Source organism: Verrucomicrobiia bacterium, from assembly GCA_019694135.1.
In the GTDB taxonomy this organism is placed as follows: Bacteria; Verrucomicrobiota; Verrucomicrobiia; order JADLBR01; family JAIBCM01; genus JAIBCM01.
On the sequence record JAIBCM010000006.1, the window covers coordinates 1 to 57,307 of the forward strand.

A 57,307-nucleotide genomic window follows, 5' to 3' on the forward strand; every position below is an offset into this window, starting at 1 on the left:
TGCCTTCTAAGCAGCGGGTCGATGGTTCGAATCCATCTGGGCGCGAACTAAATTAAGAATTATGAAATTTTACTTCTTAATTTATAATTCTTAATTCTTAATTGCTGTATGTTAACCAAACGAATCATTCCTTGTCTGGATGTTAACCAAGGACGTGTCGTAAAAGGAATTAAATTTCTGGAATTGCGCGATGCGGGCGATCCTGTCGAAACTGCCAAAAAATATAACGATCAAGGCGCTGATGAACTCGTTTTTCTCGACATTACCGCTTCGCACGAACAACGCAAAACTATCCTACATGTTGTGGAACGAACCGCCGAAAAAGTTTTTATGCCGCTAACGGTTGGCGGTGGCATTCGAACTTTGGACGATATTCACGCTTTACTCCAAGCCGGAGCGGATAAAGTGAGCATTAACACCACCGCCATTCAAAATCCGCATTTTATCCAACAAGCTGCTGAGCGTTTCGGCAGCCAATGCATCGTCTTAGCGATGGATGCAAAAAAAAATCCCAACAACAAAAGTTGGCAGGTTTATACTCATGGCGGTAGAAACGCCACAGGTTTAGACGCCGTTGCTTGGGCACAAAAAGGAGTTAATCTCGGAGCAGGCGAAATTTTATTAACCAGTATGGACGCCGACGGCACTAAAGAAGGTTATGATATTGCTTTAACTCGCGCTGTCTCCGAAGCGGTTCAGGTGCCCATCATTGCAAGCGGTGGTGCGGGCAAGCTAGAACATTTTTACGATGTGCTCTCTGAAGGCAAAGCCGACGCCGTTTTAGCGGCAAGCCTTTTTCATTTCGGCCAATTCACTATCAAACAAGTTAAAGAATATCTTAAAGAAAAAAGTTTGCCCATTCGGCTATAAAAATTATAGCGCATATTAATACCTCCGTGAATGAAATTTGTCATCACTATGTCGATCGTTTTTACAAAAAAATTACAATGAGCTCCTTGCTTCCAATAATCTCCAACATTAAATTAAAAGAACATGAAATCTATTCTCTTAAGCTTTTTTATGCTGGCCTTTGCTTTATCTCGCGCTCAAGAAACAAGCAAAGATATTATTCCAAATGAAGCTTCTTACCTGGAAGCTTATTACCTTGTTATCTTAGGCAATTATCGCGATTTTCATGAAGCCAATCGCCAGGCAAAAAATATGAGCAAAATTTCTCACACACCTTTTTCTCTAAGAAACCATATTTACGATGAAAAAAGAGGGCTCATTTTACCCGACAATGATCCCGATGAAAGTTACGCTGGTGATTACCTTTTACGCCGAGACAATCTCGATTACGAAACCCACCAAGAATATCTCTCCATCGAAAAATCCGAGGCTTATCCCGGGCTTGCCCAGAGTCACTACATCATACTTGCTGGCATCTACAAAGATCGAGCCGATGCCCAAAAAAGTTTAAAATATTATCAGCCCATTACCTCAAAAGCTTACATCAAAAAAACAAAAATTTACATGGGTTGCATTCATTAAATTTTCTTTCTTTATCGTTTTACTGACTTACGCCAACAATCCATCGTGTGATCATCCACCATCCCCACCGCCTGCATAAACGCATAACAAATCGTAGAACCTCGAAACTTAAAACCGCGCAAACCCATATCTTTGCTCATAGCATCCGAAATTGGGGAAGTGGACGGAATATTCTTTAGCATTTTCGGTTTATTAACAATCGTTTTACCACCAACAAAACCCCATACATATTTATCGAACGATCCAAACTCCTTTTGAATTTTCATAAAACGTTTCGCATTGTTAATGGCCGCTTCAATTTTGAGTCGATTCCGAATAATTCCCGCATCCTGCATCAAAGTTTTCACTTTATTTGCATTAAACTTCGCCACCTTCTTCACATCAAAATTCGCAAACGCCTTGCGAAAATTTTCCCGCTTCTTCAACACCGTTAACCAACTCAATCCCGCCTGAAAACTTTCCAACACCAAAAACTCAAACAACTTCTTATCCTCATGCACCGCCCTCCCCCACTCCTCATCATGATATTTCACATAAATCGGCTCTTTCAAACACCATTGGCAGCGAGGTTTGTTTTGGGACATGTTTTTAAAGAAAGTAATTAAGTGTTCTCATCAAGTTTTGATAAACAATCAATTAAAGGTTCCAAATCCAATACTAATCCTAAAGAAATAAGAACCTGTAAAGCGCTAAGCACACAAGAAGCCATGACTCCATTATCTTCCTTCTCAAAACACTTAAGATCACCAGTAGCTGCCCGAAATACCGCATGAGTGGTTTGACAATAGAAACGATAATAAGTTTCATAATATGGTAAAATTCCTGCAATCTTTGCCATTTCCCATATTTTTAACTCTTTCTCTTCTAAATTATGCTCAGGAAATAGTTCCTTATAATTTGACTTGAATTGATCCCATTCTTTTTTCTCATTCGCATCGTAATCGTCACCTTTTCTAATTGCTATAGGACGCAATAACTTGCTGTCTTCTAATCGTTCAGTATAAGCAATTCTAAAAAGTAATTCAGGTTTGTTTAAGACTGCCCGTAGTTTGAACATCATTTCAAGACATAGTCGAATAAGTTGTTGCGAAGCCTCAAACTTTCGGCTTTCTCTTAAAGAAATATATCCTTCTGTTATCTTATTAAGATAGGAAGCATTAAAAAAGTAAAAGGCATCTTTCAAGCCATTGCTTTCTTTTTTGCCTAAAGAGTTAATCGCATTATTAAGCTCTACATGCATATCGTAAAGGAGTGCAAATGACCTCTTTTCTAAATCGTTTACCATAGCCATTATTAAATAATTTTATCTTAATCCAATCTTGAATTCAACCATCACAAATGCTATTTTGGTTTATGAGCACAATCCAAGAACTCGAATCTGCTGTTACACGTTTATCGCCTACGCAATACAATGAATTTCGTCATTGGTTAAAGGAATATGATAATAAGCTGTGGGATAAAGAAATGAAGGAAGATGCAGAATCAGGACGGTTAGACGCTCTTGCCGCTGAAGCTTTGGACGATCTCAAAAAGGGACGTTGCACCGATTTGTGAATCACAAAGCCTCTCAAAAATTCTGGAAACATTATTACGAACTTTCAGAGGAAATTCAGAAGCTTGCAAACAAAGCATTCTCACTATTAAAAGAAAATTCACAGCATCCTTCCTTATATTTTAAAAAGCTTGGCAGCTTGGATTACTGGTCAGTTCGTATTAACGAAGATTATCGCGCTTTAGCTGTAAAACAGGGTGATACCTTTGCTTGGTTTTGGATCGGCCCACACGACCAATACAGTCGCAAAATCAGAAAAAATAAAAACTAATATTTATCCTTAATTTGATCGGGCGATTTTCCAAAAAGCCTTTGCAACCCAGCGCTCGCTTCTACACCATAAAACACCGCGCCCACCGGAACGCGCCCCTCCACCGCAGCCACAACCGCTCCTAAACCTGCTCCTCCAAATCCTCCGCACAACTCAATAATTTCCACCCCCTCATCGACTAGCTTCCTTGCTATCGCTGGTCCATGAGAAACATCAGTAACTCCCACACAAACCATTTCGCCAATGGTGTCGATACGTTGTTTTTCAGAAGGATTATCCAGAGTATAAATAAAACCCCATTTCATGGAATTATACTCCAAAATTCCATCATTTCATTCAAGCCAGAACTGCAACCATAAAATATCAGCAGGTTAATCCTTATCCCCCGCTTTATCGATTGACTCACCCACCTTTTCCATGGGTCCATCTTCATCGAAAGCGTCGTCAATCGATGCCCCCGCTTTTTCCATAGGCCCTTTTTTATGAGCGCATCCTGAAAAAGTAAGATTTCCTAAGACTAAAGCCGAAAAAAGATATAAAAGTATTTTTTTCATAATTTTTATTTTACCTGTTTTCTTTAATTAGTTTGATAATTATTAGTTACTTTCAACACTATCTATTGCACGCACTGATTTTTCCGCAGGCGCGACGTTTTCAAAGGAATCCTCATAAGTCGCACCTCCTTTATCTACAGCTTTTTCCCTATGTGCACATCCAGTAAAAGATAAACTGATCACAACAATAATAAAACAAATAGCAATAATATCTTTCATAGTTTTTCCTATTTCCTTTTAATGTTATGTTTAGTTTTAATTATTTATTTACAAAGTAAGCTGAAACTAAACACTGTCAAAAAACGGAGATTCGGACTTGTCAGTTTCGCTTGTTAAGGAATAGTTAATAAGATGCCCGTAATTACCAATATTGCTGCTTATCAATTCGCGACGCTGGCGGATTTGAAACCGTTGCGCGAACGTTTATTGGCGCAATGCAAAGCGTGGAAACTGAAAGGCACCATTTTACTTAGTCCAGAAGGCATTAACCTTTTTGTCGCTGGCGAAAAAATGCCGATTGAACAACTCCTAACTCTTTTGCGCGCCATTCCCGGCTTAGAAAAATTAACGCCAAAATATAGTGAGAGTGATCATCAACCTTTCACACGTATGCTCGTTCGCCTTAAAAAAGAAATCATCGCCTTTGGAGTCCAAAGCATCAATCCAGCACAACATACTTCCCCAAAACTTTCTGCTCAGACACTGAAACAATGGCTCGATGAAGGAAAACCGATCACCCTCCTCGACACCCGCAACGATTATGAAGTAAAATTGGGCACATTCAAAGGCGCGCGTTCTCTTGACCTTGATCATTTCAGAAATTTTCCTCAAGCGGTTCAAAAATCGCTCACCGATTTAAAAAATGATAAAGAACAAAAGCCTATTGTCATGTTTTGCACAGGTGGGATCCGTTGTGAAAAAGCAGGCGCTTTCATGGAACGCGAAGGCTTTTCCAATATTTATCAACTCGACGGCGGCATCTTAAAATATTTTGAAGAATGTGGCGGTGAACATTATGAAGGCGAATGTTTTGTCTTCGATCAACGCGTGGGCGTAGACCCCGCGCTGCGCGAAACTGAATCGATACAATGCTACGTTTGCCAAGCACCGCTTAATCCTAACGATCAAAAAGATGAACGTTTTATTCCTGGCAAATCGTGTCCTTATTGTTTTGCTGCAACTCAGGAACAAAAAACCAAAGTGCTTGCAAAACGTCATGAAGCCATTCGTCACGCAACTACACCTCTCCCTGGCAGCCAACCTTACGAAAATCATCGTCCACTCATGATTTCATCGGCTCATGATGGAAAAACACTTCTCGACTGCTATTGCGATATTTTCTCGCACATTTCGCGAGAAGAATGGTCGCAACGTTTTACAAAAAATCTTTTTCAAAATGAAAACGGCTATCTCGTCACCTCTAATCACGTAGTAAAAACAGGCGAAAAATATATCCAAATTTTCCCTGAAAATACAGAACCTGACATCAATCCCAACATCGAAATTCTTCATGAAGACGAAGCGATTCTGGTAATTAATAAACCTGCGCCTTTACCCGTTCATCCTAGCGGTCGCTTCAACCGCAACACGTTGCAATACATTTTGCATCAAGCTTACGCGCCACAAAAACCGCAACCCGCTCATCGCCTCGACGCCAACACAACTGGGCTTATCGTTTGCACGCGCACACGACATTTTGCCAAATTATTGCAGCCTCAATTCGAACGTGGCAAAGTGGAAAAAACTTATCTCGCGCGTGTTCAAGGCCAACCTGCTAAAGAATTTTTCATTTGCGAGGCGCCTATTAGCTTCGAACCGACTCAGCTTGGCGCCAGAATAATTGATGAATCACATGGTCTGCCCGCTCGCACTGAATTCAAGGTTCTGCAGCGCTTTCCAAACAAAACCACACTCATCGAAGTTAAGCCCATCACCGGTCGAACGAATCAGATTCGTCTACATCTGTGGCACATGGGTTTTCCCATTTGTGGCGATCCCACTTACCTTCCCAACCAAAAATTAGGCGAAATTCAAACTTTGACCATTAACGATCCTCCGCTCTGCCTCCATGCTTGGAAAATAAGTTTTAATCATCCACTCCATAACAACCGCGTTGTTTTCGAAACCCCACTACCTAATTGGCCCAGTCGAATTTCAAATTGCGTCATGGAAATAAATTTTCAATAATCAGAATTGTTTTTCTAAAAAATAAATTCATATTTTTCATATGAAATCTCGTCTTTTACTCTCACTTCTTCTATTATGTGGTTGCGCTTCCAATGGAGGAGGTCGTCACGGCTCCGATTCATCCATCGCTTGGGATTTACGTAAACCCACTCGTTACGCTCCGAATGGACAAGTTTTTCTCAATGTGAATGGCGAGAGCTACCAAATCATTTCTCGAGCCACGGCGCGCTATCGACAATTAGCGCCTCAGGAATTTCAGAGCTTTGATATTCCTTCCGATGCCATCACTGCCGTATCATCTTGGTATGCAAATGGGGGCGACATCCTTTTTGTCGTAGAAAAATCTCACCAACTTGAAGTGTTCCGTCGCGAAAAGAATAATCGCCCAAGCAATTATTATGTCTTAGAAAAAGTTTCCACAATTCCTCTTTAATCACTCCTTTATCCAAAAAATTAGCTGGGCATTTGTGAAGATTCTTTTCAAAAAGAGATCAGCATGAAAACGCTTCTTGCCAAACGCGTAGAGATAGCTCTTTGGATTCTATTCTTAGGATGCGCCCTAGCCGTGCGTTATTATTTGATTCATTTTTTTCCAGTTTATATTTGGTCTAAGGATTCGAGCTCGTATGTCGACACGGCTTTTCAATGGATTCACACTGGTGTTTGGGAAACCGATATTCGTCGCGGCCCTATTTACTCTCTTTTTATCGGATTAATTCTAAAAATAGCTCCCAACCTTTCCGCCATCATGATTGCGCAACATATCTTAGGCGCCATCGCGATTATTTTAGCTGTTGCCTTATTTTGCCGACTTTATCCAAGCGACACACGATGGATCATTCTTCTTTGCGGCGCAGCTTACGGACTCTACGAGTTGCCACTTTATTTAGAGCATCTCATTCGCAACGAAACATTATTACTTATTTTTGCTACTGGAGCATTAGGAGCTTGGGCTATGGCGCTTCATTCTACTCATCCTTCACGCTGGCTTTTAATAAGCGGATTAAGCGCCGGCTTACTCACACTTACAAAAAATATTTTTTTACCCTTTCCTTTTTTAGTCATCACCGTGTTATTTTATTTGCATTTTAAAAATAAACGCACTCTCGTATTGTCCACATTCGCCTTTATCGGCTCATTTCTATTGCCCTACCTCGCAGTTTACCTTCAACATTCCTCAGCTCCCGATAAAACCGAGCGTTCTTCTTATGCCGGAGTTCAATTCTACGGACGTGTTGCGCAATGGACTTATCTCGAAGGGGGTCTTTACCCTGAAATTAAAACTTTGATTCATGAACCGGTGGAAACTTATCGCAAATTTAAAAAGCCGGATAATAACGTGGTCATTAAAAAACTTATCGTGCCCGTGATCGAGGAGCATCTCAAAACCCAAGGAAAAGGTTTTTCAGAAGTCGATCGCATCTGTCGCAATCTCGCTTTTGAAGCGATTCGTAAAAATCCCGGACTCTTTACCAAACAAGTCTTGAACGATCTTTATAAACTGCATTTTCGTTGTGGCTACCAAAGTCGATTATTAAAAACGAACGATCTTCGTGATCTGATTGATGATATGGAACAAATTTCACGTCCAGATCCTATGATGCATTACAACACCGTCATGCAAACCTTGCACAATAAAGTGGAAGCTAACAATTTTTCTGGCTATTACCGTTTCATTAAAATGTCTTGGCTTTTTGAAATTTTTCCGCCTGCATTCCTTACCACGTTGTTGTTGCCGCTTTTGTTTTTTTTCGATCGAACACCCATGCGCCTTTTTTGGTTAACCGTTGCAGGCGTTTGGTTTTTTAATATTATCCTTCTTGCCACTGTGGGACGACCTCTCAATCGCTACTTCGTGCCCCTCGCCCCTCTTATGTTTTGGACGCTGACCGGTACCCTAATCTGGCTCTGGCAACAACGTTTTCGCTTTCAAAAATCAGTATGATTTATGAAACTTGCCTATCTTTTTGATCGATTCCCCTCTTTCACACGCACTTTTTGCTTAAGAGAAATCCAGGGACTTCAACATCATGGCGTTCATCCCATGATCTTTTCCTTACAAAACCCGAACGATGAACTCGTGCACGAGTCGATTGCTTCCGTCCATTATCTTCCCGAGACTCATGAAATTAAAAATCAATTCTTTCAAAAAGAAAATTTAAACAAAAAAAGAAAAAAGATTTTAAGAAATTGGGGAGAACGGGGAGACAAACAACGCATCTATGAAGCCGGTCATATCGGCCAAATACTAAAACAAAATCGCATTTCCCACATTCACGCGCATTTTGCGGGAACAGCGGCCCGAACCGCTTATTGGATCAAAAAACTTTACGGCATTCCTTTTAGCTTCACAGCTCATGCCAACGATTTTTTTTGTCATTCCGATTATCCCGTAACTTTAGACGATCTTTTTAAAACCGCCACGTTCATCGTCACAGTGAGCGACTTTAGCGTCAGCGAATTACAAAAACGCTTTCCTCAAGCCCGAAAAAAAATTCATCGCGTTTATAATGGCATTGATCTTCAGCATTTTCCCGTCACTCAACCGCAAAATAACCCTCCGCTATTTCTTTCTATTGGTCGGCTGATTGAAAAAAAGGGGTTTGAACCGCTCATCGAAGCCTGTGCTTTTTTAAAAGAAAAAGGATTAACATTTCGTTGTGAAGTCATCGGAGAAGGCCCTCTAGAGCAAATCCTCCAACAACAAATTAAAAAGCATCATCTTCAAAATGAAGTTCAATTATTAGGACCTCAATCGCAAAATTTTATTATCGATAAACTGCAAAAAAGTTATCTTTTTGTCTTACCTTGCGTCACAGAAAAAGATGGAGGAAAAGATAATTTACCCACCGTAATCGTGGAAGCTATGGCGTGTGGTTTACCAATTATTTCTACTCACTTAGCCGGCGTGCCAGAAATGGTAACGCACGAAAAAAATGGTTTATTAGTTGAAGAAAAAAATGTGCCTCAACTTGTCGCAGCACTAGAAACTTTATTAAAAAATCCCGAACAAGTCGCTCAATTTGGAAAAAAAAGTCGACAATTTACTGAAGAAAAATTTGCCCTCACCATCACCACGCAACAGCTAAAAAATCTTTTTCTTGGTTATCAATCTTGGTGGCGAAGATGGTTTAGCTAGCCATTCACACAGCCATTTATCTTTTTTTTCGGTAGTGGTATAGTTTGGGTAAACTATTTGTCGAACAATCCCGCCGCGGCGGGATTGTATAGGCGTAGCACAGCCTTCCAGGCTGTTACGGGCAAGATGTCCGTGCTACTTAATTACCCAAACTATACCACTACCTTCTTTTCGCCAAACTTGAATTTTCCACAAAAAAAGATACAGTAGAAATATGAGCGTTGTTGAAATTAAAAAAGCCATTGATGCCCTTTCTTTTGAAGAAAAAAAAATACTGCTCAATCACTTAGCCGAACAATTTGAAGATTTTTTAGATCTCAGGATTTCTCAAGAAGCGCTTGCTGAAGGTGATTTTACAAATTTTGAGGATTTAAAAAAGGAAATGGATGCCAAATTCTCTGGAACTCAGTAAGCGCGCCGCTCGTTTTATTCGAAAATTACGCGATAAAGTGCTTTATGAACGTCTTTTTGAAAAAATTGGAAAGCTAAAGGAAAATCCTTTTCCTACTGATTGCAAAAAAATTCAAGGCTCCGAAATGACTTATCGTATTAGAGTCGGTGATTATCGAATTCTTTACGTTGTGACAAACGATAAAATTATCATAACTGACATCGCTCATCGTCGAGAAATTTATCGTTAATTTTTATCAAATTATCCTTTAAGCGCTTCCTGATAAATTTCTTCTAAAATATTAATTTGAAGTTCTGGAGCAAAAATTGTTTTAATTTTTTCCGTTGCGGCTTGAGAAACACGGCGATAAGTCGTTTCATCTTGAGCAAGAGCCAGCAACTTTTCTGCTAATGCATCAGCATTTTTTTCGGGTAATAAATAACCGTCTTTTTCATTTTCTACAGCCTCGGGAATGCCTGCATGAGGTGTCGAAAAACAGACCAATCCTGTCGCCATGGCTTCTAGCAAAGAATTAGGAATGCCCTCAATATCATTTAAATTATTAGCCTCACTCGGATGAAGGAAAAAATGGCTTTGATAAAATAGCCTTCTTAAGGCTTCGCGATCTAAAAATCCGACAAAAAAAACTTTGCGCGTTAAACCCAAGCGCCAAACTTCTCGCTGAATCTCGCCGAGTTGCGGACCATCTCCAGCTATAGTAAAAGTAGCATTAGGATATTTTTTTACAAACTGAGCAAAAGCCCTTAGCGCCGTAAGCACTCCTTTTTTAGCAGTCAATCGACAAGCTTGGACCAAACCCCACGCGCCATCTTCAGGCCATTTTCTTTCCTGACGCGCAAAAAATTGCCAGGGCACGCTTGTTCGATTTAATCGAAGTTTTTCTGGCGGACATCCCAATTCTTTTAAAATCGGTATAAAACTTTCACAACGGGCAAGAATTAATTTCGCTTTATCAAACACTTCCGGCAACCAAACAATATCGCCCGGTCTTCTGACATAAGCCCCTAAATCTGCGCCATGAAAAGAAACCACCATGGGTTTTTTACAATGTTCAAAAATCGGAGCTAAACGTGTGGCCTCATGTCCAAAATAAATGTGTAATAAATCGGTATGAACTTGATCTAAAGCCTGCAACACGACTCGCCCCGTTCCCTTATAAATCACCTGCGGCTTTCGAAGCACATATTTCAACCAAGCGCGATTCCACCACTGCGAACGCGCTTCGGGTAAAACAAAAACTTCATCATGGGGAAAAGTTTCCGGATTGGATCGTTCTCGAGTCATTACCACGCTACGAAATTTTTTTAACCCAGAGACTTGATGATAAACATGCCACATCTCCGGTTTTAAAAAAGTGCCAACAAAACTGCTGACTGTTGGTTTATGACTCATAGCTAAACTTTTTTGATGAATTAAGATTTTTTATCAGATGGCGAATAAGCATAGGAGTGACGAATATCCACAGCTTTTTCTAAAAAGAAAACGCTTTCGACGAGATTTTTGCAGTGATCCGCAATGCGTTCAATATTTCGTCCCACTAACAATAAATTTAATGCCCGCGCCACATGATCGGGATCTTTCGCCATGGCTTCGATAGAACTTTGATAAAGCTCGCGATTCATTTCGTCGACCTGATCATCGCGACGGATGATACTGGACACTTTTTCTACATCATTTTCCACAAAACAACGAATGGCTTCACGCAACATTTCTAACGCAACATTGGACATGCAATGAATTTTTTCCAATGAACCGAGTTGCGATTCCTTGTTCAATTTTCGAGCCAATCGCGCGATATTCACCGATTGATCACCGATACGCTCCAAATCGCTCACAATTTTCGACGTGGCAATCATAAACCGCAAATCATGCGCCACGGGACTATAACGGGCAATACAAGAAACCACACTTTCATCGATGGAAACTTCAAGCTGATCCACCTTCGCATCCTCAGTTTCGACATGCACCACCAACTCATCACTTCTTTCAGTAAGTGCGCGCAAACTCATCATAACGCTTTGCTCCGTCAAGCGAGCCATGGTTAGCAAGCTTTCTTTGATTTCGTGAATTTCAGCATCAAGCGGACTTTTCATAATTTTTCATTTTTCTTAATCATTTAACCAAATCTACCCGTAATATAATCTTCTGTTTGCTTTTGAACAGGATTCGTAAAAATTTTTCCCGTAATATCAAATTCAATTAGCCGCCCCAGATAAAAAAAAGCTGTCCGATCTGAACAACGACTGGCTTGCTGCATATTATGCGTAACAATTACAATCGTATAATCTCGTTTTAATTCATGAATCAATTCTTCTACCTTAGCTGTCGCAATGGGATCTAACGCCGAACAAGGTTCATCCATAAGTATGACTTCGGGTTGTACAGCAATTGCTCGCGCAATACAGAGCCGTTGTTGCTGCCCGCCGGAAAGGCCTAATGCATTCTGATCTAAACGATCTTTAACCTCATTCCACAAAGCCGCGCTACGAAGACTTTTTTCCACTGCTTCATCAAGCACTTTTTTACTCCCCACTCCTGCAATTCGCAGCCCATATGCCACATTATCATAAATGGATTTTGGGAAAGGATTCGATTTTTGAAAAACCATTCCCACTCGTTTTCGCAGTTCAATCACATCCACTGAAGAATCATAAATATTAACTTCATGAATACAAATTTCACCACGTTTTAAATGTGCTTCATCAATCAAATCGTTCATGCGATTAAAACATCGCAAAAGCGTGGACTTTCCACAACCAGAAGGTCCAATAAATGCCGTCACTTCTTTCTCTGGAATCCTTAAAGAAACTTCATGCAAAACCTGATTAGAACCGTAATAAAAATCGACCTGGCGCACATCAATCAAAGCCACCGATGCCGAATTTTTCGTGGACTCTTTTTCTGAAAAGGACTGATTTACTTTTGCCATAATTTACCATCGAAAACGATTTCGCATTTTGATTCGTAGCACCACCGAAGTCAACGCAATGAACATAATGGCCAACAAAAAGACAAACACCGTGCCATACTGCACGCGTTCGGTGTATTCGTTTTGTGGCACTTTCGTGCTTAAAACATAAATATGATAAGGCAAGGCTTGCACCCCTTGAAAAAAGAAATCGCTCATTTTATTTAACCCTTGCCAAGGCAACTCACTGCGTACCAAGTAAGCTGCAGTGAACATGATCGGCGCGGTTTCTCCCGCCACGCGCGCAATTCCCAGAATGGAAGAAGTCAAAATGCCGGACAATGCATAAGGTAAAACACTTTTCCGAATCGTTTGCCAACGTGTTGCTCCCAAAGCTAATGAGCCTTCTCGAAAACCTCTCGGAACCGCACGCAAAGATTCTTCACTCGCCGTAATAATAATCGGCAACACCATAATAGCTAACGTAAAACAACCAGAAAGCAGCGAAAAATTCCATTTCAAAAAAATGACAAATAAACTAAACCCAAACAAACCGTAAATAATGGAAGGCACTCCTGCCAGATTACCAATCGCTACACGTATCCAATGAATCAAGCGACCCTGTTTACCAAATTCACTTAAATAAATTGCGCTAAAAATTCCTAAAACTAAAGCAATCAACATCGAACCCGAAACCAGCAAAACTGTTCCCACAATACAAGGAAAAATTCCACCTCCGGCGTAGGCGTGCACTTCCGAAGATAAAGCGATTCCTTGTTGTGCTAATTGCGCTTCATAATGCCGAAAAGCTACCTCGCCTAACTCGCGAGTTTCATGGGTCATGGGATCTTGAAACACATGCAAGGTTTCAGGAAATTGCGTTAAAAAATCAACATTCACATAAGGAAAGTGCGAGAGAAATAATGTTTTAGCTCCTTTAAAAAAAATGTTAGCAAAAATGACCACCGCACAAATTAAGATGAAATAAGTCATGGCCCGAAAAAAATTAAAACAAAAACTTTGCAACCCATGGGCATAGGAAGGCCGATGCTTAAAAGGGTTATGTTTTTTATTTTTCATTTTTTATCCAATTGAAATCTTGAACCGTTTTACCAACGATTGCGCAAAATAATTGACCGTTAGAGAAATCAAAAATAGTAAAATGCCCACCATGAATAAGGCTCGATAATGTAAACTCCCCCGCACTACTTCACCCATTTCTTGCGCAATGATACCCGTCATCGTATGGGCTGGTTGGAAAAAAACACCTAAACCCTGAGTAAAATCCGGAATCGCGATGCGATTACCCGCCACTAACAAAACAACCATGGTTTCTCCTATGACTCGACCAAAACCTAACAAAACAGCCGCCATGATGCCCGATAAAGCAGCAGGCACCATAATTTTTAGAATTGTCTGGAGCGAGTTAGCACCCAACGCAAAAGAAGCTTCCTTAAAAATGCGCGGCACATTATTCAAAGCATCCTCTGCCAAGGTAAAAATAGTGGGCACTGCCATAAACCCCAACAAACAACCCGCTGTAAAAATATTCAAACGATTGTGAACAGGGAAAAACGGCACCCACGATAAAAACTCTTGTTGCGTCAACCACCGAATACCCTCCCCTAAAACAACAATTCCAAAAAACCCAAGAACAACCGAAGGAATCGTCGCGATAAATTCAATGCAAGGTTTGATCCATTTTTGTTCGGTTTTAGAAGCGATTTGACTAACATAAATCGCAGCTCCGATTCCCAAAGGCACGGCTAAAGCCAAAGCAACCGAAGCGATCAAAAAAGATCCCGTTAGCAACGGCAAAATACCATAAAAATCGTTCCAAAAACTTTGCGTGATCCATTCCTTACCCAAAAGGAACCCCGCCAGCGCACGAATCCACGGAACCGGCTCAAAAGCGTTCCATTCCTCTAATTGTTTTTCGCGATGAGGCATCTGACTCAAGTATCGTGTTACCGATTCGCGAAATTCATCCCATTGCTCATTAGCTTTGGACGATGTCCAATGAGGCGCTTGATTGATGAGTCGATTGATTTCATCAGAAATAACTCGATTAATTTGATGATAACGCGGCAGCGTGTCCTTTAAAAAATTAGCATTTTTTTGAAAATCAAAAGTCTCAATCCTTATTTGTTCCTCTTCCTGAAATTTCCCAGATTGCAACAAAGCCTCTTTGCGCTCTTTTTTATCTTGCGCCACTCGATAACGATCTCTGAGATCGACTGCGACCTTTTCCCATTCCATTTCCAAATCAATTAAAGGAACAATAATTTTCCGAAACTGAGCCAAATAATTTTTGAAGGCAATTTTTTGTTGTGAAGTCACTGTAGGAGTCGCGTTTTGTCGTTCAGCCTTTTCCACTTGGAACAACAATCTCGATAAGGCTTTGTGAGCTTCGACTTGTTGCCGCATAACTTCGACAAACTCCAAGCCCGATTTTCGATAAAGCTGCAACTCTTTTTGATACTGAGGAAAAAATCCCATGCCTTCACGAAATAAAAAAATAGTAATTAAGCCTAAAACCAAAATAGCAACCAAGGCATTACCCTGAAAAAAAAGACGAATCAAATCGTCACCGCTCCATCCCCAAACCCGAAATCGACGCGAAGCCGTCAACATAGTTTTTAGCGTGGCAACTCGCTTAGTCGTTAGAGGCTGACGCGGTGTGGAGTTCACGCCGTTTGATTTAAAGCTCTTTCAATAACTTGGCGACTCAAAAATAACTTTTTTAGAAAATTATTGAATGGGAATAAATCCGACTTCGTTGACGATTTTTTGCCCCTCAGCGCTTAACACAAAATCAATAAATTTCTTAATTTCGCCTTTAGGTTTTCCATCAGTATAAAAAAATAAAGGTCGCGCATAAGGATAAGTCTTAGCACGCGCCGATTCTGCATTAGGCAACACTCCGTCGATCGATAAAATTTTAAGCCCTAGCGCCTCCACATAAGCCAATCCCACATAGCCAATACCCATTTTATTTTTTGCGACTTCAGCCACAATTTGTTCATTGCCTGCCATTTTCTGACTGCTCAAAGCGTAATCGCGTTTATGCATCGCCATTTTTTTCCAATCTTGAAACGTGCCCGAAGCCGTATTGCGCGTGTAAACAGAAATAACGCCATCTTCATCATTCACCTCTCCCCAATCCACCACGTCTCCAGTAAAAATAGATTCCACTTCAGCTTGATTCAAATTAGAAACAGGATTGGCTTCATTGACCACTACGGCAATAGCGTCATAAGCCACAGTAGTAGATTCAAAGTTAACATTTTTCGTTAGCGCTTCCGAAATTTCTGTGCTTTGAACGGGACGACTCGACATTCCAATGTCCGCGGTTTTATTCATAATCGCTGCAATTCCCGTTGTCGAACCTTCTGCTGCAATTTCAAATTTAATGGAATGATTCACTCGCTGATAAGCTTCCGCCCACATTGGCACCAATTTAGCTCCCAACGTATCAGACCCTTTTAACACCAATTTTTGTGCTAAACCTAAATGACTGAAACATAAACTTATTATTAATAAACCCACCTTTTTCATCATTTTTTCTTTTCCAATGGGAAAACTTGTTGTGCATCTCATCATCGTGTAGATTAATGAATTCAACACATAAACAAAACATTAAAAATGAATACCCTGACCTTTAGCACTCTTTTTTATGTAGCCGGCTTTATTGCCGCTCAAGTAAGTTCTATGATCTGCTTCAAATATGTCTCAGAAAGCTCAGGAAGAGCCGCTTTAAAACTTTTTTTATTAGGCAATATGATAGGATTTTTTTGCACGATTTTTTTGCCACTCGCACTAAAAAATCAAAATCCCAACCTAATTTATGCACTCTGCCTGGGCGGTGGATTTTGTTTGCTACAACTCTCTTCTTACTACTTTTTCAGTGTTCCTCTCTCCAACCCTCAATGGCTTGGCATTTTTTGCGTTGGACTAGGAATGATTTTACTTCAAATCAAATAATCTCCCTCCAAAAAACAATCAACATATGCCAGCAATAAAAAAAGGAGAGCGATATTAGCTCTCCTTTTTTACGATAAAAAAAACTTATCTTTTTTTCTTCTTAGAAGTTGTTTTTTTTGCTGCTTTCTTGGCAGGCTTTTTCTTTGCGGGTTTTTTAGCTGCCGCTTTTTTCTTCTTAGTTGCCATTACGAGACACCCCCCTTCGGCGCTCTATGGCGCTAGTCGCGAGACTATTTTGTCTGCTCATTGATAGTAGAATAGTTTGGAAATGGTAAAAACGTCAACGATAATTTTTAAAAACTCAAAAAAATTTTGTTAAAAAAATTTTTATTTTTCTTTCAACACGTTTATTTTTTTCCGAATCGCATCCACAATTCCATCCACATTCCACAATCTTCCGATCCCTTCATATCCACACGCCAACATTCCTTTTTCTGGTCCGATAAATTCAACATCACGTTTTTGTAAATCTGCAACATGCATCTGTGTCGTGGAATGCAGCCACATCTTTCCATTCATTGCGGGCGCCATCAAAATTGGCGCACGCGTTGCTAACAAAATAGAAGTTAATGCATCGGGAGCTAAACCCAAAGACGCTTGAGCAATGAAATTTGCAGTCGCTGGCGCCACGACCACCAAATCCGCTCGATCCGCCAAAGCGATATGCGTGGGATGATCCGCTGATTCCTCCGACAATCGCACAGTAACAGGTTGATGGGTTAAAGTTTGCAAAACTAACGGTGTCACAAAATGCGTTGCTTCTTGTGTTAAAACCGCATGAACTTCGTGTCCCTCCTTAGTTAAAGCGCTAGCAATGTCTGCTGCGCGATACGCAGCAATCGAACCCGTGACTCCCAAAAGAATGGTTTTTTTCATAAGACTAACACAAAATCAATCGCTTACTTTTATAGCGTTCCGCTCGAATAATAGATCGAAACTTTTGCAAATCCTCCTCCATCGTTTCACTTAAAATAGTGTAGTGATACTCCTGCCAAAATCCAATTTCTTCTTTAGCCGCATTCAATCGATATGAAATTTGTTCCTCCGTTTCAGTTCCGCGCTTTCGCAAACGTCGCTCTAACTCTTCCAAAGTCGGTGGCATAATAAAAATGTCCACCAGCGCTTCTTGAATCCAAGGCTCAAGCGATTCACGAATCTGGCGCGCGCCTGTTACATCAATATCCAACAATAAATCCGTTCCTTCACGCACTGCCTTTTCGGTGTTAACCTTCAAAGTTCCATATTGATGCCCATGCACCCACGCTGTTTCCAAAAAAGCGCCATCACTTTTACGTTGTTCAAACTCTTCCTGACTTAAAAACCAATAATCCAAACCATTTTCTTCACCCGACCTCGCAGGCCGGGTCGTGCAAGAAACCGAATATTGAAAATCTGGCGTTTGCTTAAGATTAGCACAAATCGTGCTTTTTCCCGCGCCCGAAGGCGCCGAAACCACAAATAAAATGCCGCGTCGCTTAAAATGATTCATTCCACATTTTGCACTTGTTCGCGCAATTTTTCTATCTCCATTTTCAACTCCATTACTTCATGCGCAATTTTCACATCATTAGCTTTTGCGCCCATCGTATTTACCTCCCGAAAAATTTCTTGCAGCAAAAATTCCAGTTTTCTACCCACCTCACCCTCTTTTTTAATCGTCTCCTCGAATTGTTGCAAATGACTTTCCAAACGCGTAAGTTCTTCTGAAATATCACAACGCTCAGCAAAAAATAATAGCTCTTTTCTAAAAACTTCATCTTCCCAAGCCACTGCAACATTCGCCTGTCGCAACCGTTCTTTTAATCGTTCTCCATATTTTTTAGCAATCCAAGGCGCTTGAATTTGAATTTTTTTCTTAAGCGATCGTATTCGACGAGTTCGATGCAAAAAATCTTTTTTTAAATGGTCGCCCTCTACTTTTCGCATTTGACTCCATTCTTTCAAGGCTTTCTTAACAACAAACTCGAATTGACATTTGACCTTTTCATCATTACCAAGCAACTGATTATTCAACACCCCCGGAGCCGCCAAAACTTCCTGTAAAGTAATTTCATTCTTAAGCTTCAACTCTTTAATCAGCTGCCGAAAAATTCGCTCATAATGACGCGCCACGGCTACATCCACTTTTCCGTTTACCCATTCAGAAGGCGCCTCCAACTCCACCGTCACTTGAACCCGTCCGCGCCTGGCAAATTCTGCAACCCACTCTCTTACCTGCCGCTCCAACATGGCCCATTCCCTTGGCAATCCCACAATCGTCTCCAACTGTTTTCGATTCACAGAGCTGATTTCCACCTTCACCCACGCCGAGCCATATTTCATCTTGGCCTTGCCAAATCCTGTCATGCTTATCATAGCTTTCCTTTTCTTTTATGAAACCTTGTCCAAGAAAACCAGAGAAATAATCGCTCGATTTTTTATTAATCCTGACTAATCTTTAGATGTGCCGTCTCCCGTAAAAGAAAAAATTCGTGGCGAAAAAGTTATCCAATTTTCCGTTTTTATGGAAAATAAGGTCGGTCGACTATTGGATATTGTCCGGCTTTTGGATCAATCCGCCATTCATGTCGTAGCTATTTCAATTATCGACACCGCCGATTGCGCTATCGACCGCTTTGTCACCGATGACCCCGACAAAACTCGACAAGTTCTCGAAAAAGAAAAATTGGCCTTTATCGAAACTAATCTCGTCATCGTTGAAATGAATGGCGCTACAGAAATGAAAAAAGTTTTAACCGCCCTCCTTCAAGCCGAATGCAACATCCATTTCACCTATTCTCTCATGATCCAACCTCATGGCAAACCGTGTCTCGCACTCCATGTCGAAGATGAAGAATGTGCCGCCTCAGTCCTTAAAGCTAACGGATTCAAAATCCTGACCCAACGCGACATTTCTCGTTAAACATTTGTGACCTATCGAAGGTTTCATCTCTATTTTAACTTACCGCTACTTATTATCCTGTCGCTGCTCGCACAACCTCATTGGAATTGGCATGACTCCCTTGTTACCGCCGGTCTTTGTTTGATTGTTCTAATCTTTACGACTCCCTGGGATAATTGGGCAGTCAAACGAAATCTTTGGAATTTTCCTAAAGAAAAAATCCTCTTCCGCATTTTTTACTGTCCCATTGAAGAATACCTTTTTTTCCTTACACAAACCATTCAAGCTTGTTTATTAACCGATATTTTTCGCTCTTACTTTTTTAACAAAACTATTTCACTGCCAGCGCCCAATTTTCGATTAGCTAGCGCCTTGGCTTTGGTTTGGGTTGTCTTTTTCTTGTTGAGCAAAAAAAATTCACGTCCTCTTTCGATCACTTATCTTTGGCATCTTCTCTTTTGGATGTTGCCAGTCATTCTTTTTCAATGGACCTTGGGCGGCTTTTGGATTCAACAATTTCCGCTCGTTCTCACAACTACTCTATCCCTAGGAACGTTACTATGGAGTTTCGACCTCGTTGCTATTCATCAAGGCATCTGGTTTTTTGATGAAAAACAAACGCTTAACCTCAAACTTTTTCGCCTACTTCCATTAGAAGAATTTCTATTCTTCTATCTCACCACTCTTATGGTCGTTCAAGGATTTTTACTTTTTATTTAATGACCTATTTAAATCATTGGTGTTTATCACTAAATAGGTCCAAAATGTTTTTTCTTCTTGCTGCAAATCATCATACCTCACTTTAATTAAGTCTTTTCTAATCTCTTCAATTTCAAAAACCGGAGGCAATCCAGAGTTTTTTGTTTCAATTTTTATTAATTTTTTATTCTTGGTATCGAAAAGATAAAGCAACGTTTGTTTAACATTATCCTCTTCAGCTAAAGCCGAAGTCTCTTCAGTAACATATCTCTCAGCAAGCGGTTTCCACACTCCCGTTTCTCCCAATAAATGATCATCGTCCAACCAAAACCATACGAAAGCCACTTTTTCTGTTTCTCGTTCGTCTATTGAAGACACAGAGGGCAAGTTTAACAATTTTAAAGAGTTTGAATCGTTGACTGATAATACTTCATATTGAGCATCACCCCAATCAATCAAAACTTTATTCTCACTTGGACTAGCATCCATTCCATAAACGCTTTTTCCTTCCGGCGCTTTCCAAATGATCTTGCCCTTTTCACCAAGAATACAACCTTGATGAGGCATTAATCGCAATCGATTAATTTTATTTTCCTGAGATAATTTCGATGAAGGTATTTCAGAAACAAGTTTGAGAGCAAATCTTGTTTTACTTTCGTCAAACTCTTTTCCTTTTGCTTTCGGTGCGACGCTCGCAGATTGTCCAGTTTCCTTTGAATTGGATAATCCATCTGTTAATAAATTTAGTGATCTATTTTTTTCCCAAATCAAAAATCCCACTAGCCCCAAAATGACCAGGAAAACAATAATAAATCGTTTCACAAATTTATGGTTTTCGAGTTACACGAGAAGTCTTTTTTTGGGCATTTTGTTGAGGACTTTGCCTGGGTTGTTTGAGATCCTCAAAAATCGCACCCGCCATTCTATTGACAATATCCTTCCGAACCTCTTGATGATCTTTGCCGGTGTTTAATAATTCATCGACTTCTTTGACATCAATAAATTCCATTTCCATATAAGCGGATCGGGTAGGGTGATAATCTTGGGTGTTACCGAGGTAAGGATCACTTATGGTGCCAAAATTGGCTGTTTTAATGCCACGATCCACAGCATTTTTATCATGGCTTTTAATAGCGCCATAAGCTGCATTTTGAACTCTTTGAGCAAACTCTCGATCTTCTTTCGTATTCACATTGTTTGAACCCCTGATATAAGTCTCGGTTCCTCGTGCTTCTTTTTCTCCAGGCTTTTCAGGATAACCATTAAAATGAATAGTTAGCATATTGTCTGCCCCCATATCACGCGCAACATTCGCTCTGGCCCTTAATGATAAATTCACATCACTATCTCGTGTTAAATAAACACGAATAGGCAAATTTTGTTCTTGGCCCATAACTTTTAAGCGATCACGCAACATACGCGAAATATCTAATGTCATTTCTTTTTCCTTAACTCCACTAGGACTCACGGCGTGATTTCCATCAGACCCTCCAACCTTAATATTATCTACACCTCCATGCCCTGGATCAATCACCACAACCGCAGGAACAATAAAGTTAGCCGCCTCCTGCGGAACAGGAATCCCTTCCACCTGCACTTTCACTTGAGCCTTATTAAAGGCAATTGGAGGCAAGTTAGTTCTAACCGCGGTCAATCCGTTATCATCAATGAATGTTTCTGCTGCGGTTTGAGAAATGCGTTGAAATCCTGATGCGCCCAAATCTTTAGAGCTTTCAAAATAATCTTTATGATTCGGACTCTCTTTCAAATCGCCTTGAAGAATAGGTTGAGCGCCTCCATCCACCTCAACCAAAGGAAATGGCTGAATGGTCCACGTCACTTTTTTCCCTGCCAAACTTTTATCAAACTGCATTTGCATTTCGCGATGCGCGACTCGATCATGTGCAGGATTCTCTTCCGTCATTAAATTATTAAAAGGAGGTTGTTGAGGCTGGGTAGAAACCAATTTCCCATTTTCATCTGGAACTGCGGGTGAGACTTGATACAGCTTGGCCGTAGGAATACAAACTACTGCTGACTCTATTTTTTGTTCACCATTTTTATTTTCGACTATAATGGTTTCCCCCAACGCTACTTCATGTTTTAAAACGGGATTAAAGATTTCAAAAAAATCAGGTGAATCAAAAATGCCTTTTTCCTTTGGATTAATCAAAAGTTGAGGTTTTGAAACAAATCTTCCTGGACTCGTTTCATAAAGAATAATCCCTTCTAAAGCTCGATCTTTTCCATCAGGACTCACAGCAAAAAGCGTTAGCGGCACTGATTTTTTACCTGCTTGCGATGCATCATCGAGTTGAATATAAAATTCTTCCTGTAATTTTTTAATGTCTTGAAGATCGGAGTTCTCTAAACTTTCTCTTCTTAACGTGGTAACGGGTCGTTTATTTTCATCCAGAAAAGTTATGCGAGGCTTTGTTTTATTTTTAGTGCTGGCCACCATTTCATCGACAACGGATTGCGCACGAACGGGTTCACCTTGATCCAATACCATCTCCTTTAAACGATCAGCATCTTTCCCGTCAGTTGCATTTCCCATAATTTTTCCCTTTTAAAATAAAATTTATAATGAATGACCTATTTAATGATGGCGATCCCTTTTAACTCCTGTCAAGCTTATGCCCTGTGGCTATCCAAACAAGTAAAACCTGTCTCACTGTTAGTGAGCTCACACGTCAAATCCGTGATTTGCTGGAAGATCGATTGGGTTCCGTTTGGGTAAAAGGCGAAATTTCCAATTTTCGCAGGCAAAATTCCGGTCACTGTTATTTTACTTTAAAAGATGTTTCGGCTCAATTATCCGCAGTTCTTTTCAAAGGCATTGTAAGCACCATTCCTTTTGAACCCAAGGATGGACAACAAGTTGCTCTCTTTGGTGAAATTACCGTTTACGAACTTCAAGGCAAATATCAAATAATCGTTCGTCAAATGATGCCACAAGGCCTTGGCGATTTACAGCAACGCTTTGAAGCGCTTAAAAAGAAGCTTTTGGCTGAAGGCTTATTCAGTGCTGAAAGAAAAAAACTTCTACCACGCTACCCAAGTCGAGTCGCTATTATCACTTCGCCTACTGGAGCCGCGATCCAAGACATGCTCAATATTTTGAAACGACGTGCACCACAGCTTCAGCTCTTTTTATATCCCGTGCGAGTTCAGGGTAATGAATCAGCTCAAGAAATTAGCCAAGCACTTCAACAACTCAGCCGTTGGCATCAAAAAAAGACCCTTTCTTTAGACGCTATCATTCTCGCTCGAGGTGGCGGAAGTTTGGAAGATCTTTGGTCATTTAATGAAGAAATTGTCGCTCGCGCCATCGCAGCCTGCCCAATTCCAACCATTTCAGGCGTGGGCCATGAAGTTGATTTTACCATTGCTGACTTGGTAGCTGACCTTCGCGCCCCTACTCCCAGCGCGGCTGCGGAACTTTTAATTCAAGATCGTCAGGAAATTTTAAAATCCATCACCAAACATCATTTTGTTTTGCAGCGCGCTCTCCAACATCAACTCACCCAACTTCGACTTCATCTCAATCGCTGTGCAAAAAGCACAGTCTTTCGCGATCCCGTTCGCATTATTGCTCTTTTTCAGCAGCGAATAGACGATCTCGCTGAAAAACTTTCTCAAGCCCCTCGCTTAGCTGCTCAACAAAAACGTTATGAACTTCAAACACAAATTTCGGTATTAGAACAATATAGCCCAACTCGCTTAATCCCCATTTTCTTCTCACAACTCAAAGCATTGGCCGCCAAACTCGAACTTCTCAATCCCTTACACACACTGGAACGAGGGTTTGCCTTAATCAAAACTCCGGAAGGAAAACTGGTTCGCTCTTCGCGCCAACTTACTCCAGAAGACTCTTTTCAAGTTCAAATGCGCGATGGCACAATTGATGCTAAAGTAAAATAACCTAAATTCATTCCTCACTCTCATTATGGCCAACAACAAAAAACAAACTAAAGAAAATAAGGAAAAAGAACCGGCTACTTTCGAAGTCGCCATGGAACGATTAGAAAAGATCGTTGAAGAAATGGAAAATGCCGAACTACCTTTAGAAGATATCCTGCAACGGTATGAAGAAGGCACCCATTTAAAAAAATTTTGCGAAGAAAAATTAAAAGAAGCTGAAAAACGCGTTCAACAAATTCAACCCGACACTCAAGACAATCCGGTCGTCACAGAAACAATCACCGAAAAAACAACCCTTATCGAAAGCTTAAGTGTGGAAGAAGAAAAAGACGAAGACCTACTTTTATAAAACTGTTTCCTCTATCTTTTTTACACTCTTTCGTTCCACCAATTGCACTGGTAAAAGTCTCGGTTCCACTGCCATTCCTTGAATCATTTGCAGCAACATGCCAAAACTTAAATGCCCCAATTCTTTTTGCCCTTGATAAATCGTAGTCAGAGGCACTCGATAATATTTTGCTAAGCGCACATCGCCAAATCCTACGACTGAAACTTCTTCTGGAATTTTAATGCCTTGCGACAAAAGAATTTCACAAGCTCCAACCGCCACATAATCGTTTACCGCAAAAATCGAACTAAAAGAAACTTTTTCACTTAAAACCTGCATCATGGCTTTACGCCCTTCCTCAATATCGGAACCGGCTCGAAACACCAAGGAATCTCGATAACCCACTTTCGATTTTTCCAAAGCCTTGCGATATCCCATTAACCGCTCTTCTGTTGAAGAAGCACCCAATGGACCTGCCAAATGCAAAATATCACGATGTCCTTGGGATATTAGATATTCCGTCGCGATCGAGGCCCCCAAACGATCTTGCGCCACAACAAAACCGGTGCGTGGAAATTGCGTGGCATTAGCGGGAAAACGATCCAAAAAAACTACGGGGATATTACGTTGCGTCACCATTTCTAAAAATTCCAATCTTCCGCCCATGCGCAAAGCCGGCGCCAACAAAATACCCTCCACTTGGCGTTCTAACAAAATTCTCAATTCTTTTAATTCCAACGCCAAATTGTCATCGGTCTGGCAAATAAAAATTTGATAACCCACTTCCGAAGCGCTCTTTAAAATCCCAGATAAAATTTGCGAAAAAAACCCTTGATCCAATCGCGGCAACACCACGCCAATGGTGTTAGATTTTCGATTTCTTAGCCCTCGCGCATTACCATTTGGCACATAACCCAACTGTTCCGCAATTTTTCGAATCCTTTCCTTTGTGCCAACACTAATATCGGAAGCATCACGCAGCGCCTTAGAAACAGCCATCACAGAAACCCCTGCTTCAGCTGCCACACTTTTTAAGTTAGTCATAATCAACAAACAAATTAAAGTTTTAACTCAGCTTGTGCCAGAACTTCAATAAATGCCTGTTCATCTGGAGCCATCAATAGCGCCTGACGAATCGTTTCCTGTTTTAATAACCTCGCAATCGTTCCCACTAATCTCAAATAATCTGTGGCCATGCGTTTGGGTGTGCCCACCAAAAAAATGAGTCGAACCGTTTGATTCGAATTCTCAAATAAAACCCCTTCTCGACTTCGACCCACCGCTAACACCATATCCGAAACATGATCCGTGCGTGCATGCGGGAGCGCCGTGTCAGCGCCTAAACATGTGGTTTCAATTCGTTCTCGCGTCAGCAAATCCTGATAAAATTTTTCGAAATCTTTGATCCGTTTATCCGCTCTTAAAAGTTCTGCCACTTCACGAATCGCAGCTGTGCGTTTCGTTTCTGTAACACTCAACTTAATCAAGGATGGCTGAAGCAAAGTTTGAAGTCGCATGACAATGCCTTTACTAGCAAAAAACCGTGGCGACGTCTTCTGAAAATTTACTTACTAACAACTAAGTTACATTCGAACCGCGCCAATCCAATTTGCGTCTTAACACATCAAAAAAACGATAACCACGTGGCATCACCAACTGCAATTTTTCTTTAGCTAAACTAATTTCCGCCTCACAAGAAGAAGTCAAAATCGTTTCTCGATGACCATCCAAAGTTAAACGAAGCGAATCACCACGTTCCGGTTTTACACAAACAACGGATTGATTAGAAAAAATAACTGGTCGATTAGTTAAAGTATGTGGACAAATTGGCGTCAAAATTAAAACTGGCGCATTCGGAGTCACCACAGCACCATTAGCAGAAAGTGAATAGGCCGTGCTACCGGTTGGCGTTGCAATAATAATGCCATCTGCAAAATAATTCGTCACCAAATCCGACCCAATGCGCACACTCAAATGCGCCAATAGCGAACCTTGCTTACGAGCAAAAAGCGCTTCATTCAAAGCTAAGCCAATTTTTTTTCGACGTTGCTTCCCACATTTCACCCATACTTCCAACAATGTTCGCTCATCCAAAAGCCAGTCGCCGCTTAAAAAATCTTTAACTCCTTGTTCCGTGCGTGAACGAGGTGTCGAAGTCAAAAATCCTAAGCTTCCTAAATTAATTCCCAAAACTGGACACTGCTGCTTCGCGACCAATCCCACCAGTGAAAGTAATGTTCCATCTCCGCCCGCAACAATTAACCCTTTCACCTTGCGAACCAAATGCGACAACGGTAATCCTTGTTTTCCTAGAAACGCAGCAGTTTCTTTTTCTAAAAAAATTTCACAACCCCTATTCCGCGCCACATTCTGAATCTCCCGCCCCACTTCACGAGCTTCAGGCCGTTTGATATTCAAAACCAACCCTACTTTATTAATAATCGCGCGCATAATAAAAATTCCTGATTTCCTTCTTTACCCAAAATTGGCGAAGGCACCACTCCTAAAATTTCAAAATTAGTCTCCGCACTGAGCCAATTCGAAATTCTTTTTACAGCTTGTTGACGCAACGATTCCTCACGCACCACGCCACCTTTTCCCACCTCGTCAGCTTTTAATTCAAACTGCGGTTTAATCAAAGCAATCACCAAACCTTCCGGCTTCAATTGTTCGGCAATTCGCGGCCACAATAAAGTCTGAGAAATAAAAGAAACATCCATTACGGCCATGTCAAAAAGATCACCCAATTCACCCGGCGCTAAATGCCTGGCATTTTTTCCCTCCACCACCTTGACTCGCGCATCCTGACGCAATTTCCAATGTAGTTGACCTTGACCCACGTCCAACGCTACAACCTCAGCAGCGCCGTGTTGCAATAAACAATCAGTAAATCCACCCGTAGAAGCGCCAATATCCAAAACTCGCTTTGCCAACACGGGAACAGAAAAATGTTTTAGCGCATGTTCCAGTTTTAAGCCGCCACGACTCACATAGCGTTCGGGAGTTTTAACAATAATCTCTACTTGTGCATCAAATGTTTCACTCGCTTTAAAAACTTTTTTTTGATTTACCATTACCTCACCCGCCATGACCAACGCCTTCGCCTTCTCCCGAGATTCTACCAAACCTCGCTCAACCAAAAGAATATCAATGCGTTGTTTGCTCATGACGAATACAGGACAACCGTCTTGGTTGTCTTTCTCTAAACAAGCGAGACGCTTCTACATTAAGCCACTGCTGCAGGTACACCAGTAATCTGACGTTGCTTCGCTAGCCGACCCAAAATTTTTTCAATTGCGGCTTGCACCGTTACACCATTTTTTTCTCGTAAAACATCGAGTCTGCCGTGTTCGATAAATTCATCCGGCCATCCAATCCGCACGACTGGTGTTTTAATGCCACGATCGGACAATTCTTCAATCACCGCGCTACCAAAACCGGCTTTCAAAACATGATCTTCCAATGTGCAAATCACTTCAACACTGCGAGCAAAAAATTCTAAAGTGCCCGTGTCCAAAGGCTTGATAAATCGCGGATTGACCACTGCGCAAGAAATACCTTGTTTTTCTAATTCGTCAGCCACTTTTAAGCCCATTGCTAACATATTGCCCAACCCCAAAATAGCAACCTGTTTACCATGACGAATGACTTCGGCTTTTCCAATCTCGAGCAACTTCGGCTGCGCTTTTATGGCAACTCCTTGTCCCGCACCACGAGGATAACGAATCGCACTCGGTCCTTCATGATGCATTGCGGTAAAAAGCATATCGGCAAATTCGTCTTCATCCTTGGGCTGCATGTGGATGAGATTAGGCACACCTCTTAAATAGGCGATGTCGAACAAACCATGATGAGTGGGTCCATCATCTGGAGATAAACCGCCGCGATCCATACAAAAAACAACAGGCAAATTTTGCAAGCAAACATCATGCACAATCTGATCGTAAGCCCTTTGCAAAAAGGTAGAATAAATCGCACAGAAAGGTTTGAAGCCTTGGGTCGCCAAACCTGCCGCAAATAAAACAGCATGCTCTTCAGCAATACCCACATCAAAATATTTATCAGGATGTTTCGGCTGAAATCGATCTAACCCTGTGCCATTGGGCATAGCGCCAGTAATAGCCACCACTTTTTGATTCATGTCGGCTAATTTTACCAGAGTGTCGGCAAAAACTTCAGAGTAGGTAGGCACGGCAGCAGTCGATTGAAGTTCACCCGTATCAGGATGATAAGCGTTCGGCCCTACACCATGAAACTTTTTCTGTTTCGACATGGCCAGTTCAAAACCCTTGCCTTTTTTCGTAATCGCGTGAAGCAGCACGGGATGATTTTGTTCCTTTAAAAATTCAAATGTCTTAATGAGCGTTGGCAGATCGTGCCCATCCAAAGGACCATAATAAGTGAAACCAAACTCTTCAAAAAGCGTGCTGGGCAATGCTAAACCTTTTAATCCTTCTTCAACTTTATGAGCAAATTTTAAAGCTCGTTGGCCACCGATTTTTTCTAAAAATTTCTCTGCTCTTTCATGCACATGAGCATAAGTGGGATTGGTTACAATTTTATTAAAATAGTTCGCAATCGCACCCACATTTTTATCAATCGACCATTCGTTATCATTCAAAATCACCACCAGCCGTTTGGTGGAATCCTTCACATTATTCATCGCTTCAAATGTGATGCCACAAGTAAAAGCCGCATCGCCACAAAGCGCGGTAATATTTTCATTGCCCCCCCGCTTATCTCGTCCCACTGCCATTCCCAAAGCTGCTGACAAAGCTGTGCCCGCATGACCCGCGCCGTAATGATCGTGCTCACTTTCGGTTCGCAACATAAAACCGTTCAACCCCTGATATTGGCGCATCGTGCCAATTTGAGACGCGCGACCCGTTAACATTTTATGCACATAACACTGGTGACTGACGTCCATGAGAAGTCGATCTTCTGGCGAATTAAAAACGTAATGCCAAGCGATGGTTAACTCCACAACACCCAGGTTCGGCCCTAAATGACCGCCTGTTTTGGCTAAAGTGGTAATTAACTCGTCACGAATTTCCTGAGCGAGTGTCTCCAACTGATCTATCTTTAACTTTTTAAGATCTGCGGGAGAATGAATCATATCCAAGTATCCTGCCATAACCTAAACAGTATCGGATAACTTAAAAAGAAAGCAAGACTGGTTTTTAAGTTTGAAAAACTTCAATAACTTCATATTTTAGCCGCTTATTGTTAATTAAAACTTAACCAAAGGAAATTTATGGCACTGGCAATTGGACAAAAAGCACCGGATTTTACCCTGAAAACCAAACGCGGCGAAGCGATCGAAGACGTGCAACTCAGCAATAATTTTGGAAAACGTAACACTGTTTTACTCTTTTTTCCCCTTGCCTTCACCGGCGTCTGCACTCAAGAAATGTGCGATATTTCCTCCGGCCTCAAAGCTTACGAGTCCCTTAATGCTGATGTCATCGGCGTGAGTGTTGACAGCCCCTTTGCGCAAGAAGCCTGGGCGCAAAAAGAAAAAATTTCTATTAAACTCGCCAGCGATTTAAACAAAGCTACCACTCAAGCTTACGATGTCGTTTTCCCCAATTTAGCTGGCATTGGCGATACGGCTGCTCGCGCAGCATTTGTGATTGATAAGACAGGCACTATTCAATACAGCGAACAAACTCCAACCCCTAAAGATTTGCCTGATTTTGGAAAGGTAAGAGCTGCTTTGGAAAAATTGAAATAAATTCAAGCTTCAACTTATCTTTTCCATAAAATGCCGGATATCCAGGGCTAGTTGCGATTCGTAGAAATAATCTTTTCCTTTCCAATGAAACTTCAATCGGCTGGCATGCAAAGCATGACGTTTAAATAAAAGTTTTTGGGCCATTTTATCTGTCCAACCATTTTTGATAAATTCCAGATAAAGTTTTTCGTCAGGGCCATAAATTTTATCTCCCACAACGGGATGTCCTAAAGAAGAAAGATGCACGCGAATTTGGTGCAACCGTCCCGTGTGCAAGCGAATGCGCAACCAGGTAAACCCTTTAAATCGTTTTATTGTCCAGTATTCGGTTCGGGACGGGTAACCACTTTCAATCACGGCTTGTTTGAGATAAATTTCTGATGGTTGATGTTTTCCCTGCCGATCCAAAGGAAGATCAATAAAGTCATGATCTTTCAGGCAATGCCCCCAAACCACTGCCTGATATTCTTTGCCAATTGCACGTTGTGCGGTCATCTTTCCCAAAAGTGAAGCAGCTTCTGCATTTCGGCTTACTAATAATAATCCGCTCGTTTCACGATCCAGACGATTGATCAAAGCCAAAGTATTTTTAGGATAACGCTTCTTTAATTCGTCAATTACAGTCCACTCCCCAGTTAATTTCGTGGGGTGCACCAGCCAATGCGCCGGCTTTTCCACCACCAAAAAATCCGACTCTTCCGCAATAACTTTAACCGTTTGGGGCAACATTACTCTTTTTTCTTTTTTCTTTCTGTGAATTTTTTTGTAAAAGTTTACAAAAATAAAACCTAATGACAACCCCACAGCCTAAATTAATTATTCAAATTCCCTGTCTCAACGAAGAAGAAACTCTGCCTATTACCGTTAGCGACTTACCTCAAAACATTTCTGGCATTAGTAAAATCGAGCGTCTTGTCATTGATGATGGCTCGACCGATCGTACTGTGGAGGTGGCGCGCGCAAATCACGTAGAGCATATTTTATCATTAGGACGACGCTGCGGACTAGCTAAGGCATTTATGTCTGGAATTACTCGCGCTTTGGAGCTCGGCGCGGATATTATTGTTAATACCGATGCAGACAATCAATATGTCGGCGCCGATATCGCAAAGTTAGTAGAGCCGATTCTCAAAGGCGAAGCCGATGTCGTGATTGGCGCACGGCCCATCTCAAAAATCAGTCATTTTTCGCCTTTGAAAAAAATCCTGCAAAAGCTGGGCAGCGCTGTGCTTCGACAAATTTCGCAAACCACAGTCGTCGACGCCCCAAGCGGTTTTCGCGCTTACTCGCGAGAAGCCGCTCTACGGATGAGCGTTTTTTCGCGTTTTACTTATACGATGGAGACTCTTATTCAAGCGGGCCGACAAGGATTACGTGTCGTGAGCGTACCTATTCGCGTCAATGGCAAACTTCGCGAATCGCGACTTTTCAAAGGCATGGGACGTTATATCGCCCGCTCTATGACAACGATGATTCGCATTTACGTGCTCTACGCGCCCTTGCGATTTTTTCTCTGGCTGGGCACACCGCTTTTTTTAGCAGGCATGCTTTTCATGGTGCGATGGTTGATTTTCTTTTTAGAAGGCAGCGAACGCACGCGCATCCCATCCCTTATTTTAGCTGCCGTTTTAATTTTGATGGGTGTTCAACTACTCGCACTGGGTGTGATCGCTGACCTCATCGCAAAAAATCGAATGCTGTCCGAAGAATTAGTTTATCGCGCGCGAAAAAGCGCGTTAAATCTCTAAGATTTCTTTAATAATTTATTTCGGCCCCACCAATTTCGTTTTCTTAGGCAAAGTCGTAATAGGCGTAGGAGAAGCGCTAATATTATCCTCGCTCACATAACCTACATTACGCTTTTTATCGATCATCACAATATCCATCTTAGCATCTTGATTCATGTCCAACATCAACACCGGCTTTTGTCCTTTAGCCACGCTTCCTAACTCTATGGAATCTCCTAAATTTAAACCGGTAATAATTTGTTGAGAAAGCTTTCTACCTTTAATGGTAATGACTTTTCCTTTTTGCCAGGAAAACAGTTTCCCCTTCAACTTTCCACTTATGGGCTGAAATTCTGTAGCAAAACTTTTGCCTAAATTTTCAGCCAGGAAAAGATTCTTCCCTTTTTTTAACACCAAATCCAGCTTATCATCTCTGACTCCAGTTAAAGCACCCGCTCCCACGTAACGATGTTTTTTAGGCAAAACAAAATTGATTTCTCCAATCACTGTGGGTGTCACGGGCGAACCTTGATTGTCCAATTGGTAAAGTTTTAACTGTGTTTTACTCGATTTCACTAGAATATCACTCACCCCGCCATCATCAAAATCCAAACTGCTCAAGAGTTTGGTCTTTTTAGCTAAGCGATTTCCCGTAGGCACGATTTTCGTGGGCAAAGAAACATCGATATCTCCCTCGGGCTTAATCGAATCTCCTTCTCTTAACAAGGGCAACACTTTTAAACTCTTTCGAGGTCCTTGAATCAGTAAATCCGGTGCAAAATTAGCCGTGAAATCGCCTTGAGGACTATAGTCCCGACCGTAAATAATATAGCTTTGGCCCGCATTCATAAGCCCATTAGGATCGGCTGAAGAAGCTCCTACAATAAAGTCATCTACCCCATCGCCATTGACATCGCCAATGCCGCTCACACCTGAACCGGCAAAATCTGCAGGAAGATTGCCATTTAAAGTAAACCCATTACTTGCATTCAAAGCGCTTAATTCTACGCTCGCCTCAAATCCGGCACGATTTGCAAAAACTATATAAGCTTGGCCGGCATTCGTTTTTCCATTAAAGTCGGCAAAGGCAGCGCCTACCAATAAATCCCCTAAACCGTCACCATTAATATCGCCAGCATTAGCAACTGACCCTCCTGAGCGATCCAAGACATTAATTCCGTTCAATACAAAGCCTTTACTGTTATTGAAAGCGCTCAGTTCCATGCTCGCTTCAAAACCAGTCGTTTTGCCCAAAATCACATAACTTTTTCCCGCCTCTGATTTGCCATTAGGATCAGCGCCACGCGCGCCAATAATGACGTCACCCATTCCATCCCCATTGACATCGCCCGCGCCACTAACCGAGATACCGGTGTAGTCACCGGCATTGGCTCCATTTATTTTAAAACCGTTATTCCCATTTAAACTATTTAATGAAAAAGTTGGTTCAAAAGGCGTTGTCTTTCCAAAAATCACATAACACTGTCCCGCATCAATTTTGCTATTGGGATCAGCGCCACGAGCACCAATAATCAAATCATTAATTCCATCGCCATTTATATCCCCAGCACCATCCAAAGAACTCCCAGAAAAATCGTTAGGATTAATACCGTTAATAATAAAACCATTATTCCCATTTAAGCTATTTAACGCAATGACAGGAGAAAACCCATCTTGACTTCCAAAAATGATATAACTTTTGCCAGCAAATCCCCCTGCACTTCCAGCGCCTACCGCAAAATCCTCAATTCCATCACCGTTCAAATCGCCTATGCCGCTCACTTTACTGCCGGAACGATCATTGATGCTCGTTCCATTTAATACAAAACCGTTACTTCCATCTAAGCTAGTCAGCTCAATAGCAGACTCAAATTCTGTTGTCCTTCCAAAGATTACATAGCTTTTTCCTGCTGAGCTTACCCCGTTAGGATCCGCGTTAAAAGCACCTATCACTAAATCGTCTAAACCATCACCATTTATATCGCCAATGCCGCTAGCCGAAAAACCTAAATTATCTCCTGCGCTCGCCCCATTAATTATGAACCCATTGGAGCCGTCTAATTGACCCCCTTCTACCTGTGATCCCAAACCTCCCTTTTTACCGAAAATAACATAACACTGCCCCGCGTTGCTTTTACCATTCGGATCTGCATAAGGAGCATCAATAATAAAATCCTCAATACCATCTCCATTCACATCGCCAATGCCGCTAACTGAAGCTCCTAATTGATCTCCAGCAAAATTGCCATTAATTAAAGTGCCAAACGCTTCATTAGGAAAATTAGAAAAACTAATAGTTGACGGGAAAGGCTCTGCCTTAATAAGGTCAGGAATAGGAAGCAATACACTTAGAGTCAATAAGTTATGTAAATTATTTTTTCTTTTTATTAAACGGTGGAAATGATTCATCTTATTATAATGTAAACTAATGCTCACTATTTAACAATAGTCAAAATTTTTCTCAATAAAAAGCGTCTAAATGTTATGAACTTAAAAACGTTATCTCTCGGAATTGGCATTGTTCTCTTTTTTAATAAGCTTATTATTATGACAACTATGGCAACACCTCCCCAAGTCACTGTTCGTTTACTGGATGAACAAGGCCAACTTACCGCTCCTCAACAAGTCGATAAAGTCATCAAAACCGACGCAGAATGGCAAAAACAACTCACTTCAGAACAATACGAAATCGCTCGCGGCAAGGGCACCGAACGTCCTTTCTGCGGCCTTTTCAATGACCATAAAGAAGATGGCGTTTATTCCTGCGTTTGCTGCCAACTACCGCTATTTCGTTCCGACACCAAATTTCATTCCGGCACTGGATGGCCAAGTTTCTTCGCTCCTATTGCCAAAGAAAATGTCATCACTCAAACCGACCTAAGCCACGGTATGAAACGAGTCGAAATTCTTTGTGCGCGATGCGACGCCCATTTAGGTCACGTGTTTGATGATGGACCTAAACCTACTGGCCTTCGCTACTGTTTAAACTCTGCTTCACTAATTTTTACTCCACTCAAAAAAACAGCACAAACTAAAACCGAAAAAGCGGTCTTTGCCGCAGGCTGCTTTTGGGGTGTTGAAGCCACCTTCCGACAAATTAAAGGCGTCATCTCTACTTCAGTCGGCTATACCGGAGGCAAAACAAAAAATCCCACTTACGAACAAGTTTGCACCGATAAAACCGGTCATGCGGAAGCTGTAGAAATTATTTATGACCCAACAAAAGTTTCTTACGAAACCCTCCTAGACGTTTTCTGGAAAAATCATGATCCGACCACACTTAACCGACAAGGTCCGGACGTGGGCACGCAATACCGTTCCGCTATTTTTTATCAAAATGAAACTCAAAAAGCTGCCGCGATCTCTTCCAAAGAAAAAATCGCTAAAAACTATAACAAACCTATCACCACGGAAATTCTTCCCGCTGCCGAATTTTATCGCGCTGAAGACTACCACCAACAATATCTCGAAAAACGAGGTTTATCTCATTGTCATTTGTAAAATTAATTAAATCAACTTCTAAGGCCGAGATCAAAAAAGAGAAGCTAACTATTCTCCAACAATACGCCTCATGTCATCCTCGGGCTTAACCCCGGGGATCCACGCGCTACTCTACACCAGTTTTACTGATTCCAAACAATCAAGTGATTAGCTCTTCGATATATTGATAAATGATCTTGCACCACGATATAAGTGCATGATCAATAGCCCTGCACATCTTATCCCCTAGCCATCTTTAACCCGTTTTTCTTTCCCAGATTGCTTTTATGCTAAAATTATTATAAAAACCTTTCATGGGCCTCTTCCAAGAATTCAAAACCTTCATCAATCGTGGCAATGTGATCGACTTAGCCGTCGGCGTGGTAATTGGAACGGCTTTTGGGAAAATTGTTTCCTCACTTGTTGCGGATGTCATCATGCCTCCCATCGGCCTCGTCATGAGCGATGTCAATTTTACCAATCTTAAATTACCCATTGGTGGGAAACCCGATGCGCCTGTCACAATTAATTATGGAAATTTCATTCAAACTACTATTGATTTTCTCGTTATCGCTTTTTCCGTTTTTATTTTTGTTCGATTCATTAACCGATTTTATCGTCGTCAGGAACAAGCCGCACCGCCGCCAGCTCCTTCTCGCGAGGAAATTTTGCTAACTGAAATTCGCGATCTTCTTAAAGATAAATAAGTGGCAAGCGAGTGTCCTCCGCTATTATTCAAATCAAAAAACTATGCGTTGAAAGAGATCGCAAAATTTTACGCAACATCAACTGGACTATTCATCAAGATCAGCAATGGGTGATTTTAGGCGCAAACGGCTCGGGCAAAACTTCGCTTCTTAATACTATCACCGGTTACCTCGTTCCCACCTCAGGCGCGATTCAAGTCTTCGATAACGAATATGGCCAAACCAATTGGCAAGATATTCGAAAAAAAATCGGCCTCGTTAGCGCCTCACTCGCTCAACGAATCCAGCCCGACGAAACTGCACTTTTTGTCGTGGCCAGCGGCAAAAAAGCGATTATTAACCTTTGGAAATCTCCTTCTCGCAAAGAACTTAACCATGCCAGAAAAATTCTTCGTCAAATTCAATGCGCCCACCTAGAACAATGCGCTTGGAACATTTTATCTCAAGGCGAAAGGCAACGCGTCCTGATTGGTCGCGCGCTCATGGCAAATTTTGCTATCCTTTTTTTAGATGAACCCTGCGCAGGGCTCGACCCTGTAGCGCGCGAAAATTTCCTAAAATTTATTGAAAAATTATTGCACAAACGCCAGGCGCCATATCTGGTTTTTATCACCCACCACATCGAAGAAATTACGAAGCATTTCACCCATGTTCTTTTGCTAAAAAATGGGAGCGTATTAAATCAAGGCAAAAAACAAAGCATGCTGACTTCAAAAAATTTATCTTCCTGCTTTAATAAAAAATTAAATGTCATTCATAAAAATGGACACTATCAAATAAGATTGTAGAACAGCCTTCTCGGTTGTTAAATTGCCCAAAGTTTATGCAGTTAAATAAAAATTTAGAAAATCAAATCAATCCTCAACTTCGCTCCCTGGAAGTTTACGAAATCGGCAAACCGATTGATGAAACTGCGCGTGAACTAGGGCTTGATCCCAAAACTATCGTCAAACTGGCCTCCAACGAAAATCCGCTTGGTCCTTCTCCCAAAGCCGTTGCTGCCATGCGTGAAGCCGTAGCGGAAAGCCATCTCTATCCCGACGGCCATTCTTATCATTTGACCCAAGCCCTTTCACAAAAATTTAATGTGCCAATGAATTGCATTACATTGGGCAACGGTTCCAACGAAATTATTGAACTTCTTGGCCACGCTTTTCTCAATCACGATTCTGAAGTTGTTATTTCGCGACACGCTTTTTTAGTTTATAAATTAATGGCACAACTTTTCGGCGCCAAATGCATCGAAGTGCCGGATCAAAATTTTCAACATGATCTGATCGCCATGCGAAAAGCCATCACTCCCAAAACTAAATTAGTGATCGTAGCCAACCCAAACAACCCCACCGGCACCTGGGTGGATGCACAAGCCATTGATGATTTTGTCCACCAACTCCCCCCTCATGTTATCGCGGTTTTTGATGAAGCTTATTACGAATTCATGACCCATCCGCCCGATTGCTTGCGCTACGTGCGTGAAGGAAAAAATGTAGTTGTCATGCGCACTTTTTCAAAAAGCCAGGGTCTGGCTGGTTTACGAATTGGCTACGGATTTACACCGAATTTCATCAACTCATGGCTGCAACGTTCACGCCAACCTTTCAACGTCAATGCGATCGCCCAAGCCGGCGCCTCGGCTTCGCTGCTAGACGAAGAACACCAACAAGCTACACGCAAAATCGTAGATGAAGGTCGAAAATTTTTGGAAAATGCTTTTCAACAACTCAAACTTTCTTTCGTTCCCGCCTGCGCTAATTTTATTCTCGTGAAAGTGGGTCAAGGCAAGGAATGTTTTAAAAAATTATTGGCGCAAGGCGTGATCGTGCGAGCCATGGATGCCTACCAATTACCCGATTACATTCGTGTTTCAATTGGAACACCGGACCAAAACCAACGTTTCGTAAGTGCTTTGAAAAAAATATCGGCTCCTTAACTATGCAATTCAATAAAGTGGCGATTTTAGGCGCGGGCCTCTTAGGCAGTTCCTTGGCCTTAGCGATGAAACGACATCGACTCGCCAAAAATATTATGCTTTGGACACGACGCTCCGAAATTATCGCGCAACTTCACTCCCAACATATTGGCAACTCTGCCACTACCGACATTCAAGAAGCTGTCACCGAAGCGCAGCTGGTTATTTTTTCTACTCCCATTGGCGTCATGCCAACTCTTGCTAAAACTAGTCTTCCTTATCTAACTCCAGACACTTTGGTTACTGATGTCGGCAGCGTCAAAACGACCGTCGTAGAAGCTCTGGAAAAAATTTTCGATTCGCACGCGCTTTTCATCGGCAGTCATCCCATGGCTGGATCAGATAAAACCGGTTTCGAACATGCTACAGAAATTTTATTTGATAACGCCGCTTGCTTTGTCACTCCCACCCAAAACACTTCACCTGCTGCTCAGCAAAAAATAACCGAGCTTTGGACAACGCTCGGTTGTCGCATCAAAATATTACCTCCCGATCATCATGATCAACTGGTTGCTGCGATCAGTCATCTGCCTCATCTTGTCGCTTCCTTACTCGTCAACACCGTTACCTCACACCATACCGCAGATGCTCTCCAATGGGTTGGAGGCGGTTTTCGTGATGGCACGCGCGTTGCTTTAGGCTCGCCACCTATGTGGAATGAAATTCTTAACCAAAATCGTAATGCCGTTTTAAAAGCGATTCAGGATTTTCGCCACCACCTGGATCAAACAGAAAATTTACTTCAACAAAATCAATCTATCGAGAAATCGCTCGAAGAGGCTGCTAAAGCGAGAAAACAAATAATGAGAAAATAAGTTGGCATCCGATTTAGTTGCTCTACAACTCAAAAACGTGATGTCTGAGATTCGTGTCCAAAAGTTAAAAAAATTAGAAACTCGTCTCAAAGTGCCCGGAGACAAAAGTATGTCGCACCGCGCAATATTGCTTGCAGGGTTAGCCGAAGGCACCAGTCGCATCAGCGGTTTTTTAACCAGTGAAGATTGCCTCTGCACCTTGCGCGCCATGCAAGCGTTGGGAACTCATATTGACTTTATTAATGAAAACACTTTTGATGTCACAGGTGTGGGTGGAGAATGTCAACCCGTGCTGGAAACTATTGATTGCGGCAACTCGGGAACGTTAATGCGTTTGATTTCGGGTGTTTTATCGGCACAACCTTTTCCCTCGCGATTATCTGGCGATGTTTCACTTAATAGCCGCCCTATGAAACGCATTATGGAACCACTTCGCGAAATGGGCGCGCAAATTGAAAGCGAAACTCATAACGATTGCGCTCCCTTGCTTTTACATGGCGCTCACTTGGAAGCGATCGCTTATCAATCACCCGTCGCTAGCGCCCAAGTTAAATCCTGTTTATTATTGGCCGGTCTTTTTGCTCAAGGCAACACCAGCGTTACAGAGCCCGCCTTATCGCGTGATCATACCGAACGCATGATGCGCTATTTTTATATTCCCCTTCGCAACCAAGACCTCACCGTAACCGTGCCCGGAGGCAGCCTGCCTCAAGCTCGAGATTTTATGGTTCCCGGAGATTTTTCCTCAGCAGCATTCTGGATGGCAGCCGCTGCGGCATTTCCCGGTTCCCAACTTTTTATCGAAGACATCGGTCTCAACCCCACTCGCACAGGATTAGTAAGCGTGCTGATGCGTATGGGTGCGCAAATCCGTGAATTTATTGAAACTGGCAAAGAGATGGAGCCCCATGGTAATTTGGAAATTCAAGGTCGCAATCTTCGTGGCACCTTGATTGAAGGAAAAGAAATTGCCAATGTGATTGATGAAATCCCCATTATCTCGGTGCTGGCTGCTTTGGCGGAAGGTGAAACCATTATCAAAGATGCCGCAGAATTGCGCGTCAAAGAAACCGATCGCATCGCTGCTATCACGCAAAATCTGCGCGCATTTGGGGCTGAAGTTGAAGAAACTAGCGATGGCATGATTATTCAAGGCGGACGCCCACTAAAAAGTGCAACCGTGGAAAGTTTCGGTGATCATCGTATCGCCATGGCTTTTGCGATTCTCGGACTTTTCTGCGAAGGCCAAACGCGTATTTTAAATACTGCTTGCATTGATACTTCTTATCCCCAATTTGAACAGCATTTGGCCCAGCTAGCAACATGAACTCCTTTCAACAAAATATTGTTATCGCGATTGATGGTCCTTCTGCCTCAGGCAAAAGCACCATTGCTCGCGAGCTAGCGCGTGCGTTGCCTGGTTTTATTTATGTCGACACTGGCGCCATGTATCGCGCGGTAACGTGGCGCATCTTACGCGAAAAAATTGATCCGCATAATTCCCAAACCGTTGAAACTTTTGTTAAACAAATGCCTTTTTTTTGTGAAATTCGAGGCAACACGATTGCGCTCAAATTCGAGGAGCCTGTGGATCCCTTCGTATTACGGCGACGCGAGGTTAACGAAAATGTCTCCACTATTTCTCTTATTCCCGCGGTGCGTCAACGGCTCGTCTACGAGCAACAACAATTGCGCGCCTTTGCGCCGTTAGTCATGGAAGGAAGAGATATCGGCTCTGTTGTTTTCCCTGATACACCTTATAAATTTTATTTGGATGCCAAATTAGAGGTGCGCGCCGAACGCAGAAAAGATCAGGGTGAAAATGATTCCATTTCTCAACGCGATGCCATTGATTCCAATCGCAAAATTTCTCCTCTCAAAATTGCGTCTGATGCGCATGTCGTAGACTCTTCCACCATGACCATTTCCGAAGTAGTATCTTACATTCTGGAGCAGCTCAGCCAACGCGGTCTGAACGTGGAAAATGCGAATCAACCATGAAGCGCGAGCTTTATCTTAATCACACTCACAAAACCACTTTCCTTTATTATCTCGGCTTCGTTTTGTCTTACCTCATTTTCCGTTTTTTGTTTCGTCGCAAAGTCTATGGCATCGAACATGTTCCTAAAGAAGGCGCCTTTTTGATCTGTGCCAATCATTTGAGTTATTTTGATCCTCCTTGCATTGGCTCATCACTTCCTTTTCATCATATCTTTTATCTTGCGCGAAAAACTCTTTTCAAATCACGGCTGATGGGATGGTTACTTCCCCGCATTCATGCAATTCCTGTAGATCAAGAAAAAGCAGATATTTTTGGTATTCGCACCACATTGCAAGTGCTCAAAGCCGGCGCACCCTTGCTGCTCTTTCCGGAAGGCGCACGAAGTTGGGATGGTCAACTACAAAAAGGAGAACCGGGTACTGGCATGATTGCCCTAAAATCCGGCGCGCCAATTCTACCAGTTAGAATTCGCGGCAGCTTTGAAGCCTGGCCACGCGGTTGTTCCAAAATCAAATTGCATCCCATCACAGTCACATTCGGTCCCGTGCTTCCTCCTTTCCAACCTCCCGCTCATCTTTCCACACAGGAAAGTTATCAATGGATTTCCGACCAAATTATGGAAGCCATTGCCAAATTATGAAAAAAAACGGCGGAGCTTATGCCCGAGCTGGCGTGAACTTAGAACAAGCCAGTCGCGATAAAGCAAAAGCGTTTACCACAGTACATCAATTTGCGGGTTTTTTTCGTGCCAACTTTCCTAAAATAAAAAACCCGATTTTGGTGGCAAGCACCGACGGGATAGGCTCGAAATTGATGCTCGCCTCGCAACCCAATCATCACTCCCAAATCGCAGCCGATTTAGTTTATCATTGCGTCAATGACATTTTAACATGTGGCGCGCAACCTCTCTTTTTCTTGGATCATATCAGCTTTAAAAAATGGGATAGCAAAATTTTCCACGCTCTCATTCACGGATTCAAAAAAGCTTGTTCGGAAACAGGTTGCTCTCTTATCGGTGGCGAAACAGCAGAATTACCGGAATTTTTTTCTAAAGAAAAAAATGTTAAATATGACTTGTCTGGAACAATCATTGGTGTGGTGGATGAAAAAGAGCGCATTGACGGGAAAAAAATAAAGCCTGGTGATGCGATTATCGGTCTCCCCTCCAATGGGCTTCACACCAACGGCTACACACTTGCACGAAAAATTTTACTTCACGACCTGCGATTAAAACTCACCGATCGCCTTCCCGGTTCCCGTGAAACTCTAGGCGCTTTATTAAGAAAGCCCCATCGCTGCTATTTAAAAGAGATCCAAATGCTTCAAAAAAAAGTGTTAATCAAAGGCATGGCTCATATCACCGGAGGCGGATTGATTGACAATCTGAATCGAATTTTACCACACAAAACCAAAGCGCTTATTAACAAATCATCGTGGCAGCCTTCTCCACTTTTTCGTTTCCTCAAGCAATCAGGAAAATTATCAGAGCCAGAAGCTTATGGCGTATTTAACATGGGCATTGGATTTGTTTTAATCGTTGACTCACAAGTCACTGATAAAATACTGAAATCAATAAAATGTTATTACCTTGGTAAAATCACAAATCTTCAATAAAAACCGACCCAACCTGTTTTAGCACTATTCTCAATGACTCCGAGACCAACCTGGGTTGAGTTTTCTATCTTAGCAAAAGCTTTACCCAATTTTCCACCACCGGCTTCTGTCGCCAAAACAGCGCCTTCTACTGCTGCGCCCAAAGCGGCTTCTTTTGTGTCATTAATATCTGTAGCAATTTGAGGGATCCAACCAAGAGTAACAGTGTTGACGGTTGCATCTATAGCGTGGATAGCTTTTTCTTCTACGTAACCATATCCATTGCTAATGGCAACGACTCCGTCTAACGCTAATTCAGCACCATCTTTAGCAGTTTCGATCATAGGATGAGGAGGTAATTCTGCAGGATTTCGTTGCTGAATGCCTGAAGCAGTAGTTATCGCCAATGAGGAAAGTGCTGTGGTTCTAAAGGTCGTTTGAAGCTCCCTAAAAGGAACCGATAGCTCTTCGGTTAATCTTTGTGTTTGTAACAAAGCAACCCTTAATTCATCAACCGCATCATCCGAAAAAATTATTGCTTCCTTCAGTTTTACTAAGGCATCTGCTGCATCCTCTCCACTTTCCACAGCTTTTTGATAAGTATTAAGCCTCTCTCTTACCGACTGGGCGCACTCTGCGACACGATCGAAGACCTCAGAAGCCCTTCTATAAGCGTCCTCAATTTCTTCAGAAATTCTTAATACTTTATCGATAACGTGATGTCTTTCTAAATAGGAAACGCTATAAATATGAGAAAAACTTCTGAAAATTTCAGCCATTTTAGAGGCATAAGTTTGGGCTTCTTTCAAGACATTACCATGCTTAAGTACGCTCGTCGCATCCAAAATATCATCAACCCTTCCTCCAATAACAGAAAGGGTATGAGGGTTGATTCTATCAACGTTATGAGAAAGATCGTCCAGCTGGCCAATAACCTTTTCGAAATCTTTTCTATCGAGTTTAGAGAGCTTCTTCATCGGCTCAATGACACGATCGAGAAAAACCCTGACAAATACAAAAGCATTCGCTCTTGCAACAAGATCAGCCGCAGGGCGTTCAGGTATTCTTCTTATTAATTTTCTAGTTTCCTCAGCAATTTCCCCAAGAATTTCCCTTACAGCTTTCGACATCTAACTCATTAACACAATAGCAATAAAATGTCAATTTTTATGTTTTATTAATAAAAAAAATTTTAAAATGTCTTGTATTTTATGCTCAACTTTAAATAGATTAATTCTGTTAACCAAATCATTGACAACACCCTCCTTCTAGCTTTTCATTACTTTTAAATTTTTTTTATAAAATTATGGCATCTCCCACTCTTCTTATTCGAGGCGCTAGCAGATTTGCAGCACGAATTGGTCGTTTGGAGGCCAGAGCAGCGCGAACCGGTCAACGAATGGAGGCGCTCGCTGATGAAGTGACCACTTCCGAACGCCGTTTAGCTAGTGCTTTGGGCGGGTCTGAAATAGTAACCGCTGCAGGTATACCTACAACAGTTGCTGAGTTGAGGGTAGCTCATGCTTTAACTAGTCGGAATCACCTTAACACTCTCAAACGTCATGTTAAAAATGTAGAAGAACTTGCAGCAGTGCAAGCTGATGAAGCAAAACATTTAGCGAGATTGGCTGAAAGTTCGCCTGCCGCTCAAAGAAATCCTGCTGCATTAGATCGCGCTAATCGCATTGCAGAAGAAGTCAAAGCTTTTGAAGATCGTAAAGACGCCATCGCTCGTTATAAAGAACTTCGAGATATCAGAGACGAACTCAAAAGAGAAGTAGCCGACAATCCTAGAGACTTTGTAAAACGCCGCCAGCTACAACAAATAACAGAACAAGCAACCAGCGCCCTCGATGAAGTTGAGCGAACAGTTAAAGCGTATAAAACAGCTAAAGCTAATGCTGACACCGCCATCGCCGAACGAATCGCTGCAGTGGAAGCACGCGCCCGACGCGCCCACCTTCAAGAATTAGGACGCACTCCTACAATTGACGATTTAGCGGAGGAGGCTGCAGTTAAAGCCGAACGACTCAACGAAGCTAACATGTCCCGTCTCGAAATATTAAGAGAGGCAGCCCAAGCGACTTCGCGTGCAGAGGAAGCAGCTTTGGCAGATGCTGCTGAAGTTATAACACAATTTCGTCGTGCTGCCGAAGCTGGGGATATTGAAGCGCGAAGACAAATCCGACGCATTACCGACATGAGCCAAAGAGTAGCTTTTGAAAAAGCAAAAGAAGCGGAAGCTCGGGTGATCTCAATCGATGAAATAAATCGTGAAGGATTACCACAGCTTCAAAGAGAACCCAGCGACCTCCATGTTAGTGAGGATGATGTACAAGAAGCTTTCGAGGAATTTCAAAGATTTGCAAGGGATCGAGATCCCTTAGACGATCGATTCAGCGATTTGGTTCAGGATGGGTTAACTGATAGATTTACTCCAGAAGAACATGCAATGTATCAGCGACTTGAAGATGCGTCTGCGCTATACATAGGACATAACGCCACTGCAGTAGGCAGAGCCCAATTTATGGAACGAGCCTCAGAAGTTCTACGCAGAGCTGCAGCAGTTGAAGAAGCGGCAGGTGGGTTAACTTCTAAACAAGCCGTGGATCGGCTAAACCGAGAAATGGCTGTTCGGCTCATGGCAGATCATGCTCGAAACGACATTGTGCCAATTGTAGATAATTTATTTGCTGGCAGATATGACTCCCTCAGTTCTGGAGTCAGCCAAGCTGCTTCCCAGGCTCGATTTGCCGCACGCATTCATTATCATCGTGATCAACTAGTTCACGCAAGTTTAAATGACTTAAAGAAAATTGATGAAGCTCTTTTAGAATTACATCGCCTCCAAGAGGAAGCGAATGATTTGTGGCGTACGGCTAATAAGGCACGTGAAGATTTAGAGGAGTTCCGTAAAGCGGCGAGTCAATCTGATGCTAGCGAAACAGTAAAAGCTACTGTCGATACAAAGGCAATTGAAGCAGAACGAGCGACTCGAGTAGCGGAAAATGCCTCACAAGCACTAAACACCTCACTCAATGAAGCCAATCAATCATTAGATCGAGTCATTCAATCTGTTGCTGGAGTAACTGTTGTTGCTATTGCAACAGAAGCTGATGCCGCACAAGAGTCTGTCAACAATTCGCGTGAGCATTTCACCTATGCAGAAGTTGAACTTCATGAAGCTAACGAAGGGGTGGTCGCTGCTGAAGCTGCTTTGGATAACTTCTCCGGTTCGGAAATCGAAAGACTTGAACTAGAAGCTCGATTAGCCAGTGCTCTAGAAATCGCCGAAGAAGCTAAAAAATTATGTGCCGACGCTGAAACTTCCTACGTTGACGCTCGTGTTGATAAGCAACTGGAAGATAAAGAAACAGCCGAAGAAAAAGCAGCAGCTGAAGCTGAAGCTAGAGGAGAAGCTTATTTTGCAAGCACTGCAGAAGGCATGGCTTGGGAAGGCATGAAGTGGGTTGGGAAGGGCGCTTTAACTGGCCTCCATTATGCTGAAGAAGGGGTGGCTTATGCTTCGGATGCTTGGGGCCGTTATGGAATGGGGTTGCCCGTCGATGTCGGCCATGGATCACTTGACGCTCAAGATGCTGTGATAGAACACGTGGTCTTGCCAGTGGCTGTGGCAACTTATGAAAAAGCCAAGGCCGTAACCAATTCTATAGTGGCGCCGCTTAGAGAAGCAAGACAGCGTGAAGAAAAGTTTGCGGCGGCCAGCGAAATAAAAGACCAAGATGAAATTGATAAATTAGCTCCCGCCCCAACTCTCATCACTATTCCTGATACAGAACCTCCAGCACCAGCTTTAGTGGCAGAGGCCAAAAGAAAAAAGAGAAGCGACGAAGCGTGGGCCAAAATCGAAGAAAAAGCGCAACAATCCCTTGAAAAAAATATGTCTCTAATCGAAGATGGTGAGCCTGAAGAACAACCCAACATGAGTGTGGATCCTAGTTTAGCTTCTCAGTCTTCAACCTCTGTACCGAAAGTTTAGAAAAATAATTCAGCGCCTGCAAAAGACCTGCGGCTTTATGCTGGGTTTCTTCAAATTCTTTCTGCGGCTCGGAATCAATGGTAATGCCACTACCCACACCAAATGAAAAGGTGTTGTCGCAAATTTCCAAGGTGCGAATGGCGATATTGAATTGCGATTCTCCATTAAACCCAAAGTAGCCAATGGCGCCGGTATAAAGTCCACGAGGTTGACCTTCCAATTCGCGAATAATTTCCATCGCTCGCTTTTTAGGAGCGCCAGTAATAGAACCTCCTGGGAAACAGCTCACCAAAGCTTCTACTTGGGAAATTTCTGGTCGTAGCCAACCCTGAATCACGCTCATGAGATGGTGCACGTGAGAAAAAGATCGTTTGGCAACAAGTTCTTGAACTTCAACCGAGCCGTAGTCACAGATTTTTCCCAAATCGTTTCTTTCCAAATCGGTGATCATAATCAGTTCCGCCAGCTCTTTTTCGCTGCGAATCAAATCAAATGCCGATTGTTGATCAGCCATGGCATCACGAAACCGTGGTCGCGTGCCTTTAATCGGACACGTTATCACGCGTCTTCCGGAAAATCGCAAAAAAAGTTCTGGCGATGCCGATAAAATCGTGCGACTGGGCAATTCCAAATAAGCCGAAAATGGCGCAGGCGAAAAACGTTTGATTTGCGAAAATAAAGCTCGTGTTGAACCTTCAAACCGACCTGTGATTTGACGCGTCAAATTCGCTTGATAAATGTCCCCAACCTCAATGTAATTTTGGAGCTTTTGAACTTTCTCCACATAGTCTGTTTTTTCCAAAGAAGAAGTTAAATGAGTGGTCTGATAAAAAGATTCTTCAGAAAAAGGCCAATGTTCTGCAGAACAAATTTTTAATTCAGGATAAAAACCAAACTCAAAATTACCTTCGTAAGTAATAAATCCTACAGCCGCACCGGTTGGAAATATGGTTTTGGCTTCTGATTTTTGATGATAACGAGCTAAGGTTTTTTGCAGTTGTCGATAATCCGCTAAAGAACCTTTCATATATTCTGTAGGGGATTGTTCGCTCATTAAAGCAGCGCGCTTCCCTAAGGGAAATTGCAAATCGGTTTCAAGCCAAAGCATTTTGGAAGTTTAATCAACCTTATCGCTTTTCAAATAAAAATTACGGAATCGGCGCTAAATAAAGCTCGATCTTCGATTGCAAGAAAGGGCCGCCCGCGGTAAAAACCACACTTTTTGAATTGGGGTGAATGCGAACGGTTTTACTCATGCCTTGGGTCGGATGGGCCACATCCTGATTCGCGGCAAGCGCGGGACTCAGTTTGGAAAGATCTCCTCCTTCAATCGGGGCGCTGTAAAGCTCGAATTGATCTTGAGTTATTAAATCGCCATAAATTACAACCTTTTTCGAATCATCGGTGATTTCGTAGTCCACCACATTTTTTCCAACAACAAAATCAGGCGTCAAAGCAACACGCCCTCCACCAGTTGTTGGCACGCTATAGAGTCGCGAACGTTTTTGATCGCCCCCTCCAATTGTAACTCGATAAAGGGTTCTTTCGCTATTGGGACTAATGTTTGGCAAGCCAATGTTACCCTGAAAATCTTCAGGTTGATTTAATTTAACGCTTCCTCCTCCTTGAATTCGCGCACTAAACAACTCTGTGAAAGTTTCTTTCGTATCCGGCCCAAGCATAATCACGCGTTGTCCATCCGGTGTAATAACAAAATTTTTCATGTCACCCACGCTATTATTATTTCCGTCGCTTAAACGAACAAGCTCTCCCCCTGCAATTAAAGTGCTGTAAACTTCGATATCCGTGTCATCCAAATGCTCTGACATATAGACCACGCGATTCCCATCAGGGCTAATATGAAAAGAGACTATCTCAGTAGGTTTAAACTTAGGTTTTACAGGCCCGTTCAATTTCGTAATTTCACCGCCATAGATTGAAACACTAAAGAGTTCTTCTAGATCAAACACATCTTGATCTCCCGAATAAACTACCCGAGGCACCTCAACATTTTGACTTACCTCAAAAGAATAAATCCCACCCCCTGGAACTAACGGCGAATTAAGTTTAATATTTTTTTTCGTAAAAATATCATATCGAAATAATTCAGCACCTGTTTGCAACACTGCCATGTATACCAAAAAATGGCTATCCCAAGTAAAAGTAGGTTCGCTACCTATATTAAAGGGAATTCTTTCCCCTAACTCCAAAGGTGCGTTAACCTTTTGAACCACACCACCAGCAATGGGTGCTAGATAGAGTTCTCTCACTGTATCAATATCTTTATCCGCTAAAAAAACAACCCATTGGCTGTTAGGGCTAATGGTATAATAACCGTCACCCGTTTCCGTCGCCGCGATAATATCTCCCCCAAAAGCCATGTTTCCGCTTATTTTAATCACTTTACCGCCACTGACCGAAACACTATAAAGCTCGAAAACTTCATCATTGTCTTTATCCGCCATAAACACAACGCGCTGCAAATCAGGACTGATTTTGGCCCCTCGCACAGAACCTCCCGCGACCAAATCTCCTGATAAATCTTTTAAGCCTTGCCCTGTGGTGTTGACACTATAAAGATGCCGCACTCCATCTCCCAAAGGATCCGCAATATAAATCACACGATTCCACGGAGCAAATCCCACAACGAAAGAAACATTACCCAAATCAGCAAAAGGCTGATTGATTTTAATAGCCCCTCCCTGAACTAATAGGGGAAATAAAACCAAAGCAAGTATCGTAAAAGGGTTAAACCAAAGTTTAAATAATCTAAACATAATACAACTCCTTTCTTCTACAGGCTAGTCCAAGTTTAAGTATATGCAATTTGCGCCAGTAAAATTTTATAAAATTTTAATTTTGTTATTCAAATTTTGAGTTATAGTAATAGGATTGTGCAAAAATAAGATGATGCATAAATATCTCTGCCTTCTTTTGACTCTTTTTTGCTTAGAAAAAGTGCACGCCACGCTTACCGAAACGGTGGATTCTTTTGAAGATGGTGAACTGCTTGCCAATCCAACCTGGCAAGGAAATCTTACTAATTACGTGGTTACTAGCTCTGGAGCATTGCATAATGTTCAATCGCTCCGCGTTAATACCTCCAACATCCTTTCCACGCTCACTTTTTCATTTGGAACCCAAACTAACTTAGGAGCAAACTTAACGGAATGGTCTTTTCTTTATCGCGACACAGAAGGAAATCCAAGCGGTGTCGCTAACAACGGATGGCGACTTTGGCTAGTGTGCGATAACACAAATTTAACCAGCGCCAATGGTTACGCAATTCGTCACGGTAACACGGGCACTCCTGACAATCTAATTCTAGTTCGAATGGAAAATGGCGCTGAATTTGTGCCCGCGCTTTTAACGAATACTGTGGATCCGAGCACCACTCTTCATTCCATTCGCGTGACCCGCTCTTATGAAGGATTGTGGGAACTTTTTATCACACCTAGCATCACAGGTCTCGCTACTAACTCTTTTGGCACAGTCCAAGACACCACTTTTTTCAGTGGCCTTGACGAACTAAACACCAACCTTTTTTTAGCTTTGCAAGCTCGGACAACTTCAGGCGGCAACAACCCTTTGCGATTTATTTTTGATGATATTCGCTTTGGATTTCCTTCCTATGCTTATTTAACAACGACTACCAATATTTCCGAAGATATCGGCACTTATAATCTCACAATCCAACGACCCACTTCCATCGGCACACTTACCGTCACGAATGTCATCGTGCAAGGCACTGCCTCCAATAAAGTCGACTTTTTCATCAACTCGCTCACCAACGAAATCACTTTCAATCCCGGCGAAACAATGGCCTCCTTGCCCATTATCATTACTAATAATGCACTTCAAGATGGCAATCGCACCTTCACCAATTTCTTAACCGGACCCACAGGCGTCCAACTCAAACACGTTGTTACCATTATTGATGAAGACCCCGCACGACTCCAATTCAGCGACCCACTGGGTTTTATAGGAGAATCCAACCAAACCGCAACCATCTCTGTTACACGCACACAAAGCACTAATCTTCCCATTAGCGTAGATGTGGTAATTACCGGTGGCACCGCAGTCAATGGTGTCCACTACCAAAACACCGGTGTCTCCAATCTCACTTGGTTAGCGGGTGAGAGCGGCACGAAATCCATTACGATTAAAACTATTGATGACGCCAACATCAACGCCGACCGCACCATTGTTCTCAGTCTTAGCAATATCATAGTAGCTGCTTATGGCTCCCCTACCAATCACACTCTTACGATTCTAGACGACGAAACCACTGGCGTCACTAATTTAGCGCCTGGCGAGGCAGCGATTATTGCCTACAACTCCGCTAATCCTGACGCTTTTTCCATTTACACTCTCACCAACGTGCTCGCCGGCGCGCGACTTCGGTTCGCCGATCAAGGCTGGAGTAGCAGTAGCAGCTCCTGGCGCGTCGGTGGAAAAGAAGGCGCTTTAGAATATGTCGTGCCCGCTTATCTTCCTGCAGGCTCCATCGTTAATTTTACCATTACTAATTTCGGTGGCGTTATTGATTCAAACCCTAAAGTCACCAGCATCGGCCCTGCTGTAGGGGGACTCAATATGGATGGCACAGAAAGCGGATTTGCCCTTACTCAACAAGGCGATCAACTTTTTCTCTTCCAAAATTATAACAACCAAACCAATTTCATTTTTGCTTATAACAACGACAACGCCTGGGATCCTGACTCAGTTAGCTCCACCACTAGCGCATTACCGCCGCCTTTAGTGAATGGTTCCAACGCTGTTGCTGTAGGTGGGGCGCTCGGCCAAGTTAGCGCTAAATATAATATGGTCACCAACCTCAGCGCTGGATTTACTCCAAAACAAGTGCTCATTGCCATTGCCAATAGCAACAACTGGATTCTCGCTTCCACCAATCAACCTCCACCCGTTATTCCACCCAACATGCTCATTTTAGGAAATAACCAACCTATTTCCGATGGCGATAACACTCCCAGTGCCAGCGATTTTACTCTTTTCCCTAATACTCTAGTGGGTAACAGCACGATTCATACTTTTGTCATCACTAATTCCGGAGGTTCTACCCTCACAATTTCTAGCATTACCGAAGCCTCACCCCATTTTGCCATTGGCAATCTTGCACTGCCACTCAACATTCCCACTAACAGTTCCACCACGTTCCAAGTTCAATTCACCCCATTAAGCGTAGGCAATTTTTCTACAACCCTTTTTTGCACTAATAATCTTCTTGGCCCCGCTAACCCGTACGAATTTTTAGTCCAAGGCACCGGTTTCACCAACGCAATCCCGCCTCCTCCACCACAAACTAATATTGTCACCATTACCGCTACCGATCCCGAAGCTTTTGAAGCAAATGCTGACACCGCTACTTTCACCGTCACTCGCAATTTCGCTACTAATACTCCATTAACGGTTCTTTACGCAATTGCTGGCACAGCTACCGCAGGCGCCGACTATGCTCCTCTCAACGGCTCCACACAAATCTCTGCTAACGAAACCCAAAGCTTAATTACTATCACTCCCATTCTCGATATTCTTGAAGAAGGCACAGAAACCGTGGAACTTTCGCTTCTCCCAAGCCCCAATTATCTTATTGGCTCTCCCTCTAATGCGGTCGCTACCATTGAAGACAACACTTCAAAGATAACAAGTTTGAACGCTCCATTCAGCGATTACAACAAAGACGGTTATTCCGATATTCTTTGGATGAATCGTTCCAAAAAAGGCGGCAATCGTTCCACCCTTGCCCAAGCCTATTACATGTCCAACTTAACGCTGCTCGCTATTGGCCCCACCAATGCCACAGAAAGAAAACTTAAAATTGTTGGCTCTGCCGATCTCAATCATGACGATTGGGCCGATCTCATTTTCCAAAAACGCACCCTTAAAGAAAACACCGTGTGGGCACGTTATGGCGGCGTGGCTCCCGGCCTTTTCTCAAATGCCACACCTCTCATTACACTTCCCAAACCCTTCCGAGTTGTCACAGCAGGAGACTACAATCGAGATGGCTATGCCGATCTTGTTTTGCTGCGTAAAAGCGCTGGCCAAAACCAAATTCATCTCCTCTTGCAAGACAGCAACCAAGTTTTCACGCCTCCCACTCTCACTGATCCCCCTCTGCTCACCGTGGCTAAACCTTTCAAACCATTTGCCAGTGGCTATTTCAATTCCGATTCCAATATCGATCTGGTCCTCATCCGACGTCATGGAAAATTAAACGATCTTTACCTCGCCTACGGTGATGCCAATGGAGGTTTGCAAGCGCCTTCCGGCACCGCTTTCGCCTCGGTTCTCAAGAAATGGAAGCCCGCTGCGGTGGGCGATTACGATGGCACCAATTTCACCGATTTCCTCTGGATGAAACGCAACAAAAAAATTCAAGAAATTTGGATAACACGAACAGATCCTACCGGAGCAGCCGCCACACCCACCCCGGAAATTGTGCCACAAGCAACCAACGTGAAACCTTGGAAAGCTGTAGCACCAAAATAACACTTGCTCTTTTTTTCCATCTGCAACTAAATTATAGCCCATGAAACCATTTGCCCTCTTTTTCTTACTTTTAACTTCTTTAACCTCTTTCGCTTTAGAATTTAAAGTCGACACCTCTAACGAACTCGTTCTCTTAGACTCTAACAATTCTGAATTGCAACGTTTCAAACCCGGCGTCGTAGACGAAGCAATTGATCTTGATGGCCAAAATTTTCATCTCAACTACGGCGAAGATATCAACGGACTATTAATGGCCGTGCTTTCTCCCACTCCTGATAAACCTCAATCTATTTCTGTCGTAGCCAATGCCATTACTCCCGCAGCGGTTGTCGCCATCGAAGCAGGTCTTTTAGGAAAAATTGAAGTAAACAAAAAAACCGTTCCCGGTGGCATGCGCTGGAAACCCAATAGCGATTCCAAACCACCTTATCGTATTGAAGCCGGAAAAGATTCCATCGTCACCATTTACTGGAGAACTTACAACTCGCCACCCTCTTCGGTGTTGGAACAACCTCTTTCCACTAACGCACCGGCTCCCGCTCAACCTTAAGTTTTTTTCCCCTCAGAGCCTTCTTCCCCTTCACTGCTATCGCCTGATAACGATTGAAGCAACTCATTCATATCCTCAACCTCATTCCAAACTTCAACATTCACATAAATCGGCGATCCCGCCTGCATCGCAAGCGCAATACTATCACTCGGACGAGCATCGATCTCGATCACTTTATGATGAGTTTCACTTTCCACTTTCAAAATCAATCGCGCAAAAAAAGTACCATCTCGCAAATCGTTAATTACCACTCGTTCCAACTTCGCATCCAAAGCATTTAAAATGTGACCGATTAAATCGTGAGTCAATGGACGCTCCTTAGTCACGTGCTGCAAAAACATAGCAATGGCTTGCCCAATCGTAGCATCAACATAAATAATAAAAGCTTTCGACTCATTGCCTACAAAAACTGCACATCCCTGATTTTTTGTAGGCAAAACTGCTTTGACTTCGATGGGTATGACCGTATTTTTCACACTTTCAATCTAGCAAAGCGCTGTTTAAAAACAAGAGAGGTAACAGATTTTCACTTTCATCCCTCGACATTCTGTTTGACTTCTTTATTTTGAAACCCACCCATGGACGCTTTGGAACGCTGTTTAAAAATCAAATCGCAATTTCCCGAACAAGGACTTTTTGACAGTCACCAGTGGCGTTGTTCGCCCGATCCTTTTTTCCTGGATGAAAATTCTCTGAACTCCATTCATCGATTGGGACAAATTTTTCACACTTTTAACCAAGCTTGCAATCGCCTTTATCTCGCAAGCCTAAATGGAAAACAACCCTCTTGGATTGCTCAATGGCTCGATGCCGGAAAACCTCCCGCCCTTTTAGAGTTGGGGCGCCATAAAATTTTTAAATCCCAAACACCACTCATTATTCGGCCTGATCTTCTCATGACCGATCGTGGATTATCTGTTTCCGAACTTGATTCTGTACCGGGTGGAATCGGAGCCACAACCTGGTTACAGGAAACTTACGCCTCATTTTTTCCTGATATTGCCGGTGGCGCTTCGAACATGCGACAAGGCTGGCAAACGGTTTTTCCAGAAGGTGATATTGTCATTTCACAAGAGGCTTCCACTTATCGTCCTGAAATGCAATGGCTCAACCAAAATTCGTCACAAATTCAAATTCATTCTGCGGAAACCTATTTTGCTAAAGAAAAACCGATTTACCGTTTTTTTGAACTTTTTGATATTCCTAATCTCGCCAATGCCCCGCAATGGTTTGAAACACTTTTACAAGGCAATACCCCAATCACTCCTCCTATCAAACCCTTCCTCGAAGAAAAAATGTGGTTCGCTTTTTTCTGGATGAAACCGCTTCAACATTATTGGCGAACAGAACTAGGCGAAAAAAATTATCTGCTTCTACAAGAAATAATGCCTTACACATGGATTTTAAATCCTGATCCATTACCACCCCAAGCGGTTCATCCGCGTCTAGAAATTCAATCTTGGGAAGAACTGTTTACCTTTTCACAAAAACAACGACGATTAGTGATTAAAATATCCGGGTTTTCACCCCAAGCCTGGGGCGCGCGCGGCGTCACTTTTGGTCACGACCTTTCCGCTGCAGAATGGAAAAATGCATTACAACAAGCTATGCAATCTTTTCCACAGCAACCTTACATTTTACAAGTTTTCGAAAACAGCCAGCTTCACACAACCCATTATCTCGACGAAAAAACAAATACGATTCAATCCATGGCTAGCCGTGCGCGTTTGTGCCCTTACTATTTTGTTGATAAAAATGATCAAGCCAAATTAGGTGGCATTCTAGCCACTCTCGTTCCCTCTGATAAAAAAGCCATTCACGGCATGCGCGATGCTGTCATGACTACCGTGGCAAAAAAAACTTAAAGCTTTTTCACTAAAACCTTCGAATTTCGTCCGCTCTGCTCCCATTTTTCACAACGAGCTTTAGGTAGAACTTCTGCTCCTTTTGCTTCGGCAAAACCACCTTTTTGTTGAAAAAAAGTAAAGGCTTGAGTCGATAAAACAAAAAGTTGTTTCAACCCTTTTCGTTGCGCTTCTTTCTCAATAAATGTCATTAATTTTTGGCCAATCCCAGCATTTTCATGAGAAGAGTTAACATACAAACAAGCTAATTCACCCACCTTTTCCTGTGGGTAAAGGTGTAATGCCACACAGCCGATAATATTACGATCTACTTCAAACACATAATAATCTTCTAGCTGCTCGGTAATTTGGGTTTTTGTGCGGGGAACGAGTTCTTCGTTTTCTATCGCTCGTTTAATCAAACTATGAATCGCAGGCACATCCTGTTTTCGCGCCAGACGAATGGCTTGATAATCATTCGCATAAATCATCGTGCCCGTTCCTTCATTCAAAAATATTTCCCCTAACAACGCTTCATCTTCAGTGCCATTGACTAGATGCACCCGACTGATGCCTTCTTTACAAGCGCGAATGCCATAGTTGATCTTAGATCGCAACACGTCAGGAATTTCTGAAACACTTGCCTTCAAAAAATCCTCTGCTTCCACCACACTTAACTGACCAATGATTTGATTGCCTGCACGCAACTTGCCTTGTGGCGTTACGAAAATAATTTTTGAAGCACTCAACTCCTTTGCCACGGCAAATGCAATCGCATCAGAATTCACACGATAAGTGTGTCCTTCACCATCGAAACCCAAAGGCGATAACACAGGAATCGTTCCTTGTTTTAAAGCTTCTTGAATCACCGAACTTTCGACTCGCTCCACCTTCCCAGTAAACTGATAATCTTTCCCTTTCAAAATTCCTACGGGTTGAGCAATGATGCTGTTGGAAGAAATGCCGCGCAAATCCACGACAGAAAGTCCTTTCATAACTTCATGCGTGATGCGATTAGCTACCACAATCGCCGCTTCCAAAGTACTTTCATCCGTAGGGCCTGTTCCGTCAGCATTTGAAAGATTAAGTTGGTGCGTTTTTGCCCATGCTTTGAGCTGATGACTCATGCCATGCACCAGAACTACGCGCACATTCAAATTCCATAGTACGGCAATATCTCGCAAAAGATTGGAAAAATTATCGTGCGCGATCACCTCACCATCGAGTGCGATCACAAACACTTTCATACGATAACGCGGCACATAAGTTAAAATACCGCGCAGATCCGATACTTTCATAATTGCACTGAGATATATGCCGCGTTATTTAGCGTTGGCAAGTTTCCTTCACCCATTTTGCAGCCAACTGAATCGCGGCAATCATGCTCTGGGGATTAGCTCGGTTACTACCTGCGATATCAAACGCGGTTCCGTGATCGGGCGAAGTGCGTAAAAAGGGCAGACCCAACGTGCAATTTACTCCCGTTTCAAAAGCCACCATTTTAAAAGGAATCAATCCTTGATCGTGATAAAGAGCAATCACTCCGTCATACTTTCCTTGAGCCGCTTGATAAAAAAGTGTGTCGGCAGAAAGAAGCGGCAAAGGTAAACCCAATTTTTTGGATAGCGATTTTAGCCAAGGTTGAAGTTTTTCTTTCTCTTCCTTGCCAATCAAACCGCCTTCCCCGGCATGAGGATTCAATCCAGCCACTGCTAGTCGCACGGGTGCTTTTTTCATTTTTTTCAAAAAAGATAAGGCGTGACAAATCGTGCGTTCCAATCTCGCCTGGGTAATTAATCCAATCGCTCGCCGTAAACTAACATGCGTCGAAACCAAAAAAACATTCAGTTCCTCGCTCACCATTGCCATCGTTACAGCATCTTCTTTGAATCCACAGCGGGTCGCTAAAAATTCTGTTTGACCAACAAAAGAAAAACCGCGTTTCGCTAAAGTTTCCTTGCAAACCGGACCTGTGACTAAAGCCTGAAATTTTTCTGACAAACATCCCGCCACACCCTCCTCCAAAGCGTCCCAAGCTATTTG

59 protein-coding genes (1 of these 59 cut by a window edge) are annotated in these 57,307 nt (G+C 42.4%); 30 read left to right on the top strand and 29 right to left on the bottom strand.

What is annotated here, in order from left to right; all coding sequences use genetic code 11:
• Positions 1 to 108 precede the first annotated feature (108 nt).
• Entirely contained in the window at positions 109 to 870 is a 762-nt protein-coding gene (gene hisF / locus K1X66_08680; GenBank protein MBX7158443.1) for an imidazole glycerol phosphate synthase subunit HisF, read from the top strand.
• A 123-nt stretch (positions 871 to 993) separates the two neighbouring features.
• Entirely contained in the window at positions 994 to 1,491 is a 498-nt protein-coding gene (locus K1X66_08685) for a hypothetical protein (protein MBX7158444.1), read from the top strand.
• Between the two features lie 11 nt (positions 1,492 to 1,502).
• Here the strand turns inward: K1X66_08685 and K1X66_08690 are convergent, their stop codons facing one another.
• Both K1X66_08690 and K1X66_08695 read right to left on the bottom strand, forming a co-directional pair.
• A complete protein-coding gene (locus K1X66_08690) occupies positions 1,503 to 2,075 on the bottom strand; it encodes a DNA-3-methyladenine glycosylase I (protein ID MBX7158445.1) in 573 nt (190 codons plus the stop codon).
• Between the two features lie 17 nt (positions 2,076 to 2,092).
• Positions 2,093 to 2,782: a hypothetical protein gene (locus K1X66_08695; protein ID MBX7158446.1), complete on the bottom strand. Its 690-nt coding sequence runs from the start codon at positions 2,780 to 2,782 to the stop codon at positions 2,093 to 2,095.
• Positions 2,783 to 2,844: 62 nt separating this feature from the next.
• On the opposite strand from K1X66_08695, the gene K1X66_08700 reads away from it, so the two are divergent.
• Together K1X66_08700 and K1X66_08705 are read left to right on the top strand one after the other, a co-directional pair.
• Positions 2,845 to 3,045, top strand: coding sequence for a hypothetical protein (locus K1X66_08700; protein ID MBX7158447.1), 201 nt, complete (start codon positions 2,845 to 2,847; stop codon positions 3,043 to 3,045).
• Positions 3,042 to 3,314: a hypothetical protein gene (locus tag K1X66_08705; protein ID MBX7158448.1), complete on the top strand. Its 273-nt coding sequence runs from the start codon at positions 3,042 to 3,044 to the stop codon at positions 3,312 to 3,314. The genes K1X66_08700 and K1X66_08705 overlap by 4 nt, the downstream gene beginning before the upstream one ends.
• Here the strand turns inward: K1X66_08705 and K1X66_08710 are convergent.
• The 3 genes from K1X66_08710 to K1X66_08720 form a co-directional block, all read right to left on the bottom strand.
• Positions 3,311 to 3,619, bottom strand: a complete 309-nt coding sequence (locus K1X66_08710) for a hypothetical protein (GenBank protein ID MBX7158449.1) — start codon at positions 3,617 to 3,619, stop codon at positions 3,311 to 3,313. The genes K1X66_08705 and K1X66_08710 overlap by 4 nt on opposite strands.
• Before the next feature lie 66 nt (positions 3,620 to 3,685).
• Complete coding sequence (locus K1X66_08715) at positions 3,686 to 3,868, bottom strand: hypothetical protein (protein MBX7158450.1); 183 nt, start codon at positions 3,866 to 3,868, stop codon at positions 3,686 to 3,688.
• Positions 3,869 to 3,910: 42 nt separating this feature from the next.
• Positions 3,911 to 4,087, bottom strand: coding sequence for a hypothetical protein (locus K1X66_08720; protein ID MBX7158451.1), 177 nt, complete (start codon positions 4,085 to 4,087; stop codon positions 3,911 to 3,913).
• Positions 4,088 to 4,219: 132 nt separating this feature from the next.
• On the opposite strand from K1X66_08720, the gene K1X66_08725 reads away from it, so the two are divergent.
• From K1X66_08725 to K1X66_08750, 6 genes are all read left to right on the top strand, one after another.
• On the top strand, positions 4,220 to 6,055 hold the full coding sequence (locus K1X66_08725; GenBank protein MBX7158452.1) for a sulfurtransferase: 1,836 nt from the start codon (positions 4,220 to 4,222) through the stop codon (positions 6,053 to 6,055).
• A gap of 40 nt (positions 6,056 to 6,095) precedes the next feature.
• Entirely contained in the window at positions 6,096 to 6,488 is a 393-nt protein-coding gene (locus K1X66_08730) for a hypothetical protein (GenBank protein MBX7158453.1), read from the top strand.
• 63 nt (positions 6,489 to 6,551) lie between these two features.
• A complete protein-coding gene (locus tag K1X66_08735) occupies positions 6,552 to 8,000 on the top strand; it encodes a glycosyltransferase family 39 protein (GenBank protein MBX7158454.1) in 1,449 nt (482 codons plus the stop codon).
• A gap of 3 nt (positions 8,001 to 8,003) precedes the next feature.
• Complete coding sequence (locus K1X66_08740; protein ID MBX7158455.1) at positions 8,004 to 9,194, top strand: glycosyltransferase family 4 protein; 1,191 nt, start codon at positions 8,004 to 8,006, stop codon at positions 9,192 to 9,194.
• 214 nt (positions 9,195 to 9,408) lie between these two features.
• A complete protein-coding gene (locus tag K1X66_08745; GenBank protein ID MBX7158456.1) occupies positions 9,409 to 9,606 on the top strand; it encodes a hypothetical protein in 198 nt (65 codons plus the stop codon).
• Positions 9,581 to 9,835, top strand: coding sequence for a type II toxin-antitoxin system RelE/ParE family toxin (locus K1X66_08750; GenBank protein MBX7158457.1), 255 nt, complete (start codon positions 9,581 to 9,583; stop codon positions 9,833 to 9,835). The genes K1X66_08745 and K1X66_08750 overlap by 26 nt, the downstream gene beginning before the upstream one ends.
• Positions 9,836 to 9,846: 11 nt before the next feature.
• Here K1X66_08750 and K1X66_08755 read toward each other — a convergent pair whose 3' ends face one another.
• From K1X66_08755 to K1X66_08780, 6 genes are all read right to left on the bottom strand, one after another.
• Positions 9,847 to 10,998, bottom strand: coding sequence for a glycosyltransferase (locus K1X66_08755; protein MBX7158458.1), 1,152 nt, complete (start codon positions 10,996 to 10,998; stop codon positions 9,847 to 9,849).
• Between the two features lie 20 nt (positions 10,999 to 11,018).
• On the bottom strand, positions 11,019 to 11,699 hold the full coding sequence (gene phoU / locus K1X66_08760; GenBank protein MBX7158459.1) for a phosphate signaling complex protein PhoU: 681 nt from the start codon (positions 11,697 to 11,699) through the stop codon (positions 11,019 to 11,021).
• A gap of 23 nt (positions 11,700 to 11,722) precedes the next feature.
• A complete protein-coding gene (gene pstB / locus K1X66_08765) occupies positions 11,723 to 12,535 on the bottom strand; it encodes a phosphate ABC transporter ATP-binding protein PstB (protein MBX7158460.1) in 813 nt (270 codons plus the stop codon).
• Between the two features lie 3 nt (positions 12,536 to 12,538).
• A complete protein-coding gene (pstA, locus tag K1X66_08770; GenBank protein ID MBX7158461.1) occupies positions 12,539 to 13,594 on the bottom strand; it encodes a phosphate ABC transporter permease PstA in 1,056 nt (351 codons plus the stop codon).
• Between the two features lie 3 nt (positions 13,595 to 13,597).
• Positions 13,598 to 15,148 carry a phosphate ABC transporter permease subunit PstC gene (pstC, locus tag K1X66_08775; GenBank protein ID MBX7158462.1) on the bottom strand — a complete coding sequence of 517 codons (1,551 nt, stop codon included), beginning with the start codon at positions 15,146 to 15,148 and terminating at the stop codon, positions 13,598 to 13,600.
• 117 nt (positions 15,149 to 15,265) lie between these two features.
• Positions 15,266 to 16,075 carry a phosphate ABC transporter substrate-binding protein gene (locus K1X66_08780; GenBank protein MBX7158463.1) on the bottom strand — a complete coding sequence of 270 codons (810 nt, stop codon included), beginning with the start codon at positions 16,073 to 16,075 and terminating at the stop codon, positions 15,266 to 15,268.
• Between the two features lie 84 nt (positions 16,076 to 16,159).
• Between K1X66_08780 and K1X66_08785 the strand changes: the two genes are divergently transcribed.
• Positions 16,160 to 16,498, top strand: coding sequence for a hypothetical protein (locus K1X66_08785; protein ID MBX7158464.1), 339 nt, complete (start codon positions 16,160 to 16,162; stop codon positions 16,496 to 16,498).
• Positions 16,499 to 16,825: 327 nt separating this feature from the next.
• Here K1X66_08785 and K1X66_08790 read toward each other — a convergent pair whose 3' ends face one another.
• From K1X66_08790 to K1X66_08800, 3 genes are read right to left on the bottom strand one after another with little or no spacing between them, the layout of a single operon-like run.
• Entirely contained in the window at positions 16,826 to 17,374 is a 549-nt protein-coding gene (locus K1X66_08790) for a phosphopantothenoylcysteine decarboxylase (protein ID MBX7158465.1), read from the bottom strand.
• 4 nt (positions 17,375 to 17,378) lie between these two features.
• The gene (gene gmk / locus K1X66_08795) at positions 17,379 to 17,987 is read right to left on the bottom strand and encodes a guanylate kinase (protein ID MBX7158466.1); all 609 of its coding nucleotides are present in this window, start codon (positions 17,985 to 17,987) and stop codon (positions 17,379 to 17,381) included.
• Complete coding sequence (locus K1X66_08800) at positions 17,984 to 18,853, bottom strand: YicC family protein (protein MBX7158467.1); 870 nt, start codon at positions 18,851 to 18,853, stop codon at positions 17,984 to 17,986. Before K1X66_08800 ends, gmk begins: the two co-directional genes overlap by 4 nt.
• Before the next feature lie 148 nt (positions 18,854 to 19,001).
• On the opposite strand from K1X66_08800, the gene K1X66_08805 reads away from it, so the two are divergent.
• Complete coding sequence (locus K1X66_08805; GenBank protein ID MBX7158468.1) at positions 19,002 to 19,400, top strand: acetolactate synthase; 399 nt, start codon at positions 19,002 to 19,004, stop codon at positions 19,398 to 19,400.
• Between the two features lie 6 nt (positions 19,401 to 19,406).
• Positions 19,407 to 20,099, top strand: coding sequence for a lycopene cyclase domain-containing protein (locus tag K1X66_08810; GenBank protein MBX7158469.1), 693 nt, complete (start codon positions 19,407 to 19,409; stop codon positions 20,097 to 20,099).
• Here K1X66_08810 and K1X66_08815 read toward each other — a convergent pair.
• Together K1X66_08815 and K1X66_08820 are read right to left on the bottom strand one after the other, a co-directional pair.
• Positions 20,085 to 20,900, bottom strand: a complete 816-nt coding sequence (locus K1X66_08815) for a hypothetical protein (protein ID MBX7158470.1) — start codon at positions 20,898 to 20,900, stop codon at positions 20,085 to 20,087. The genes K1X66_08810 and K1X66_08815 overlap by 15 nt on opposite strands.
• A gap of 4 nt (positions 20,901 to 20,904) precedes the next feature.
• On the bottom strand, positions 20,905 to 22,635 hold the full coding sequence (locus K1X66_08820; GenBank protein MBX7158471.1) for an N-acetylmuramoyl-L-alanine amidase: 1,731 nt from the start codon (positions 22,633 to 22,635) through the stop codon (positions 20,905 to 20,907).
• A gap of 86 nt (positions 22,636 to 22,721) precedes the next feature.
• Between K1X66_08820 and xseA the strand changes: the two genes are divergently transcribed.
• Positions 22,722 to 24,002: an exodeoxyribonuclease VII large subunit gene (gene xseA / locus K1X66_08825; protein MBX7158472.1), complete on the top strand. Its 1,281-nt coding sequence runs from the start codon at positions 22,722 to 22,724 to the stop codon at positions 24,000 to 24,002.
• Between the two features lie 25 nt (positions 24,003 to 24,027).
• The gene (xseB, locus tag K1X66_08830; GenBank protein MBX7158473.1) at positions 24,028 to 24,351 is read left to right on the top strand and encodes an exodeoxyribonuclease VII small subunit; all 324 of its coding nucleotides are present in this window, start codon (positions 24,028 to 24,030) and stop codon (positions 24,349 to 24,351) included.
• On the opposite strand, the gene K1X66_08835 is transcribed toward xseB, so the two are convergent.
• The 5 genes from K1X66_08835 to dxs all read right to left on the bottom strand — a co-directional run bounded on the left by K1X66_08835 (position 24,346) and on the right by dxs (position 29,464).
• Positions 24,346 to 25,374 carry a LacI family transcriptional regulator gene (locus tag K1X66_08835; GenBank protein MBX7158474.1) on the bottom strand — a complete coding sequence of 343 codons (1,029 nt, stop codon included), beginning with the start codon at positions 25,372 to 25,374 and terminating at the stop codon, positions 24,346 to 24,348. The genes xseB and K1X66_08835 overlap by 6 nt on opposite strands.
• Before the next feature lie 14 nt (positions 25,375 to 25,388).
• Complete coding sequence (locus K1X66_08840; protein MBX7158475.1) at positions 25,389 to 25,847, bottom strand: PTS sugar transporter subunit IIA; 459 nt, start codon at positions 25,845 to 25,847, stop codon at positions 25,389 to 25,391.
• Positions 25,848 to 25,908: 61 nt separating this feature from the next.
• Positions 25,909 to 26,781, bottom strand: a complete 873-nt coding sequence (locus tag K1X66_08845; GenBank protein ID MBX7158476.1) for an NAD(+)/NADH kinase — start codon at positions 26,779 to 26,781, stop codon at positions 25,909 to 25,911.
• The gene (locus K1X66_08850) at positions 26,757 to 27,497 is read right to left on the bottom strand and encodes a TlyA family RNA methyltransferase (protein MBX7158477.1); all 741 of its coding nucleotides are present in this window, start codon (positions 27,495 to 27,497) and stop codon (positions 26,757 to 26,759) included. The genes K1X66_08845 and K1X66_08850 overlap by 25 nt, the downstream gene beginning before the upstream one ends.
• Positions 27,498 to 27,556: 59 nt before the next feature.
• Entirely contained in the window at positions 27,557 to 29,464 is a 1,908-nt protein-coding gene (gene dxs / locus K1X66_08855; GenBank protein ID MBX7158478.1) for a 1-deoxy-D-xylulose-5-phosphate synthase, read from the bottom strand.
• A 120-nt stretch (positions 29,465 to 29,584) separates the two neighbouring features.
• Here dxs and K1X66_08860 point away from each other — a divergent pair, with 120 nt between their 5' ends.
• A complete protein-coding gene (locus tag K1X66_08860) occupies positions 29,585 to 30,064 on the top strand; it encodes a redoxin domain-containing protein (protein ID MBX7158479.1) in 480 nt (159 codons plus the stop codon).
• Positions 30,065 to 30,073: 9 nt separating this feature from the next.
• Here the strand turns inward: K1X66_08860 and K1X66_08865 are convergent, their stop codons facing one another.
• Positions 30,074 to 30,793, bottom strand: coding sequence for an RNA pseudouridine synthase (locus K1X66_08865; protein MBX7158480.1), 720 nt, complete (start codon positions 30,791 to 30,793; stop codon positions 30,074 to 30,076).
• Between the two features lie 62 nt (positions 30,794 to 30,855).
• Between K1X66_08865 and K1X66_08870 the strand changes: the two genes are divergently transcribed.
• Positions 30,856 to 31,812: a glycosyltransferase family 2 protein gene (locus tag K1X66_08870; GenBank protein ID MBX7158481.1), complete on the top strand. Its 957-nt coding sequence runs from the start codon at positions 30,856 to 30,858 to the stop codon at positions 31,810 to 31,812.
• Positions 31,813 to 31,827: 15 nt separating this feature from the next.
• Here the strand turns inward: K1X66_08870 and K1X66_08875 are convergent, their stop codons facing one another.
• Positions 31,828 to 34,200, bottom strand: a complete 2,373-nt coding sequence (locus tag K1X66_08875) for an integrin alpha (protein ID MBX7158482.1) — start codon at positions 34,198 to 34,200, stop codon at positions 31,828 to 31,830.
• A gap of 147 nt (positions 34,201 to 34,347) precedes the next feature.
• Here K1X66_08875 and K1X66_08880 point away from each other — a divergent pair, with 147 nt between their 5' ends.
• The 9 genes from K1X66_08880 (at position 34,348) to purM (ending at position 42,378) form a co-directional block, all read left to right on the top strand.
• On the top strand, positions 34,348 to 35,292 hold the full coding sequence (locus K1X66_08880; protein MBX7158483.1) for a bifunctional methionine sulfoxide reductase B/A protein: 945 nt from the start codon (positions 34,348 to 34,350) through the stop codon (positions 35,290 to 35,292).
• A gap of 293 nt (positions 35,293 to 35,585) precedes the next feature.
• Positions 35,586 to 35,978, top strand: a complete 393-nt coding sequence (mscL, locus tag K1X66_08885; GenBank protein ID MBX7158484.1) for a large-conductance mechanosensitive channel protein MscL — start codon at positions 35,586 to 35,588, stop codon at positions 35,976 to 35,978.
• Between the two features lie 11 nt (positions 35,979 to 35,989).
• Entirely contained in the window at positions 35,990 to 36,766 is a 777-nt protein-coding gene (locus K1X66_08890; protein MBX7158485.1) for an ABC transporter ATP-binding protein, read from the top strand.
• Between the two features lie 35 nt (positions 36,767 to 36,801).
• Positions 36,802 to 37,908 (top strand): histidinol-phosphate transaminase, encoded by a 1,107-nt coding sequence (gene hisC / locus K1X66_08895; protein MBX7158486.1) that lies wholly within the window; start codon positions 36,802 to 36,804, stop codon positions 37,906 to 37,908.
• A 2-nt stretch (positions 37,909 to 37,910) separates the two neighbouring features.
• Positions 37,911 to 38,762 carry a prephenate dehydrogenase gene (locus K1X66_08900; GenBank protein MBX7158487.1) on the top strand — a complete coding sequence of 284 codons (852 nt, stop codon included), beginning with the start codon at positions 37,911 to 37,913 and terminating at the stop codon, positions 38,760 to 38,762.
• A 40-nt stretch (positions 38,763 to 38,802) separates the two neighbouring features.
• Complete coding sequence (gene aroA / locus K1X66_08905; protein ID MBX7158488.1) at positions 38,803 to 40,089, top strand: 3-phosphoshikimate 1-carboxyvinyltransferase; 1,287 nt, start codon at positions 38,803 to 38,805, stop codon at positions 40,087 to 40,089.
• Positions 40,086 to 40,763, top strand: a complete 678-nt coding sequence (gene cmk, locus K1X66_08910) for a (d)CMP kinase (protein MBX7158489.1) — start codon at positions 40,086 to 40,088, stop codon at positions 40,761 to 40,763. The genes aroA and cmk overlap by 4 nt, the downstream gene beginning before the upstream one ends.
• On the top strand, positions 40,760 to 41,404 hold the full coding sequence (locus tag K1X66_08915) for a 1-acyl-sn-glycerol-3-phosphate acyltransferase (protein MBX7158490.1): 645 nt from the start codon (positions 40,760 to 40,762) through the stop codon (positions 41,402 to 41,404). Before cmk ends, K1X66_08915 begins: the two co-directional genes overlap by 4 nt.
• Positions 41,401 to 42,378: a phosphoribosylformylglycinamidine cyclo-ligase gene (purM, locus tag K1X66_08920; GenBank protein MBX7158491.1), complete on the top strand. Its 978-nt coding sequence runs from the start codon at positions 41,401 to 41,403 to the stop codon at positions 42,376 to 42,378. Before K1X66_08915 ends, purM begins: the two co-directional genes overlap by 4 nt.
• On the opposite strand, the gene K1X66_08925 is transcribed toward purM, so the two are convergent.
• Positions 42,372 to 43,487 carry a hypothetical protein gene (locus tag K1X66_08925; protein ID MBX7158492.1) on the bottom strand — a complete coding sequence of 372 codons (1,116 nt, stop codon included), beginning with the start codon at positions 43,485 to 43,487 and terminating at the stop codon, positions 42,372 to 42,374. The two genes, purM and K1X66_08925, sit on opposite strands and share 7 nt — an antisense overlap.
• Before the next feature lie 176 nt (positions 43,488 to 43,663).
• Here K1X66_08925 and K1X66_08930 point away from each other — a divergent pair, with 176 nt between their 5' ends.
• A complete protein-coding gene (locus tag K1X66_08930; GenBank protein ID MBX7158493.1) occupies positions 43,664 to 46,357 on the top strand; it encodes a hypothetical protein in 2,694 nt (897 codons plus the stop codon).
• Here the strand turns inward: K1X66_08930 and pabB are convergent.
• Positions 46,314 to 47,465 (bottom strand): aminodeoxychorismate synthase component I, encoded by a 1,152-nt coding sequence (pabB, locus tag K1X66_08935; protein ID MBX7158494.1) that lies wholly within the window; start codon positions 47,463 to 47,465, stop codon positions 46,314 to 46,316. The genes K1X66_08930 and pabB overlap by 44 nt on opposite strands.
• Positions 47,466 to 47,505: 40 nt before the next feature.
• Positions 47,506 to 49,134 (bottom strand): hypothetical protein, encoded by a 1,629-nt coding sequence (locus K1X66_08940; protein MBX7158495.1) that lies wholly within the window; start codon positions 49,132 to 49,134, stop codon positions 47,506 to 47,508.
• Between the two features lie 130 nt (positions 49,135 to 49,264).
• Between K1X66_08940 and K1X66_08945 the strand changes: the two genes are divergently transcribed.
• Together K1X66_08945 and K1X66_08950 are read left to right on the top strand one after the other, a co-directional pair.
• Entirely contained in the window at positions 49,265 to 52,870 is a 3,606-nt protein-coding gene (locus tag K1X66_08945) for a choice-of-anchor D domain-containing protein (protein ID MBX7158496.1), read from the top strand.
• Between the two features lie 40 nt (positions 52,871 to 52,910).
• Positions 52,911 to 53,420, top strand: coding sequence for a hypothetical protein (locus K1X66_08950; protein MBX7158497.1), 510 nt, complete (start codon positions 52,911 to 52,913; stop codon positions 53,418 to 53,420).
• Here the strand turns inward: K1X66_08950 and K1X66_08955 are convergent.
• The gene (locus tag K1X66_08955; protein ID MBX7158498.1) at positions 53,417 to 53,896 is read right to left on the bottom strand and encodes a bifunctional nuclease family protein; all 480 of its coding nucleotides are present in this window, start codon (positions 53,894 to 53,896) and stop codon (positions 53,417 to 53,419) included. The genes K1X66_08950 and K1X66_08955 overlap by 4 nt on opposite strands.
• Before the next feature lie 102 nt (positions 53,897 to 53,998).
• Here K1X66_08955 and K1X66_08960 point away from each other — a divergent pair, with 102 nt between their 5' ends.
• Positions 53,999 to 55,285 carry a hypothetical protein gene (locus K1X66_08960; GenBank protein ID MBX7158499.1) on the top strand — a complete coding sequence of 429 codons (1,287 nt, stop codon included), beginning with the start codon at positions 53,999 to 54,001 and terminating at the stop codon, positions 55,283 to 55,285.
• On the opposite strand, the gene argA is transcribed toward K1X66_08960, so the two are convergent.
• A complete protein-coding gene (gene argA, locus K1X66_08965) occupies positions 55,282 to 56,562 on the bottom strand; it encodes an amino-acid N-acetyltransferase (GenBank protein MBX7158500.1) in 1,281 nt (426 codons plus the stop codon). The genes K1X66_08960 and argA overlap by 4 nt on opposite strands.
• Positions 56,563 to 56,590: 28 nt before the next feature.
• Positions 56,591 to 57,307, bottom strand: partial view of a 4-hydroxythreonine-4-phosphate dehydrogenase PdxA gene (locus K1X66_08970; GenBank protein MBX7158501.1) — the 3' portion only. The gene runs 156 nt beyond the window's last position; 717 of the gene's 873 nt are visible here — the last part of the coding sequence; its start codon lies off the right edge, out of view; it ends in the stop codon at positions 56,591 to 56,593.

Excerpts from the sequence above, each read along its gene's own strand:
- hisF (MBX7158443.1), top strand. The coding sequence starts at position 109 with ATGTTAACCAAACGAATCATTCCTTGTCTGGATGTTAACCAAGGACGT.
- K1X66_08685 (MBX7158444.1), top strand. The coding sequence starts at position 994 with ATGAAATCTATTCTCTTAAGCTTTTTTATGCTGGCCTTTGCTTTATCT.
- K1X66_08690 (MBX7158445.1), bottom strand. The coding sequence starts at position 2,075 with ATGTCCCAAAACAAACCTCGCTGCCAATGGTGTTTGAAAGAGCCGATT.
- K1X66_08695 (MBX7158446.1), bottom strand. The coding sequence starts at position 2,782 with ATGGCTATGGTAAACGATTTAGAAAAGAGGTCATTTGCACTCCTTTAC.
- K1X66_08700 (MBX7158447.1), top strand. The coding sequence starts at position 2,845 with ATGAGCACAATCCAAGAACTCGAATCTGCTGTTACACGTTTATCGCCT.
- K1X66_08710 (MBX7158449.1), bottom strand. The coding sequence starts at position 3,619 with ATGAAATGGGGTTTTATTTATACTCTGGATAATCCTTCTGAAAAACAA.
- K1X66_08715 (MBX7158450.1), bottom strand. The coding sequence starts at position 3,868 with ATGAAAAAAATACTTTTATATCTTTTTTCGGCTTTAGTCTTAGGAAAT.
- K1X66_08720 (MBX7158451.1), bottom strand. The coding sequence starts at position 4,087 with ATGAAAGATATTATTGCTATTTGTTTTATTATTGTTGTGATCAGTTTA.
- K1X66_08725 (MBX7158452.1), top strand. The coding sequence starts at position 4,220 with ATGCCCGTAATTACCAATATTGCTGCTTATCAATTCGCGACGCTGGCG.
- K1X66_08730 (MBX7158453.1), top strand. The coding sequence starts at position 6,096 with ATGAAATCTCGTCTTTTACTCTCACTTCTTCTATTATGTGGTTGCGCT.
- K1X66_08735 (MBX7158454.1), top strand. The coding sequence starts at position 6,552 with ATGAAAACGCTTCTTGCCAAACGCGTAGAGATAGCTCTTTGGATTCTA.
- K1X66_08740 (MBX7158455.1), top strand. The coding sequence starts at position 8,004 with ATGAAACTTGCCTATCTTTTTGATCGATTCCCCTCTTTCACACGCACT.
- K1X66_08745 (MBX7158456.1), top strand. The coding sequence starts at position 9,409 with ATGAGCGTTGTTGAAATTAAAAAAGCCATTGATGCCCTTTCTTTTGAA.
- K1X66_08750 (MBX7158457.1), top strand. The coding sequence starts at position 9,581 with ATGCCAAATTCTCTGGAACTCAGTAAGCGCGCCGCTCGTTTTATTCGA.
- K1X66_08755 (MBX7158458.1), bottom strand. The coding sequence starts at position 10,998 with ATGAGTCATAAACCAACAGTCAGCAGTTTTGTTGGCACTTTTTTAAAA.
- phoU (MBX7158459.1), bottom strand. The coding sequence starts at position 11,699 with ATGAAAAGTCCGCTTGATGCTGAAATTCACGAAATCAAAGAAAGCTTG.
- pstB (MBX7158460.1), bottom strand. The coding sequence starts at position 12,535 with ATGGCAAAAGTAAATCAGTCCTTTTCAGAAAAAGAGTCCACGAAAAAT.
- pstA (MBX7158461.1), bottom strand. The coding sequence starts at position 13,594 with ATGAAAAATAAAAAACATAACCCTTTTAAGCATCGGCCTTCCTATGCC.
- pstC (MBX7158462.1), bottom strand. The coding sequence starts at position 15,148 with ATGTTGACGGCTTCGCGTCGATTTCGGGTTTGGGGATGGAGCGGTGAC.
- K1X66_08780 (MBX7158463.1), bottom strand. The coding sequence starts at position 16,075 with ATGATGAAAAAGGTGGGTTTATTAATAATAAGTTTATGTTTCAGTCAT.
- K1X66_08785 (MBX7158464.1), top strand. The coding sequence starts at position 16,160 with ATGAATACCCTGACCTTTAGCACTCTTTTTTATGTAGCCGGCTTTATT.
- K1X66_08790 (MBX7158465.1), bottom strand. The coding sequence starts at position 17,374 with ATGAAAAAAACCATTCTTTTGGGAGTCACGGGTTCGATTGCTGCGTAT.
- gmk (MBX7158466.1), bottom strand. The coding sequence starts at position 17,987 with ATGAATCATTTTAAGCGACGCGGCATTTTATTTGTGGTTTCGGCGCCT.
- K1X66_08800 (MBX7158467.1), bottom strand. The coding sequence starts at position 18,853 with ATGATAAGCATGACAGGATTTGGCAAGGCCAAGATGAAATATGGCTCG.
- K1X66_08805 (MBX7158468.1), top strand. The coding sequence starts at position 19,002 with ATGGAAAATAAGGTCGGTCGACTATTGGATATTGTCCGGCTTTTGGAT.
- K1X66_08820 (MBX7158471.1), bottom strand. The coding sequence starts at position 22,635 with ATGGGAAATGCAACTGACGGGAAAGATGCTGATCGTTTAAAGGAGATG.
- xseB (MBX7158473.1), top strand. The coding sequence starts at position 24,028 with ATGGCCAACAACAAAAAACAAACTAAAGAAAATAAGGAAAAAGAACCG.
- K1X66_08835 (MBX7158474.1), bottom strand. The coding sequence starts at position 25,374 with ATGACTAACTTAAAAAGTGTGGCAGCTGAAGCAGGGGTTTCTGTGATG.
- K1X66_08840 (MBX7158475.1), bottom strand. The coding sequence starts at position 25,847 with ATGCGACTTCAAACTTTGCTTCAGCCATCCTTGATTAAGTTGAGTGTT.
- K1X66_08845 (MBX7158476.1), bottom strand. The coding sequence starts at position 26,781 with ATGCGCGCGATTATTAATAAAGTAGGGTTGGTTTTGAATATCAAACGG.
- K1X66_08850 (MBX7158477.1), bottom strand. The coding sequence starts at position 27,497 with ATGAGCAAACAACGCATTGATATTCTTTTGGTTGAGCGAGGTTTGGTA.
- dxs (MBX7158478.1), bottom strand. The coding sequence starts at position 29,464 with ATGGCAGGATACTTGGATATGATTCATTCTCCCGCAGATCTTAAAAAG.
- K1X66_08860 (MBX7158479.1), top strand. The coding sequence starts at position 29,585 with ATGGCACTGGCAATTGGACAAAAAGCACCGGATTTTACCCTGAAAACC.
- K1X66_08865 (MBX7158480.1), bottom strand. The coding sequence starts at position 30,793 with ATGTTGCCCCAAACGGTTAAAGTTATTGCGGAAGAGTCGGATTTTTTG.
- K1X66_08870 (MBX7158481.1), top strand. The coding sequence starts at position 30,856 with ATGACAACCCCACAGCCTAAATTAATTATTCAAATTCCCTGTCTCAAC.
- K1X66_08875 (MBX7158482.1), bottom strand. The coding sequence starts at position 34,200 with ATGAATCATTTCCACCGTTTAATAAAAAGAAAAAATAATTTACATAAC.
- K1X66_08880 (MBX7158483.1), top strand. The coding sequence starts at position 34,348 with ATGGCAACACCTCCCCAAGTCACTGTTCGTTTACTGGATGAACAAGGC.
- mscL (MBX7158484.1), top strand. The coding sequence starts at position 35,586 with ATGGGCCTCTTCCAAGAATTCAAAACCTTCATCAATCGTGGCAATGTG.
- hisC (MBX7158486.1), top strand. The coding sequence starts at position 36,802 with ATGCAGTTAAATAAAAATTTAGAAAATCAAATCAATCCTCAACTTCGC.
- K1X66_08900 (MBX7158487.1), top strand. The coding sequence starts at position 37,911 with ATGCAATTCAATAAAGTGGCGATTTTAGGCGCGGGCCTCTTAGGCAGT.
- aroA (MBX7158488.1), top strand. The coding sequence starts at position 38,803 with ATGTCTGAGATTCGTGTCCAAAAGTTAAAAAAATTAGAAACTCGTCTC.
- cmk (MBX7158489.1), top strand. The coding sequence starts at position 40,086 with ATGAACTCCTTTCAACAAAATATTGTTATCGCGATTGATGGTCCTTCT.
- K1X66_08915 (MBX7158490.1), top strand. The coding sequence starts at position 40,760 with ATGAAGCGCGAGCTTTATCTTAATCACACTCACAAAACCACTTTCCTT.
- purM (MBX7158491.1), top strand. The coding sequence starts at position 41,401 with ATGAAAAAAAACGGCGGAGCTTATGCCCGAGCTGGCGTGAACTTAGAA.
- K1X66_08925 (MBX7158492.1), bottom strand. The coding sequence starts at position 43,487 with ATGTCGAAAGCTGTAAGGGAAATTCTTGGGGAAATTGCTGAGGAAACT.
- K1X66_08930 (MBX7158493.1), top strand. The coding sequence starts at position 43,664 with ATGGCATCTCCCACTCTTCTTATTCGAGGCGCTAGCAGATTTGCAGCA.
- pabB (MBX7158494.1), bottom strand. The coding sequence starts at position 47,465 with ATGCTTTGGCTTGAAACCGATTTGCAATTTCCCTTAGGGAAGCGCGCT.
- K1X66_08940 (MBX7158495.1), bottom strand. The coding sequence starts at position 49,134 with ATGTTTAGATTATTTAAACTTTGGTTTAACCCTTTTACGATACTTGCT.
- K1X66_08945 (MBX7158496.1), top strand. The coding sequence starts at position 49,265 with ATGATGCATAAATATCTCTGCCTTCTTTTGACTCTTTTTTGCTTAGAA.
- K1X66_08950 (MBX7158497.1), top strand. The coding sequence starts at position 52,911 with ATGAAACCATTTGCCCTCTTTTTCTTACTTTTAACTTCTTTAACCTCT.
- K1X66_08960 (MBX7158499.1), top strand. The coding sequence starts at position 53,999 with ATGGACGCTTTGGAACGCTGTTTAAAAATCAAATCGCAATTTCCCGAA.
- argA (MBX7158500.1), bottom strand. The coding sequence starts at position 56,562 with ATGAAAGTATCGGATCTGCGCGGTATTTTAACTTATGTGCCGCGTTAT.